Here is a 45,169-nt window from a genome sequence, read left to right on the forward strand (position 1 = left end):
CCGCCCATCAGAACGTCGATGCCGTTGCCGTGTGCTGCGTTGTACCCGGCACCACCCGGCACGGCCTGGCGCGAGATGTCGTACTCCGCATCCCGATGGCAGACATGCGAAAAAGTCGCCGCCGGTGTCGCGTGCGTCAGACGCGTGGTGGTGATGGCGCCGGTCGCCTTGCCCTTGGCAATCGCCTGCTCCAGCAGCGTCGGCACCGACGTGCCGTTACCTGTCACCGGACAGTTGTTGACAGCGTTGGAGACGTTGGGCGTGACGCTCTTGTCGGACGATGGGGCCTTGGCAAAGGTCGCGCCGTCCATGGACAGCACTTCGTTGCGCTGTTTCACGCCGGTCATGTAGGCCGCCATCGATGGCGCGCTGTCGGTGGTCTGGGCGTCGTTCGAGTAGGTCTTGATGCGCGCGGTGCGCTCCAGTTTGTCCATCGTCAGGCTGCCGTCTTCGCCGTATTTGTAGATGCGCGAGGCGGTCACCGTGGCCGGACCCATGCCGTCGCCGAGGAAGAAAATGATGTTCTTGGCGTCGGCGGCGTAGGCGGTGTTGGCGGTGTTGGCGAACAGCGCGGCCAGGGCCAGGGCCAGCAGGGGTTGTTTCAGAGTAGGTTTCATCTTGATATCCAGTTCTTAATAATTACAGGCCAACGGCGTTCTTGACCAGGGTGAAGACCTTGGTGTTGTCGATGGTGCCGAGGAAGGTGTCGGAACCCTTGCCGATGGCGCCGAGGAAGACGTCGGTGCCGCCGTGGGTCTCATTGCCGGCCGAGACGCGGATCACGGCTTCCTGGTGGTAGGTGTTGGCGCCGGTGGTCGTTTCGTCCAGGCTGACCATGGTCGAGCGGCTGGCCTGGGTGCGGTTTTCGCCGTTGCCGAAGCCGATGATCGAGTACGGCGCGCCGTCCAGGTCGAGGGTGTTCTTGCCGCTGACATAGTCCTTCACCAGACCGAGCACGCCGGGGTTGCCGGCGGCCGTCTTGCCGGTGCGCTTGGCGTAGCCGTTCAGCACCAGGGTGTGGTCATGGTCGGCGGTGACGACGATCAGGGTGTTTTTCAGGTCCGGATCGGTCAGCTTGGCCTTGGCGATGGCGGCCTTGATGGCGCCGTCGAAGGCGACGGTGTCTTGCAGCGCTTTCTTGGCGGTGGTTTCATGCAGGGCGTGGTCGATGCGGCCGCCTTCGACCATCAGGAAGTAGCCCGTCTTGTTTTTCGCCAGCACGTCCATGGCCTTGGTGGTCATGTCGGCCAGGCTGGGTTCCTTGGCCGGATCGCGGTCCAGGTCGTAGCTCATGTGGCTGGAGGTGAACAGGCCGAACAGGCGCTCGGTCTTGCTGGCGTCGACGGCGTTGAACTCGCTGGCGTTGCCGGCCACGGTGTAGTTCTTGGCCTTCATTTCGGCGATCAGGTCGCGTCCGTCGGCGCGTTTGCCGCCGTCTTTCGGCAGGGTGAAGAATTGCTTGCCGCCGCCCAGGACGACGTCCAGGCCGGTATCGCCCAGCGCGCCGTTGTAGCCGGCGCCGCCCGGCACCATGGCCGCGGCGATGTCGTTTTCCAGGTCGCGGTGGCAGATGTGCGAGTAGGTCGCCGCCGGTGTCGCGTGGGTGATGCGGGTGGTCGTGACGACGCCGGCCGACAGGCCCTTGGCCTTGGCCAGTTCCAGCAGGGTGGTGGCCGGGGTGCCGTTCTTGGCGCCGCAGTTGTTGCCCAGGCTGTTGCCGTTGCCGTCCTTGATCGGATCGATGGCCTTGGTGTCGGTCGACATCGACAGCACTTCATTGTTCATTTTGACGCCGGTCATGTAGGCCGACATCGACGGCGCGCTGTCGGTCACTTGCGAGTCGTTCGAGAAGGTTTTCACGAAGGCCGTTTCCGGCAGCGTGTCCATGGTCAGTTCGCCGTCTTCGCCGACGGCGTAGATGCGCGCCGCCGTCATGGTGGTCATGCCCATGCCGTCGCCGAGGAAGAAGATGACGTTCTTCGGCGATTCGATGAGGCTGGAATCGGTGTCTTTCTTTGCATCGCTACCGCAGGCGGCGAGCATCATGGTGATTGCGACGCTGAGTCCAGCGACGGTGAGGTGTCTGCGTGTCATGTTGTCCATCCGGCTTGGTGTGAAAAGCTGAGAATGTAACAACGCTTTATGACATGTTGATGACCTCACAATAATATTGCCGTGACAAGTCGTCTCTTGCCGACGGGCACCAAGTGGTATCAGCGCAGATCGTCGCCGGAAAAATACACGGTGCCGCGCACGCGGGCCGGCGCACCGCGCGCGCGCAGGGCGGCCGCCAGCGTCGGCCCGTCCGGCTGGCGCAGCGCCTGTTTCGCCACGCTGACGGGGCCGCCCGGCGCGTCCGCCGTGGTGCTGAAGGCGACGATGTGGTCGAAGTCCGGCCGGCTGTCGATGTCCTTGAGCAGGAAGCGTTGGCGGCCGGCGCCGATCTGACTGTAGGTGGCCGTGGCGCTGGCGCGGCGCGCCGGATCGAGGCGCCGGTACAGCAGCACCCGCTCGACCAGGACGGCGGCGCCGGCGTATTCGGTCTTGCCGCCCTGCTCGAAGTGGCCCCGCACCAAGTCGGCCTTGAAGCGCCGCAAGGGCGCGCCGGCGCCGGGCGCCAGGCGCGCCAGTTCGAACGCTTCCGGCGCGATGGTCCACAGCGCCGTCCGGCCGTCCAGGCGGCGGCGCAGGACGGCGTCGAGCGCCGCGTCGGCCAGGCGCACTTGCAGCACCACCTGGTGGTCGTGCGGCGCGTGGAACATCGGCAGGTGGGCGGCGTACAAGCCCTCCATGCCGCCGAACAGGACCATGCCGTGCTCGCCCCAGCTGGCCGGCGCGCCGGCCGCCGGGGCCGCCGCCAGCGTCAGCGTCAGCGTCAGCCACAGCGGCAGGGCCAGCAGCATGCGCCGCCGCAGGGTCATCACGCTTGCACCAGCAGCTTGCCGCGGTGCTCGCCGGTGAACAGGGAATTGAGCGCGTGCGGCAATTGCTCGAAGCCCTCGATGACGGTTTCCTCGAAAATAATCCGGCCGTCGCGCACCCAGGGCGCGACGATGCGCCGCATCTCGTCCATGCGGTGCAGGTAGTCGCGCGCCAGCACACCCTGGATGGTGGCGCGCTGGTAGAGCAGGTGGTGCAGCAGGCGCGGCCCCAGCTCGGGCGTTTCCAGGCCGCCGCTGTACTGGCTGATCTGGCCGCAGATGACGATGCGGGCGCGCCGGTTGATGAGGGGGATCACGGCGTCCGTCACCATGCCGCCGACGTTGTCGAAATACACGTCGACGCCGCCCGTCAGGGCCAGTATCGCGGCGCCCAGCGAGGCCGCGTCGGGGTGCGCCTTGTAGTCGATGGCCCAGTCGGCGCCCAGGGTGTCGCGCAGCCAGGCGCATTTGGCGGCGCCGCCGGCGATGCCCAGCACGCGGGCGCCGTGGCGTTTGGCGAATTGCAGCACCAGCGAACCGACCGCGCCGGCCGCGCCGGAGACGACGACGACCTCGCCGGCGTGCGGCCGGCCCGCTTCCGTCAGGCCGAACCAGGCGGTGCGGCCGGGCATGCCGAGCACGCCCAGCGCCGCCGTCAGCGGCGCCTGTTGCGGGTCGAGGCGGGTGAGGGCGTCGGCGCGCAGCCGGGCGTGGCTTTGCCAGCCGCTGTAGGCGCTGACCCAGTCGCCCGCCGCGTAGCCGGGCGCGCGCGAGGCCAGCACCCGGGCCACCACGGCGCCGGCCTGCACCGTGTCGAGCGGGTGCGGCGCGCTGTCGTAGGTGGGCTTGCTGGACTGGCCGATGCGCATGTAGGGATCGACGCTGAACCAGCGCGCCTCGATCAGCACCTCGCCCTCGTCCAGCGTGGTGTCGAGCGGGCGGCGCAGCAGCTCGTAGTGCTCGGCGCCGATCTGGCCCAGCGGTTGCTTGCGGTAGATCCATTGGCTGTGCGTCAGGCTGGCCGGGCTTGTCATCGATGTGCTCGCTGTGTGGGGGATTGGGCTTGATGGTAAGCTGCATCTTGTATCCCGTACAGCAACTTACATTCACCTTTCGTATCCCCGCAGGACATCATGAATCTGAGCGATCTGCGCATCTTCGTCAGCGCCGCGCAACGGCCCTCGCTGGGCGCGGCCGCGCTGGAGCTGCACCTGACGCCGTCGGCGGTGTCGAAGGCGCTGCGCCGCCTCGAGGAGAGCCTGGGCAAGCCCCTGTTCGACCGTTCGGCCAAGCAACTCCTCCTCAACGACAGCGGCCAGTTGCTGCTGGCGCGCGCGCAGACCTTGCTGGCGCTGGCCGGCCAGGCCAGGCTCGACGTCATGGGCGAGCGCGCCGCCGTCGATTGCCGCCTGGGCGGGCCGGCCGTCCTCTTGTGGCGGCACGGCCGGATGGCGGCGGCGGCCCTGCGCGCCTATCCGCAGGGCAGCCTGCGCATGCAGGCGATGTTCGAGGACGCGGCGCTGGCGGCGCTGGCGCGCGGCGACATCAACGCCGCCCTGGTCACCCAGGAGGCGATCGACGGGCGCGGCGAGCACTGGTCGGCCGACTGGGAGGTGACGCCGCTGGGCAGCGTCACCCTGCAACTGATGGCGGGGCGCGGCCACCCGCTGGCGGCGCGCGCGGCGCCGCTGACGGCCAGCAGCGCCGAGGTGCTGGCGCACGACTTCGCCTGTCCCTCGCGTTCCCTGTTCTGCGGCGTGCAGCGGGGCGCCCGCTCCGATGGCTGGCGCGACGAGCAGTTGCCGCGCAAGATACGCTACTGGTGCGACGACCTGCAGTTGCTGCTCAGTTTGGTGAAGGCGGGCGAGGCGCTGGCCTACCTGCCCGATTTCGCCCTGGACGACGGCGGGCTGCTGCGCATCCACGTCAGCGATTGCGCCTTCGAGTGCCGCGAGCAAGTGGCGCTGGTGTGGAACCGCGCCCAGGCCAGCGACTGGCAACGCCGCCTGGCGCTGGCGCTGGCGCTGGCCGGCGCCGCGGCCGCGGCCTGAAAGCGCAGGCGCCCGGCCGGAACTCAATTCGTCCGATTTGAGCAATTAATAATTGCGTTTTACCCGGTATTTCATCCGGATTAAGCAACGTAAGATGCGTGCATACCAACCACATCGCAAGGTCAACATCATGTTCAAGCCATCCATCCTGTCCGCCGCCCTGGTCGCCACCTCCGTCTTCGGCATGGGCGCCGCCTCGGCCGCCGCGCCCCTGAAGCTGGAAGTGTTCAATCCGGGCGAGGCGGCGATCTTCCCGGTCGCCTCGGTGCTGGTGACGGGCAAGACCGACGCGGTGTTGATCGACGCGCAATTCTCGCGCGGCGAGGCCTTGAAGCTGGTGGAACGGATCCGCGCCAGCGGCAAGAAACTGACCACCGTCTACATCAGCCACGGCGACCCGGATTTCTACTTTGGCCTGGACGTCGTCAAGGCGGCCTTCCCGGACGCGAAGATCGTCGCCACGCCGCAGACCATCGCCGCGATCGAGAAAAAAGCCCAGGCCAAGGTGGCCTTCTGGGGCCCGATCCTGAAGCAGAACGCGCCGCACGGCATCGTCGTGCCGCAGCCGCTGCAGGGCAATGAGATCAAGCTGGAAGGCCAGTCGCTGAAAATTGCCGGCCCGACGCCCGAGCGCAGCTATGTGTGGATTCCTTCGATCAAGGCCGTGGTCGGCGGCGTGGTGCTGTTCGGCGACCTGCATGTCTGGACCGCCGACACGCAAACGGCGCAGTCGCGCCAGGATTGGCTGACGACGCTGGCCGGCATCGAGGCCCTGAAGCCCGTCACCGTGGTGCCCGGCCACTTCAAGGTCGGCGCCAGCATGACGCCGCAGAGCATCGCCTTCACGCACGACTACCTGGTCAGTTTCGCGCTGGCGACGGCCAAGGCGGCCAACTCGGCCGAACTGATCGCCAGCATGAAGCAGCAATACCCCTCGGCCGGCCTGGACGCCGCGCTGGGCACCAGCGCCAAGGTCGCCAAGGGCGAAATGCAGTGGTAAGAGCCTGAACCGGCTTTCCCCTTAACCGAACAGCAGGGCCACGCGCCGCACGGCCGTGGCCCGCCAGGACACGCTATGACACAAGCAATCTTGCATTACATTTTCGATCCCCTGTGCGGCTGGTGCTACGGCGCCGCGCCGCTGCTTGAGGCTGCCCGCGGCCTGGCCGGCATCGACGTGGTGTTCCACGGCGGCGGCATGATGACCGGCAGCAACCGCCGGCAGATCACGCCGCAGTGGCGCAACTATGTCCTGCCGCACGACCGCCGCATCGCCGAAATGACCGGCCAGCCCTTCGGCGACGCCTATCTGAATGGCTTGCTCAAGGACGGCTCGGCGCTGATGGATTCCGAGCCGCCGATCACGGCCACGCTGGCGGCCGAGGCTTTGGGCGGACGCGGCCTGGACATGCTGCACCGCCTGCAGACGGCGCATTACGTCGACGGCCTGCGCATCGCCGACGCGGCCGTGCTGCGCGCGCTGGCCCAGGAGATCGGCCTGGACGGCGCCGCCTTCGAGGCCGCCTACGCGGAACAGAGCGGCGCGGCCACGCAGCGCCACATCGAGGCCAGCCGCGCCTTGTTGAACCGCGTCGGCGGCCAGGGTTTCCCCACCTTCGCGCTGGACGATGGCACGGGCAAGCTGACGGTGCTGGATTTGGGCGCCTATCTGGGCCGGCCGCGGGAATGGCTGGCGCGCCTGGCGCAGGTGGCGGCGCCGGCGCCGGGCGCCGCCGAAGTCCTGGCCTGCGGTCCCGACAGCTGCGCGCTGCCGGACTGAGCGAGGCGGGCCGCTTCTCTTGCCTGAGGCGCGGCCCCGTCGGGTATATTGTAAAAAACTATCAATTCAATATAATCAATTGTCTTTCTAATTATTCCTCATGTGTTTAGAATCGTTGCATTCAGTTCAATACGACGAAGGAGCAAGCCATGAGCCAAAAGACGCCACTCAGCACCGCATCGGGCATCCCCATTGCCGATAACCAGAATTCCGTCACCGCCGGCGCGCGCGGCCCCGTGCTGTTGCAAGATTTCCACATGATCGAGAAATTGCAGCATTTCAACCGCGAACGCATTCCCGAGCGCGTCGTCCACGCCAAGGGTTCGGGCGCCTACGGCACCTTCACCGTCACGCACGATGTCAGCGCCTACACCAAGGCCAAGCTGTTCGGCGCCGTGGGCAAGCAGACGCCGACTTTCGCGCGCTTCTCCACCGTCGGCGGCGAGCGCGGCAGCGCCGACACGGCGCGCGATCCGCGCGGCTTCGCGCTGCGCTTCTACACCGAGGAAGGCAATTGGGATTTGGTCGGCAACAACACGCCGGTCTTCTTCATCAAGGACGCCATCAACTTCCCCGACTTCATCCACACCCAGAAGCGCGACCCGCAGAGCAACCTGAAGTCGCCGAACCGGATGTTCGATTTCTGGAGCAAGGCGCCGGAAAGCCTGCACCAGGTGACGATCCTGTTTTCCGACCGCGGCACACCGGACGGTTACCGCCACATGGACGGCTTCGGCAGCCACACCTTCAGCATGATCAATGAAAAAGGCGAGCGCCACTACGTCAAATGGCATTTCAAGACGCAGCAGGGCATCCAGAACCTGAGCGCCGCCGAAGCCGAGCGCCTGTCCGGCGTCGACCCCGACTATAGCCAGCGCGATTTGTTCGGCGCCATCGCCAAGGGCGATTTCCCGCGCTGGGACGTGCAGCTGCAAGTGGCCACGGAGGCCGAACTGGCCGCCTGGGAAGTGCGCACCGGCTGGAATCCCTTCGACGTCACCAAGGTCTGGCCGCACGCCGACTTTCCCGTGATGCCGGTCGGCGTGTTCGAACTGAACCGCAATCCCGAGAACTACCACGCCGAAGTCGAGCAGGCCGCCTTCTCGCCCGCCAACGTGGTGCCGGGCCTGGGCTATTCGCCGGACAAGATGCTGCAGGGCCGTTTGTTCGGCTACCACGACGCGCAGTTGTACCGGGTTGGCACCAACCACCAGCATTTGCCGGTGAACGCGGCGCGCTGTCCCTACCACAACCACCAGCGCGACGGCGCCATGGCCATCGAAAACGGCGGCTCGGCGCGCAACTATGCGACCTTGGAGGCGGCCGGCAGCCATCCTGTCGGACTGGGCAACGGCGAACCGGCGCTGGCGCTGGACGGCGCGGCGGCCCGCCATGACGGACGCGGCGCGGAGGACGATTTCAGCCAGGCCGGCAATCTGTTCCGCATCCTGACGGCGCAGGCCAAGCAGAACCTGTTCGACAACCTGGCCGCGCCGTTGAGCGAAGTCGACGACGAGATCCTGCAACGCCAGTTGGGGCATTTCGACCGGGCCGACCCGGCCTACGGCGCCGGCGTGCGCGCGGCCCTGAAGGCGCGCGCCTAAGCGCTGCTTACTCCGGCGGCGCCGCGTCCAGCGGTGCCAGCCGGTAGCGCGCCATCGTGCCCAGCGTCCGCATGCCTTCGAGCACCGAGGGCCACGGCTGCGCCCAGACCTCGGGATGGATGCATTCGCCCTCGTGGCGCACCGGGTAGGCCAGGTTTTCCACCCCCGGCGTGAACTGGCAGTCCATGCCGGGCTTGCTGTTGCCGCGCGGATCGCAGCGATACCAGCCGCCTTCCTCCAGCCAGACGGCGACAAAACCGTGCGTGCAATGCGGCCCGGTCGGGCGGCCGCCCTGCGTCAGGCGCTGGTAGCAGAAGCCGGCCGCGACGCCGTTGGCGCGCAGCAGGGCGACCAGCAGATGGCTCTTCGCCAGGCACAGGCCGGTGCCCGCGGCCAGCGTGTCCGCGGCGGAGCAGGGCAGTTCCTCGCGCTTGAAATCCACGCTGTGCTCGATGCGGTCGCGCACCCAGTCAAAGCAGCGTTGCGCGCTGGCCCGCGGCGTCGCGCCGGCCAGGCCGCGCGCCAGTTCCGCCACGTCCGTCTGGCGAAAGTCGATCGCCTCGCTGGCGGCGAGGAAAGGGCCCAGGTCCGGTTGGCTGATGTTCATTGCGTCTCCTTGTGGTGGGATGGCAATTATGGCGTAAATGACCGCCTTTCCAAATAAATAAGCGGGCCTGCCGCGCGGCGTCCGCAGGCGCGCAGTTTTGCGCCGGCGCAATTCGGCGCCGCGCTATTATATGTTGCCCTGTATACATAAAGCGCGACCTTGCGTAGACTTCCCAGCATGACCGCTATTGCAATGTTCCGTGCCGGATGAACGGGCTGCGCCGCGGATTGACACAGCATGCTGGCCGCCGCGCTGCGCGGCGCCAGACGATACGAGGCAGACTGAGATGAACAAGGTGTCTTTGACCGTGTACGGCGACGACCGTACGCTCCAGACGATCCGCGAGGCCCTGCCCACGGAACCGGCCAGCGACTGGAGCAAGGGCGACGCGCGCGGCAACGGGCGCGTCCAGCTCGATTCCGGCTTCGTCGTCGACATCGCCGCGCACGACACGGGCGCCGAGTTGCTCGAGGCGATACGCGCCTATCTGGACGAATGCGCCTCGCGCGGCATCTCCTTCGCCGAACCGCGCATCGTCGCCGAACTGCGCATCGCCTTCGGCGCCGGCGCGGCCATCGACCTGCCGCTGGAGGACTTGAAGATGCTGGCCGAAATGGGCGTCTGCCTGAGCCTGACGGCGCCCTAAGGCGTCAGTTCGACGCCGACCATATTGTCTTCCGGCTTGCGGTCGATCAGCTTGTTGTCCGGATCGATGCCCGCCTTGGCCGGCTTGCCGCTGACGATCAGCGTGAAGCTGCTTTCCTTGGCGTCGATCAGCTTGCGCTCGCGCAGCAGGCTGTTGCCGTCCTTGTCGTCGACGCCGATGTCGATCCAATCCTTCAGCGCCACCTCGCTCTCCTCGCCCAGTGCGCCGGCGCGCACCTTGTTGGCGCGCACCGTCAGGGTCAGCGCGTACTTGCCGTCGGCCCGTTTGCGCGCCGTCGCCGTCAGCGCGTGGTTTTCGTACAGCACGATGGCCTCGAACAAGTCCTCGATCAGATACGCCTGCGGCGGCGGCGTCACCGCGCGCAGGGCGTCCAGCAGCGCCGTCACGCTCGGATACGGCGGGCCGCCGTAGCCGTGGCGCGCCAGCAGGGAGCGCAGCGCGGCGTTGATCTTGTCCTCGCCGACGATGTCCTGCAACTGATACAGCGCCAGACTGCCCTTGTTGTAGTGGATGTAGGGCTGGTTTTCATTCTCGGCCAGCGGCAATTCCTTCTTGTTCTCCTGGCTGCGGCCGGACAGATACTGGTTCAGGTCGTATTGCAGGAAGCGCCGCATCTTGTACGGGCCGACGCTCTTCTTCATCACCATCAGGGCCGAATACTCGGCCAGCGTCTCGCTGAGCACGCTGGCGCCGCGCGTGTCGCCGGCCACCAGTTGATGGCCCCACCACTGGTGCGCCACCTCGTGCGCCGTCACGTAGAAGGGGTAGTCGATGTCCTTCGGGTTGCGTTCGTCGACCTTGGCGATGAAACCCAGGCCCTCGGAAAAGGCGATGGTGCCGGGGAAGGATTGCGCGTACGTGGCGTAGCGGGGGAACTCGACGATGCGCAGCATCTTGTGCTGGTAGGGGCCGAAGTGGCGGCTGTAGTATTCCAGCGCCTCCTTGGCGCCGCGCGTGATGCGCTCGAGGTTGTACTCGTGGCCGGGGTGGTAGTAGAGGTCGATCGCCACGTCCTGCCAGCGCTCGTGGCGCACCGCGTAGCGGGCCGACTGGAAGGCGTACAAATTGAGCATGGGCTGGTCCATCTTGTAATGGAAGTAGTGGCGCCCCTCGGCGATCCACTCGTTCTCCAGCGTGCCCGGGGCGATGGCGATCTGGTCCGGGCTGGTGCTGACGGTGGCCTCGAAGCTGATCCGGTCGGCGTCGGCGCCGACGACGCTGTTGGCCAGGCCGCGCGCATCGTCGCGCGGCAACTCCCTTTCCTGCGCCGGCAAGCCGTGTTTCTTGCGGTCGCGCGGGTCGCGCAGTTCGAGCTGGCGCTGGTAGCCGATGTGCGGCAGCAGGCTGTTGTCGAAGAAGCTGCCGTTGCCGACCACGGGCGTGTCCTGGCCCAGGCCGAGCACGCCCTGCGGGGCGAATTCGAGGTCGAACTCGAGCGCCACCTCGGCGCCCGGCGCCAGCGGCGTGCGCAGCTTGAAGCTGTACAGGCCCAGCGCCTTGTCGCTCAGGCCCGTGTGCACCGGGGTGCCGAAGCGCAGCGCGCGGATGGCCGCGCCGCTGTCCTGGTGGACGATGATGTCGGTGACCGGCGCGGCGCCCTTGTTGACGAGCAGGTAGCGGCCCTTCACCTGCAGCGTGCGCTGGGCCGGCAACATGTCGACGTCGAGCCGCACTTCGCTGATGCGCGGCTGCGCCAGCGCGGCCAGTGGCTTGTACTTGCGCTCGTAGGCGGCCCGCTCGGCGTCCTTCTGGTAGACGGTCTTGACGTCGTTGGCGATGTGCAGATTGTAGTACAGCAGGCCGCCGACGCCGGCGAACAGGGCCAGGCCGCAGCCCAGCGCGCTCAGCACCGGCACGCTCAGGGCCTGGCGCGCCAGTTGCAGGCGGTTGCGCCAGCCGTGGTTGGCGCCGCGCGGCCACAGCACCAGGGCCAGCGTCGTCAGCAGCAGCGCCGCGCCGCTCCAGTACAGGAGGAACCAGCGCTCGCGCAGCAGGAAGTGGCCGTCGCCGTTCATGGCCGAATAGATGTAGCCGGGCGTGCTGCCGTAGAGCAGCATCGGGTCGCCCAGGCCCAGCGTCGGGAAGGACAGCGTCGCCAGGTAGTACAGGATCATGGCGAAGTAGGCCAGGTACTTGTGGTTGATGATGGCCTGCAGGGCGACCGCCAGCACGGCCAGCAGGGCGTAGGCGGGCAGTTGCAGCAGGAACAGCTGTTGCAGGTAGAGGCCGGTCTCGAACAGGAAATAGCCCTTGGAAATCTGGATCGACATGCCGCACAACATCACGACGAGCAGCAGCAGGGCCTGCACGGCGATCAGGGCGAACAGTTTCGACAGCAGCGGCAGCCAGCTGGGGATGGGCAGGGCGTCGAGCATCTGGGCGACGCGGTGGTCGCGCTCGCGCCAGACCAGTTCGCCGGCGTAGAAGGTGGTGACGATCAGCATGAACAGGGCGAAGGTGCCGCCGACCACCTCGAGCACCTTTTCCGTCACCGGATAGGTGTTGGTGCCGTAGATCGAACCGAGGTCGATGGCGCTGGCGTACATGGTCAGCACGCCGGCCAGGACGATGACGATGAAATAGATGTTCTTCACCGTCTCGCGCAGGTTCAGCCAGCTCAGGCGCAGCAGCAGCCAGCCCAGCCGGCGCCGCGCGAAGTCGGGCGCCTCCTGGCTGCGGCTGGCCGTGGCCGTCAGGCGCAGCGGCGCCTCGCCGCCGGCGCGCGGACGCTCGCCGGTGTCGAGCGCGGCGCTGAACTGCAGGCGCCAGTAGCCCAGCAGCAGCACGGCGAGGGCGAAGGAGGACCAGATCAGGCGGTTCAGCAGGTACACGCCCTCGGGCAGCACGAGGCGCAGATTGCGTTCGGCCGTGGGCCAGTATTCGGTCAGGCGTATCACCGCCGTGGTGCCGAAGGGATTGATCAGCGCGGCCAGGGTCTTGTAGTCGAGGTCGCGCGCCAGCGAGGACGCCACCAGGTAGCCGATCATCATCACGACGCTGCTGATGTAGACCGGCAGCATGCGCCGCGTCAGCGCGGCCAGGATGAAGAAGATGGCGCCGAAGATGAACAGGTTCGGCAGCAGCGTGAAGACATAGGGGATCAGGTAGGCGGCCAGGCGCTGCGGGCCAAGGCGGTCGGCCTCGACGCCGGGGATGAAGCAACCCAGCCAGGTGCCCAGCACGATGCTGGAGAACACCACCGCCAGCGCCAGGTAGGCGCCGAGGAAGCGGCCGAAGACGTACTGGTGCTTCCTGATCGGCGCGCTGAAGAAGAAGTGCTGCATCTCGTATTCGAAATCCTCCTGCACCGAGCGGCCCATCATGGCGGCCACGACGACGACGCCGAAGCAGCCGAGGAAGCTGCAGGTCAGGGCGATGCTGCGCGGCGCGTTGATCATGGCGCGGCCGCCGAAGCTGACCGAGACTTCCCGGAAGACGCCGCCGGCGGCCGCCATCCACAGCATGGCCAGCGCCAGGAAGACCAGGAAGTACACCCAGCTCGACAGGCGGCCCAGGCGCTGGCGCGCCTCGAACATGGCGATCGCTAGCATGCGCGCCACCTCAGAGTTCGGCCGCGGCGCGGTGGCGCCCGGCGATGGTGGCGAAGTAGACGTCCTCGAGCTCGCCGATGGCCTCCTCGAAGCCCTCGCCGGGGTCGCTGTCGCTGTAGACGTGGATCAGGGTGCGCCCGGACAGCAGGCGCGAGGAGATGACGGCGTGGCGCTGCTGGAAGCTGGCCAGGTCCTTCTTGTCGACGAAGCGGGCCCAGATCTTGTCGCGCACGGCGTCGATCAGGCTCTGCGTCGGGCCGCTCAGCAGCACGTGGCCCTTGTTGATGATGGCCATGTTGGCGCACAGGTCGGCGACGTCGCTGACGATGTGGGTCGACAGCAGCACGGTCTTGTCGTCGCCGATGTCGGAGAGCAGATTGTGGAAGCGCACGCGCTCCTCCGGGTCGAGGCCGGCGGTGGGTTCGTCGACGATGATCAGCTGCGGATCGCCCAGCAGCGCCTGGGCGATGCCGAAGCGCTGCCGCATGCCGCCGGAAAAGCCGCCCAGGCGCTGGTGGCGCACGTCGAACAGATTGGTCTGCTGCAGCAGGCCGTCGACGACCTCGCGGCGCCGCGTCCGGTTCGACAAGCCCTTCAGCACGGCGAAATGGTCCAGCAGCTCGTAGGCCGTCACCTTCGGATACAGGCCGAAGTCCTGCGGCAGGTAGCCGAGCAGGCGGCGGATCTCGTCCTTGTCGTCGAGGACGTCGAGTTCGCCGAAGAACACCGAACCGGAATCGCACTCCTGCAGGGTGGCCAGGGTGCGCATCAGCGTCGACTTGCCGGCGCCGTTCGGACCCAGCAGGCCGAACATCCCGCTGGGGATGTTCAGACTCACCTTATCGAGCGCAACGACCCCATTGCTGTAGGTCTTAGACAGGTTGCGGATCTGTAATTGCATGCCAATTCCTCTTGTGCGTGCCGGCGACGACGCCGGCGTTGGCCTCCATTATGCTGGCATTGTATTGAATTGCGGACAGCCCGGGCGTCGCCTTGCGATATTCCGCGCTTTCCGCCGCCCAGAGTGCGCTATGGCGGCCCTGGAGCGGCGGCCGATTTTGCGCCGGCGGCGCAATCGGGCACAATGCGGGAAACCTCCTGCGCTTCGGGTGGCGCGCCGCGCCGCGCGCGCCGGAGCGGGGAGCGGCGATGGACGAAGCGATACAGCAAAAAGTGACGGCCGTGGCGCGCGCCGGCATGACCAGCAGCGAGGCGGTGGGTTTTTTCCGCGTCTGCCTGGGCCTGTTCTACCTGGCCGGCCTGATGACCAAGGAAACGCTGGACTTCAAGCGCCTCGACGGCCAGTACAACCGCTTCATCTACCAGTCGCTGGGGGGCGGGCACAGCATCACCAGCGTGCTGCAATTCATGAGCGGTGAAAAAGTGCTGCGCGTGCTCGAGTCGGAGCGCTTCCTGAAGGCCTACGCCGAGCATTGTCCGGAAATGCCGGTCGAGGGCATCCCCTTCCTGCTCTCGCTGAATCTGGGCGTGGCGAAGGACATTTCCGGCATCGACGCGCTGGGCCCGGTGGCCGACTGGATCGCGCGGCAAAAGGCGGCGCTCGAAGGCTGATGGCTACTTGGGCACCCTGTGGGTGCCCGGCGGCGGCGCGCCCGGAAAGCGGGCGCGGCCGGCGATGCGCCTATAATCATGCTTTCCCACCAATCGACACATGCCATGGCAGCGAAGCCCTACCACCATCCCCTGGATCGTTTGATTATCGGCGTCGACAAGGCGCTGCGCGTGATCGCCGGCGTGGCGTCGGCGTCGCGGCCGACGCCGGCCCAGCATGCGCCGGACGCCGCGCTGGACCAGGCCGAACAGCGCCACAGCGCCGGCCTGATGCGCGTCAACCACGTCGGCGAAGTGTGCGCCCAGGCGCTGTACAACTCGCAAGCCCGCTACGCCGGCAGCGACGCCATGCGCGCCCAGTTCGCCCAGGCCGGCATCGAAGAGGAGGACCACCTGGCGTGGACGGCGCAGCGCCTGGCCGAGCTGGGTTCGCGGCCCAGCCTGCTCAATCCGCTCTGGTACGCCGGCGCCTACGCGCTCGGCAGCGTCGCCGCCCGGCTGGGCGACGCGCGCAGCCTCGGCTTCGTCGTCGAAACCGAGCGCCAGGTCGAACTGCACCTGGCCAGCCATCTGGACAAGCTGCCGGCGCAGGACGCCAAGTCGCGCGCCATCGTCGAACAGATGCGCCTGGATGAAATCGAGCACGGCGCCGCCGCGCTCGCCCTGGGGGCCAGGGCCGCGCCGGCGCCGGTGCAGGCGCTGATGGCGGCGATGGGCAAAGTGATGACCCGCACCGCCTACTACATCTGAGGCGCCGCGCCGTCCGGCAAGCGGTGGCGTGGCGTGTTTCCTAGACCTCGACGATCTCGAAGGAATGCGTGATCGTCGCCGTCTTCGCCAGCATGATGGACGCCGAGCAATATTTGTCGTGCGACAGGGCGACGGCGCGTTCGACGCTGCCCGGCTTCAGGTTCTTGCCGCTGACGGTGAAGTGGAAATGGATGGTCGTAAACACCTTCGGTTCCGTCTCGGCCCGTTCCGCCTTCAGCGTCACCTCGCAGCCGCGCACATCCTCGCGCCCGCGCTTGAGGATCAGCACCACGTCATAGGCGGTGCAGCCGCCGGTGCCGAGCAAGACCATCTCCATCGGCCGCGGCGCCAGATTGTGGCCGCCGCCGTCGGGCGCGCCGTCCATCGTCACCAGGTGGCCGGAACCGGTCTCCGCCAAAAAACTCATGCCCGAGGGGCCGTTCCAGCTAACTTTGCATTCCATAGTCTTCTCCGATAAATTAAGCGCCCCATATTGTAAGGGAGGACGGCGCGGGCCGTTCGCCGGCCCCGTGGCCGGAGCCCGCTTTGCCGCTTGACGCGGAATGCCGGATCCGTTTATACTTGTCGGCTTTCCGTTCGCTCAGGAAAAGTAGATAAGGCAGAGTCCGCAAGAAGTCGAAGTTGGCGGAACCACCATTTGAGCGTGTAATCTTTTAGGAAGTCAACATGAAAACATTTTCCGCTAAAGGACATGAAGTCCAGCGCGATTGGTTCGTGATTGACGCGACGGACAAAGTCCTCGGACGTGTTGCCAGCGAAGTGGCACTCCGACTGCGCGGCAAACACAAACCGGAATTTACTCCTCACGTCGATACCGGCGACTTCATCGTCGTCGTCAACGCAGGCAAACTGCGCGTGACCGGTACCAAAGCTACCGAAAAAACGTACTACCGTCACTCGGGTTACCCAGGCGGCATCTACGAAACCAACTTCCAGAAAATGCAACAGCGTTTTCCAGGCCGCGCACTCGAGAAAGCTGTCAAGGGCATGCTGCCTAAAGGCCCACTCGGCTACGCCATGATCAAGAAGCTGAAAGTGTACGCGGAAGAAACCCATCCGCACGCAGCTCAGCAACCTAAAGCACTCGTTCTCTAAGGAACTGACATGATCGGTAACTACAATTACGGCACCGGCCGTCGCAAGAGTGCGGTAGCTCGCGTGTTCATCAAAGTTGGCACTGGCCAAATCATCGTTAACGGCAAGCCAGCGGCTGAGTACTTCTCCCGCGAAACCGGCCTGATGGTGATTCGTCAACCACTAGAACTGACCGGCAATGTCGAGCGTTTCGACATCAAGGTCAACGTCCACGGCGGCGGCGAGTCCGGCCAAGCTGGCGCAGTTCGCCACGGCATCACCCGCGCCCTGATCGACTACGACGCAGCGCTGAAACCGGATCTGGCCAAGGCCGGCTTCGTTACCCGCGATGCACGTGAAGTCGAGCGTAAAAAAGTCGGTCTGCGCAAAGCACGTCGCGCAAAGCAATTCTCGAAGCGTTAATTTTTACGCTGCAGCGTGCGCTCAGTCGCATGCTGGACAAAGCCGCCGGCCCTGTGCCTGGCGGCTTTTTGCATTTCAGTCGCGCGCGGCAATGCGGCGGCGCTGTTAAAATATGCTCCGTTTCTCTACATTTACTGGCTAAGGAAAGAACATGATTAAAGTTGGCATCGTCGGCGGCACCGGTTACACCGGCGTGGAGTTGCTGCGTTTATTGGCAGTCCATCCCGATGTGCAACTGACGGCGATCACCTCGCGCAAGGAAGATGGCTTGCCCGTCGCCGACATGTTCCCTTCGCTGCGCGGTCGCGTCGACATCGCCTTCTCGGCGCCGGAAAAGGCCGACCTGAGCCAGTGCGACGTGGTCTTCTTCGCCACCCCGCACGGCGTCGCGATGGCGCAGGCGCCGGCGTTGCTGGCGGCCGGCGTCAAGGTGATCGACCTGGCGGCCGACTTCCGCCTGAAGGACCGCGCCACCTTTGAAAAATGGTACAAGATCGAGCACACCGCGCCGCAGCTGCTGGAGCAGGCCGTCTACGGCTTGGCCGAGCTGAACCGCGACGCCATCAAGGGCGCCTCGCTGGTCGCCAATCCGGGCTGCTATCCGACCACCATGCAGCTGGGCTACTATCCGCTGCTGAAAGCCGGTCTGATCGACGCCGGCGCGCTGATCGCCGACTGCAAGTCCGGCGTCTCCGGCGCCGGCCGCAAGGCTGAAATCGGCACCCTGTTCTCGGAAGCGAGCGACAACTTCAAGGCTTACGGCGTGTCCGGCCACCGCCACACGCCGGAAACGGCGGCCCAGCTGCAAACCTTCACCGATCAAAAAGTCGGCCTGGTCTTCACGCCCCACCTGGTGCCGATGATACGTGGCATGCACGCGACGCTGTACGGCCGCCTGACCCGCGACGTGACGAACGAAGAGCTGCAAGCCCTGTTCGAGGCGCAATATAAGGACGCGACCTTCGTCGACGTCATGCCCTTCGGCTCGCACCCGGAAACCCGCTCCACGCGCGGCTCCAATATGTTGCGCCTGGCGCTGCACCGTCCCGACGACGGCGACACCGTCATCGTGCTGGTGGTGCAGGACAACTTGGTCAAGGGCGCGTCCGGCCAGGCCGTCCAGTGCATGAATTTGATGTTCGGCCTGGAAGAAACCACCGGCCTGATGCAAATCGCGCTGCTGCCCTGATGTTACGTGGCTGAGCGCAAACAGCCCGCCGGCCAAGTCCGGCAGCAGCGGCCGCTCGCCTTGCGGCTGCTGGGCGTGCTCGTCACGCTCGCGCTGCTCGGTTTGCTGCTGGTGTGGGGCATCGATCTGGGCCGGCGCCTGCTGGGCGCCAGCCATGGCGAATTGAGCGTCGAGCAGCAATTGGCGGCGGCGCAAGCCGAACTGACCAGGCTGACGCTGGAGCGCGATCAACTGCTGGCCGCCGCCGATGGCAAATCGGGCGCCGACCAGCATGTGGAGAGCCGGATCAAGTCCCAGCAGCTTGAAAATAGCCAGTTGATGGCTGACCTGGCCCTGCTCGACACCCTGATCCCGGCCGAAAAGCCGAACACGCCGCTGGCGATCCGGGGCGCGCAGGCGGATCTGCTGACGCCGACGCAGCTGCACTACGCGATCGTGTTGGCGCGCGGCGCCAACAAGGCCAAGCCGCAATTTTCCGGCCGGCTGCAACTGGAGCTGATGGTGGAAAAGGATGGCAAGAATAGCTTGCTGGAATTACCCCGGCAGGCGGACGATGCGGCCTTCCAGCTCATCGTGCAGCAGACGCTACGCCGCGGCGGCGAAATTGAATTGCCGCCGGGTGCGACGGCAAAGGTGTTGCAGGTGCGCGTGCTGGAGCAGGGCAAGGTGGTGGCGCAAACGTCCGTCAACGTCACAGCCAAGGCCACGGATGCCACCCCGCGCTCGCCGCCCGCCCGCATTTAGCGGTATGCGGAGCATGACTTGCGACTAAGGTCTATAATGAGCCAACCGTTTTCTCGTAGGAGTCTGAAATGAATGCTGTAATCGAATCGCTCGATGTCATCCCGTCGCCCATCATCTTCACCGACAGTGCCGCCGACAAGGTCGCCCAGTTGATCGAAGAAGAGGGTAATCCTGACCTGAAGCTGCGCGTGTTCGTGCAGGGTGGTGGCTGTTCCGGCTTCCAGTACGGCTTCACGTTCGACGAAATCGTCAATGAAGACGACACCACCATGGTCAAGAACGGCGTCCAGCTGTTGATCGATTCGATGAGCTACCAGTATCTGGTCGGCGCGGAAATCGACTACAAGGACGACCTCGAAGGCGCCCAGTTCGTCATCAAGAACCCGACCGCCACGTCGACTTGCGGCTGCGGTTCTTCGTTCTCGGCGTAAATTCAGTGTGACGCCGCGCTCCCGGGCGCGGACCACGCACAAAGGGCGGCGGACAACCACGGTTGGCCGCCGCCCTTGTTTATAGCGCGGCGGCGCCGACAAGAATTCAACGCGAATACAGCGCGCCCAGCACGCGCGGTCCGGTCGCGCCCGTCACTGCCGGCAAATTCCCCGCCAGCCTTTCCATGTAGCGGTAGCCCAGCCACGCGAACGCCAGCGCCTCGACCCGGTTCGGCGCCACGCCCAGGGCGCTGGTCGATTCCACCTTGACCTTGCCGCCCAGCGCGACCGTCAACTCGCGCAGCAGCGTGCCGTTGTAGGCGCCGCCGCCACAGATGTAGACGGCGCCCGCGCGCGGCGCGCAGCCGTGGATGGCGTCGGCCAGCGTCAGCGCCGTCAATTTCGTCAGCGTGAACTGGATGTCGGCCGGATCGTCGTGGACGTGGGGCGCCAGCTTGCTGTCCAGCCACTGTTCATGGAACAAGTCGCGGCCCGTGCTCTTGGGCGCCGGCAAGGCGAAATACGGCTCCGTCAGCAGCGCGTTGAGCAGCGCCGGGATTTCCCTGCCGCCGGCGGCCCAGGCGCCGTCCTCGTCGTATTCCTTGCCCTGGTGGCGGCCTATCCACGCATCCATCAGCACGTTGCCGGGGCCGGTGTCGAAACCGATGACGCCGCCTTCTCCGTCGAGCACGCTGATATTGGCGATACCGCCGATATTGGCCACCACCCGCGGCTGTCCCGCCTGGCCGAACAGGGCCTGGTGGAAGGCCGGCACCAGCGGCGCGCCCTGGCCGCCGGCGGCGATGTCGCGGCTGCGGAAGTCGGCGATCACGTCGATACCGCACAGCTCGGCGAGCAGCGCCGGGTTGTTGGTCTGGCGCGTGAAGCCCAGTTCGGGACGGTGGCGTATGGTCTGGCCGTGCACGGCGACGGCGCGGATCTGGTCGGCGCTGTGGCCGGACTCGGCCAGCAGCGCGGCCACGCACTGCGCGTACACCGCGGCCAGCCCGTTGGCGGCCAGCGCCTCGCGCTCGATCTCGTTGGGGCCGGCGGCCTGCAAGGCCATCAGCTCGGCGCGCAGCGCGGCCGGGAAGGGGATATAGGCCGCCGCCGCCGTCGTGATCGCGCCGCCGTCAAAGTCGGCCAGCGCGCCGTCGACGCCGTCCAGGCTGGTGCCCGACATCAAACCGATATAGAAAGCCATGCGCCCACCCCGTTCGTGAAAATGGTATTTTGCCTGAGCGGCGGCGGCGGCGCGAGGACAATTGAGCGCCAGCGGGTGTTCCATCACATAACATTGCCGCTATGAGTGTTATCGCACGGAAGTTGGCGATCGTAAAATGCATCATGGAATTACTTGCTGCGGACATAAAAAAACAGACCTGCGAGGAGGTCTGTTTTGCACTGCCGCTGCGCCACCGGGGCCGCGATTATTTTGAGGAAAGCGATGCGACGCGTATCGGTGCCGAGCCAACAGGGCGCAGCAGCGCGAAGCGGTGCGTCATATCGTCGGCGTAGCTGCGGAAGCGCGTCAGTTCGGCGGCCGTCAGCGGCGCCTGGGCCGTCACGTTCAAGGTCTTGGGGTCCTTGGCCTGGCCGGCGACGCGGAATTCGTAGTGCAGGTGGGCGCCGGTCGACCAGCCCGTCATGCCGACATAGCCGATGACGTCGCCCTGGCTCACTTTCGTGCCTTTTTTGATGCCGGTGCCGAAGCGGCTCATGTGCGCGTAGGCGGTCGAATAATTGGACCAGTGATTGAGCACGACCAGGTTGCCGTAGCCGTTTTGCGTGCCGACGAAATCGACGACGCCATCGCCGGCGGCGCGGATCGGCGTGCCGACCGGGGCCGGGAAGTCGGTGCCTTTGTGCTGCTGCCATTTGCCGGAAACCGGATCGACGCGCATCGAAAACACCGATGAAATCCGCGAAAATTCGATAGGGGATTTGAGGAAGGCTTTTTTGAGCGACTTGCCGTCGAAGCTGTAATAGCCGCCGCCCTGCTTGCTGCTCGGGTCTTCAAACCAGACCGACTGATACGTCGTGCCGCGGTTGGTGAATTCGCCGGCCAGGATGCGTCCGGCACGGACGAATTCGCCGTCCTGGTAAAAGGTTTCATAGACCACGTTGAAATGGTCGCCATGCTTGAGGTCGGAGCGGAAATCGATATTGGTCGAAAACATTTCAACCAGTTGCTTGACGATGGAGTCGGGCAGCTTGGCGCCGTCCTCGCTCGAGTCGGTCGCCGCGAACAGCGTGGAATTGATGTCGCGCGCATGCATTTCGACCCGGCGTTCGAGCTGGGCCGCGCCGTCGGTGGCGACGAAACCGTCCCCCTTGCGCGTGATCGAAATATTTCGTACCGGGATGTCCTTGCCGTCCACCACGGTGGCGTGCAGCCACTCGAGGTTGCCGTCGTCGTCGGTCTGCGCCTGCACGCGGTTACCGTTCTTCAACTGCATCACGCCCTTGGCCAGCTTATCCTTCTTGATGAAGTGCTCGGCCGCCGCGTCGTCGATGCCCAGGCGCGTCAACAGCGCGGCGAGCGTATCACCGCCACGGATCTTTTCTTCGCGTACATAGTGGGCGCCGGTCTGCTGCTGTTCCAGCGCGGCGATCTGGGTCGACAAGTTCGGCAGCGCGATCTCTTCCGATACGGATTTCACCGGCAAATCGGCAGCGTCGGGCGCGAGCGGCGCCACGCCGGCGGCGCCAAAAGCGCAAACGGCGAGTAACAGTGCGGACGCGCTGACGATGCGCGCCTTGCGGGTGGAACCTAGCAGACTGAACAAGCGGGAGCTCGTGAATTTATTTGTAGGGTTCATGCAATCAGTTAAAATTTGCCGCTTGAACTATTCAGGAACGTTATATTTTTTTAGTTGTTATCTTGGTTCGTTTTCATACAGCAAGATTGATAGAATCGGGCATTATAACAAACTCCTGGAGCCTCCACCTTTTTTGAGAACTGCTGCTATCACACATGGAAACTTCATCCGCAACGCCTACCAAGAAGGCGACCGCCACCATTTTGCCGCTGACCGACCGCGTCCAGGAAGCGCTCGCCGTCGCCAAGCGCGGCGCTGACGAATTGCTGATCGAAAGCGAGTTCGCGCAAAAACTGGCGCGCTCCGAACAAAGCGGCGTACCGTTGCGCATCAAGCTGGGCCTGGACCCGACGGCGCCCGACCTGCACCTGGGCCACACCGTCGTGCTCAACAAAATGCGCCAGCTGCAAGACCTCGGCCACCAGGTGATCTTCCTGATCGGCGACTTCACGTCGATGATAGGCGACCCGTCCGGCCGCAACGTCACGCGTCCGCCGCTGACCAAGGAACAAATCGAAGTCAACGCCATGAGCTACTTCGCGCAAGCGTCGCTGGTGCTCGACCCGTCGAAGACGGAAATCCGCTACAACTCCGAATGGTGCGACCCGCTGGGCGCGCGCGGCATGATCCAGCTCGCTTCGCGCTACACGGTGGCGCGCATGATGGAGCGCGACGATTTCAGCAAGCGCTTCAAGAGTGGGACACCGATCTCGGTCCATGAGTTCCTTTATCCCTTGATGCAGGGTTACGACTCGGTCGCGCTGAAGGCCGACCTGGAGCTGGGCGGCACCGACCAGAAATTCAATCTGCTGGTCGGCCGCGAGCTGCAAAAGGATTACGGACAGGAGCCGCAATGCATCTTGACGATGCCGCTGCTCGAAGGCCTCGACGGCGTCGACAAGATGTCCAAGTCGAAGAACAACTACATCGGCATCACCGAGCCGGGCAACGTCATGTTCGCCAAAATCATGAGCATCTCCGACCTGATGATGTGGAAATATTTCGAGCTGCTGTCGTTCCGCTCGATCGCCGATCTGGCGCAGCTGAAGGCGGATATCGCCGGCGGCGGCAACCCGCGCGACGCCAAAGTGGCGCTGGCCCAGGAAATCGTCGCGCGCTTCCACTCGAAGCAGGCGGCCGACGACGCGCTGGCCGACTTCGTCAACCGTTCCAAGGGCGGCATACCGGACGACGTGCCGGACGTGGCGCTGGCCGGCGCGCCGCTGGCCATCGCCCAGTTGCTCAAGCAATCGGGACTGTGCCCGTCGGTGTCGGAAGCGACCCGCATGATAGACCAGGGCGGCGTGCGCCTGGACGGCGCCGTCATCAGCGACAAGGCCGTCAAGATCGAGGCCGGCACCTTCGTGCTGCAAGTGGGCAAGCGCAAGTTCGCGCGTGTCACGCTGAGCGCATGATAGGCTTGCTGCAACGCGTCAGCGGCGCCAGCGTGGCGGTCGACGGCGCCGTCATCGGCGCCATCGACGCCGGCCTGATGGTGCTGGTGTGCGCCGAACGGGGCGACACGGAAAAAGAAGCCGACGCGCTGCTGAGCAAGCTGCTCGGCTACCGCGTTTTTTCCGACGAGGCCGGCAAGATGAACCGCAGCGTCACCGACGTCGGCGGCGGCCTGTTGCTGGTGCCGCAGTTCACGCTGGCGGCCGACACCAAGTCCGGCACCCGGCCCTCCTTCACGCCGGCCGCCGCTCCGCAAGACGGTTTGCGCCTGTTCGACCATTTCGTCCGCCAGGCGCGGCTGCAACATCCCATCGTCGCGACCGGCCGCTTCGGCGCCGACATGAAGGTGACGCTGACCAATGACGGTCCGGTGACGTTTTGGCTGCAAACCACGGCAAAAGTGGCAATGTCAGTTTAGTTTGATCCAACTCAAGGAATCCGCGCGCGCAAACGAGAAAATAACAAGACGGAGCAAGACAAGATGAGAATTTGGAGCGATTCTTTTGGCGATGGCGACCGTATTCCTGCCGCCCACGCCTTTGCGGCCGTCGATACCGCCGAGCACATGCGCTGGTCGGACAACCGCAATCCGCATCTGGCCTGGGACGAGGTGCCCAACGGCACCGAATCGCTGTTGCTGCTTTGCATAGACGGCGATGCGCCGCTCTCGGGGGCCGACGTCAACCGCGCCGACCGCATGCTGGCGCCGGCCATCGCGCGCCGTGACTTCTTCCATTGGGTCTTGATCGATATCCCGCCGTCGCTGCGTTCGATCGCCGAAGGCGCGGCCTCGGCCGGCGTGACGCCGCACGGCAAACCGGACGCGCCGCTGACGGTCGCCGCCGTGGATGGCGCCCGCCATGCGCTGCGCCAGGGCCTCAACGACTACACCGGCTGGTTCGCGGCCGACCCGGCCATGGCCGGCGACTATTACGGGTATGATGGCCCCTGTCCGCCGTGGAACGACTTGCACGTCCACCACTATATATTCCGCCTGTACGCGCTCGACGAGCCGCACCTGGCGCTGGAGGGCCGCTTCACCGGCGCGGACGCGCTGGCCGCCTTGCACGGCCACATACTCGACGAAGCACAACTGATCGGCAGCTACACGCTCTATCGAGCATAGTCGCCGGCAAACAACTGGGATGGCATGAGCACCACCATATTACTGATCCGCCACGGCGAGACGGCCTGGAACGCCGTGCGCCGCCTGCAAGGCCACATCGATATCGGATTGAACGCGGCGGGGCAGCGCCAGGCCGCCGCCCTGGGCGCGGCGCTGGCCGGCGCCACGCTGGACGCCGTCATCGCCAGCGACTTGCAGCGCGCCCGGCAAACGGCGGACGCCGTCGCCGGTCCTCACGGCATCGCGGTGCAGAGCGACGCCCAGTTGCGCGAGCGCTGCTACGGCGTGTTCGAAGGCATGTTGTACGCCGATATAGAGCAACAATATCCGCAAGAATTTGCTTTGTGGCAAGCACGCGATATCGATGCGCTGATGCCGGCCGGCTTGCGCACGGCGGAAAGTTTCCGCCAGTTTTACCAGCGTTCGGTCGAGGCAATCGCGCGCTGGGCCGGACGCTACGACGGCCAGACCATAGCCATCGTGGCGCACGGCGGCGTGCTCGAATGCGCGTATCGGCAGGCTGTCGGCATGTCGCTCGACAGCCCGCGCGATTTTCAGGTCAAGAACGCCAGCATCAACCGTTTCACCTGCGCCGCCGGCCAGCTGGCATTGAGCAACTGGGGCGACGTCGCCCATCTCAGCGAGCAAGCCCACGACGAAATGGCCTGAGGCCCGAGGGGGCAAAGATTAATGCTTAAAGCTTAATACTCAATGCTTAATGCTCAGCTTAATGCATGGCGACGTACAAGACCTTTTCTCCCAGTATCGTATGGTCGGCCAGCGTTTGCGCGGGAACGACCATCAACAGGTCGCCCGAGGCACCGTCGTTGTCCAGCAGATTAATATGCATCTTCAGCTGTTTGTCCAGGGCGACGAAAGTGTTGGGCGACACGGCGACGATTTTATGCCAGGTATGGTCGGTCGACGCATACATCGTGTCGCCGCGGCTGAAAATCGATAGCGTCATGCCATTCGACAGGCTATAGAGCTTTATATAGTTCGAATAATCGCTGGGCCACATTTTATGGTAATCGGCCGGTAGTTCGATCCGGCTTTCCCTGGCGTTGACGGGCACATATTGCTGCTGTTGATCGGATTGGTCTTGCGCGGTCTGCGCTACTGCTGACAGTGACAATGCGCCCAGCAAAGGGATGAGCATCAAGGTTTTCATGATCTGTTCCTTTTTTGACTTGTGACTTATATGATTGTATGCATGAGTGGCTTGCGGTTTGTGCGGCAGATATGATCAGTCATCATATTTAATTATTCGATTAAATCGGATCATTCATGTTCAATATATTGAGAATTTCTATTGTTAATTTTTGCGGCGTGGGTGGTATTTAATTTACATATGGACCATCATTGCACTGGAATAGTGCGGAAAAATTGCAATCGGTGAGATTGTCTCATCGGTACTTTATTTCTCTGGCGCTGATGTATTTAAGCAGTTGCGCGGAGGTTTTCAAATATAATATCTTTATCAGTCGGCGTGGTTTAATAATATTCAAAAAATAATCAGCATCCAGGCCTCCAATATTATTCTTATATGATACGGGAATAAAAAACGATGCAAAATTGCCGCATCGGGTCGCCGCTTGCCCCGCGCGGGCCGCCATCGTACGAACGTCCGTGCTTATTTTTTCAGCAAAGCAACAGTCATTTCATGCTGTCAAGCTGCACAGGCGACACGCCGGATAAAATAGTGCTTATTATTTGAGCAGCCCTTCGGGTAAAATAGAAGGTTCCTTGTCCTCACTCAGGTTTAGCCAGTGCAAATCGGCCCTCATTTACTGCGCAACAACGTTTTTGTCGCCCCCATGGCGGGAGTGACGGATCGGCCTTTCCGCCAGTTGTGCAAGCAGCTCGGCGCCGGTTATGCGGTGTCCGAAATGGCGGCGTCGAATCCGCGCCTGTGGGCCACGGAAAAGAGTTCGCGCCGCACCGACCACACCGGCGAGATGGAGCCGAAGGCGGTGCAGATCGCCGGCGCCGACCCGCAGGACCTGGCCGCTTGCGCCAGGTTCAACGTCGAACGCGGCGCCCAGATCATCGACATCAATATGGGTTGCCCGGTGAAAAAAGTCTGCAACAGCTGGTGCGGATCGGCCCTGCTGCAAGACGAGCCGCTGGTGCGGGAAATCCTGCACGCCGTCGTCAACGCCGTCGACGTGCCCGTGACGCTGAAATTCCGCACCGGCTGGGATCGCCTCAACAAGAATGCCCTGACCATCGCCCGCATGGCCGAGGATGCCGGCATCGCCATGCTGACCCTGCACGGCCGCACCCGCGCCGACGGCTACCGCGGCGACGCCGAATACGAGACCATCGCCGCCGTCAAGCGCGCCGTCTCGATCCCCGTGGTCGCCAACGGCGACATCACGACGCCGGAAAAAGCCCGCTACGTGCTCGAGCAAACCGGGGCCGACGCCATCATGATCGGCCGCGCGGCCCAGGGCCGGCCGTGGATCTTCCGCGAAATCGACCATTTCCTGCGCACCGGCAGCCATTTGCCGGCGCCCTACGTCGACGAAGTGCGCGCGCTGATGGACGAGCACCTGCGCGCCCACTACGGCTTTTACGGCGAATTCCTCGGCGTGCGCACGGCCCGCAAGCACATAGGCTGGTATGTGCGCGACCTGCAAGGCGGGGAAGAGTTCCGTCAAAAAATGAATTTATTGGAATCGACCGACGCGCAGCTTCTTGCCGTCGATCAATTTTTTGAATCGCAATGGACTTTTGGCGAACGGTTACAATACCGCCTCGCCGAAGAGTTGCAAGCCGCGTAAGGCGGCCGCAAGAGCAGCAAAACAAGGGCAAGCGCTTCACCGTCGCGCCCGCCGCGACACAGCGTCACGACAGATTAATTAGCCGAATGACATCAAAATGAGCAAAGAAAGTATCCAGGAAGTGGTCCAGAAGAGCCTTGAAGACTACTTCAACGACCTGGGCGAGCAGCAAGCATCGAATATCTACGACATGGTCGTGCTGACCGTGGAACGTCCCATACTCGAAGTGGTGATGACGCGCGCCGACGGCAACCAGTCGCACGCGGCGCAGATGCTGGGCATCAACCGCAACACCCTGCGCAAGAAATTGCAAGAGCACGGCCTGCTGTAGTCAGCGACTGATCGTCCGGCACGCGAGCGGCTGTGATGGCCGCTGGCGCCATCCACCCGCATCCCCAACCATCCAGCCACCGCCATGATTAAACAAGCCCTCATTTCCGTCTCCGACAAAACCGGCGTCCTCGACTTCGCGCGCGCGCTGTCGGCGATGGGCGTCAACATCCTGTCCACCGGCGGCACCGCCAAGTTGCTGGCCGACAATGGTGTCGCCGTGACGGAAGTGGCCGACTACACCGGTTTCCCGGAAATGCTGGACGGCCGCGTCAAGACGCTGCACCCGAAAGTGCACGGCGGCATCCTGGCGCGTCGCGACTTGCCCGAGCACATGGCCAAGCTGGAAGAACACGATATGCCGACCATCGACATGGTGGTCGTCAACCTCTACCCCTTCCAGGCCACGGTGGCCAAGGACACCTGCACGCTCGACGAAGCCATCGAAAACATCGACATCGGCGGCCCGACCATGCTGCGTTCGGCGGCCAAGAACCATAAAGACGTCATCGTCATCTGCGATCCGGCCGACTACGGCGTCGTGCTGGCCGAAATGAAGACCACCGACAACGCGCCCGGCTACGTCAGCTACGACACCCGCTTCATGCTGGCCACCAAGGTCTACGCCCACACGGCCCAGTACGACGGCGCCATCACCAACTACCTGAGCAGCCTGGGCCCGACCAAGGCCCACGCCAGCCGCAACACCTATCCGCAGACCCTGAACGTGGCCTTTGAAAAAGTGCAGGACATGCGCTACGGCGAAAACCCGCACCAGAGCGCCGCCTTCTACCGCGACCTGCACGCCACCGAAGGCGCGCTGGGCAACTACCGCCAGTTGCAGGGCAAGGAACTGTCGTACAACAACATCGCCGACGCCGATGCCGCCTGGGAATGCGTGAAGAGCTTCGGCGGCTTCGACCAGGCCGCCGCCTGCGTCATCGTCAAGCACGCCAACCCGTGCGGTGTGGCGCTGGGCACGGACGCGGTCGACGCCTACAAGCGCGCGCTGCAGACGGACCCGACCTCGGCCTTCGGCGGCATCATCGCCTTCAACGTCGAAATCGACGCGGCCGCCGCCACCGAGCTGGCCAAGCTGTTCGTCGAAGTGCTGATCGCGCCGTCGTTCTCGGCCGAAGCCAGGCAAATCATGTCGGCCAAACAAAACGTGCGCCTGCTGGAAATCGCGCTCGGCAACGGCGTCAACGCGATGGACTTCAAGCGCGTCGGCGGCGGCTTGCTGGTGCAGTCGGCCGACTCGAAAAACGTCTTGATCGGCGACCTGAAAGTCGTCACCAAGTTGCAGCCGACCCAGCAGCAATTGCAGGACCTGATGTTCGCCTGGCGCGTCGCCAAATACGTCAAGTCGAACGCCATCGTCTTCTGCGGCAACAACATGACGCTGGGCGTGGGCGCCGGCCAGATGAGCCGCATCGACTCGGCCCGCATCGCCTCAATCAAGGCCCAGAACGCCGGCCTGTCGCTGGCCGGTTCGGTGGTGGCGTCGGACGCCTTCTTCCCCTTCCGCGACGGTCTCGACGTGGTCGTCGACGCCGGCGCCACCTGTGTGATCCAGCCGGGCGGCTCCATGCGCGACCAGGAAGTGATAGACGCGGCCGACGAGCGCGGCGTCGTCATGCTGTACACCGGCATCCGTCATTTCCGCCACTAATCGGCCATTCATCGTGATCCGGCGCCGCGCGGCGGCGCCGCCGCCTTGCCGCCGCTTGCCTTAGTGCATACAATCTGACGATGATTATTCTCGGCATCGACCCAGGCTTGCGCACGACCGGCTTCGGCGTCATCGACAAGCAGGGCAACAAGCTGCGCTACATCGCCTCCGGCACCATCAAAAGCGGCGAGGGCGAACTGCCCGTGCGGCTTAAAGTGATATTGCGCAGCATCGCCGAAGTGGCGGCCACCTACCGGCCCGACTGCGCGGCCATCGAAAAAGTCTTCGTCAACGTCAATCCGCAATCGACCCTGCTGCTGGGCCAGGCGCGCGGCGCGGCCATCTGCGCGCTGGTGGACGCCGAACTGAGCGTGGCCGAATACACGGCGCTGCAAGTCAAGCAAGCCGTCACCGGCCACGGCAAGGCCGCCAAGGACCAGGTGCAGGCGATGGTGGCGCGGCTGCTGGCGCTGCCCGGCCTGCCCGGCACCGACGCCGCCGACGCGCTCGGCGTCGCCATCTGCCACGCCAACAGCCACGACACGCTGGCCCTCATCAGCGCCATCGGCCCCGGCCTGTCCGGCCTGCGCATGAAACGCGGCCGCCTGGTCGGATAGCCGGCGCCATCGTCACCATTGTCACAACAATCCCACCGAATCCCATAGACGGTTTATACTGTATGAACTACTGTATATCTGTGAAGGGAATTCGATGATCGGTCGTCTGTCCGGCGTATTGCTGGAAAAAAATCCACCGCAGCTGCTGGTCGACGTCCAGGGCGTCGGCTACGAAGTCGACGTGCCGATGAGTACCTTCTACAACTTGCCGCACGTCGGCGAAAAAGTCGTGCTGTTCACACACCAGGCCATCCGCGAGGACGCGCATCTGCTGTTCGGCTTCGGCAACGCCGAGGAGCGCGCCGTGTTCCGCCAGCTCATTAAAATCAGCGGCGTCGGCGCGCGCATGGCGCTGTCCATCCTGTCCGGCATGACGATAGCCGACCTGGCGCAGGCCGTGACCCTGCAGGAAGCCGGGCGCCTGGTCAAAGTGCCCGGCATCGGCAAGAAGACCGCCGAACGCCTGCTGCTGGAACTGAAGGGCAAGCTGGGCGCCGACATCGGTGCCGGCGGCGTCCGCGCCGTGCCCGATTCGCAATCTGATATCCTGAACGCCCTGCTGGCGCTGGGTTACTCCGACAAGGAAGCGCTGCTGGCACTGAAAGCCATACCCGCCGGCAGCGGCGTCTCCGACGGCATCAAGCTGGCGTTGAAGGCGCTGTCGAAAGGCTGATCCAGCGCAAATGAACCGCAGGTGCTTCTGCCTATGCTTGAACCTCAAGCAAAGCGGAGGTGCCGGACATGGACCAGCCAACACGTTTTCCGTGGGATGATTTCGGCCAAGAGTATTCGGCAAGGTTGGCCCAGACTGGCGCGCAGCTGTCAGAGTTAAGGAGGAAACATGGACATATTGAACACTGGTGGCGACAGCGATTCGGTTTTGGATTTGAATGTCTTAGCGCCTCAGAAACCAGATATCTCAGCCGGACTCCTACAAGTGCAAGAATCATTGCGGGGCTGGAAGAAGTTGATGGCTAACGGCCAAGTGGAGGCGTTGGTGGTGAAAATCGACGCTCCGCCGGAGACGGCGGGCGTTGCTGCGCGCATGCTCTCCGAGCAGGAGCAGCAGCAACTGCGCATGAGCAAAGAAGAGCAAAGTAATTACCTGCAAGCCATATTGCAAACTCCGATATTTTAATAGGCGAACAGCACTGCATGAGCATCCAGACCGACAATTTCACCGAACAGCGCATTATCGACGCGGCGCCGTCGTCGCCGAATGAAGAGGCGATCGAGCGCGCGCTGCGGCCCAAGCACCTCGATGAATATGTCGGGCAGGAAAAGATCCGCAACCAGCTGGAAATTTTCATCAAGGCCGCGCGCAACCGCGGCGAGGCGCTCGACCACACGCTGCTGTTCGGCCCGCCGGGCCTGGGCAAGACCACGCTGGCCAACATCATCGCGCGCGAAATGGGCGTCAACCTGCGGCAGACCTCCGGGCCGGTGCTGGAGCGTCCCGGCGACCTGGCCGCCATCCTGACCAACCTGGAAGCGAACGACGTGCTGTTCATCGATGAAATCCACCGCCTCTCGCCGGTGGTCGAGGAAATCCTGTATCCGGCGCTGGAAGACTACCAGATCGACATCATGATAGGCGAAGGTCCGGCCGCCCGTTCCGTCAAGCTCGACTTGCAGCCCTTCACGCTGGTCGGCGCCACCACGCGCGCCGGCATGCTGACCAATCCGCTGCGCGACCGGTTCGGCATCGTCGCCCGGCTGGAGTTTTACAACACGGAAGAATTGACCAAGATCGTCACGCGCAGCGCGGCCTTGCTGAAGGCGAACATCGCGCCGGACGGCGCCGTCGAAGTGGCGCGCCGCGCGCGCGGCACGCCGCGTATCGCCAACCGCCTGCTGCGCCGCGTGCGCGATTACGCGGAAGTGAAAGCGGACGGCGACATCACCAAGGAAGTGGCCGACGCGGCGCTGGTGATGCTCGACGTCGACACCGTCGGCTTCGACGTCATGGACCGCAAGCTGCTCGAAGCGGTGCTGTATAAATTCGGCGGCGGCCCGGTCGGCATCGGCAACCTGGCGGCGGCCATCGGCGAGGCGGCCGACACCATCGAAGACGTGCTGGAACCCTATCTGATACAACAAGGTTTCTTGCAGCGCACGCCGCGCGGACGGATCGCCACGCCGGCCGCCTACCGCCACTTCGGCGTGACGCCGCCGCGCATCAACCCGAACGGCGAGCTGTGGGACAGCTGATGCCGGCGGGGGCCTGACTTAAGCGCCGGCCTGGCGTCAGGGCGGCGAGTTAATCAGCTCGCTGAGCGACCAGTTCAGCGACTGACCGCGGCCATCCTTGATGCCGGCGAAGTCGCTGAAGATGCGCGCCTGCACCCGGTCCGGCAGGCGCACGAAGTTGACGCCGCCGATGATGGTGTCGCCGTACAGGAAGCCCCACGTGAAAAATTTCAGCGTGGCGATCATCGCGTCCGGATGGGCCGCCACTTTCGGCACGATGACGAAGGTGCCCATCGTGATCGGCCACGTCGCCGCGCCCGGCTTGTCGGTCAGCATTTCCTCGAAGGTGCCGTGGGTTTGCCACGCGCTGTTCTCCAGCGCCGCCGCGAAGGCCGGGCCGGACGGCGCGACGAATTTGCCGTCCGCGTTGCGCACCTTGGCGTAGGCCAGCTTGTCCTGCACCACGTAGCTGAAGTCGACGTAGCCGATGGCGCCCGGCGTCGTCTTGAGCGCGGCGACCAGGCCGCCGCTGCCCTTCAGCGTCACCGTCGTTTCGGCCCACGGGATCGTGAAGTTGCGGCCGAAATCCTTCTTCCACGCCGGGCTGACACGGCTCAGGTAATCGCTGAAGTTGTAGGTGGTGCCGGAACCGTCGCTGCGCGCCAGCACGATGATGGGGCTGGCCGGCAACTTGGCCGTCGGGTTGATGGTTTGCAGGCGCGGATCGTTCCACGTCTTGATCTTGCGGGCGTAGATATCGGCCAGCAATTCGCCGGTCAGCAGCAGGTCGCCGCTTTTCACGCCCGGCAGGTTGAACACCGGCACCACGCCGGAAATCGCGGTCGGGAAACAGACCAGCTGGCCCTGCGCCAGATCCTGGGTGCTCATGGCAACGTCGCTGGCGCCGAAGTCGACGCTGCGGGCCTTGATCTGTTTGATGCCGGCCGCCGAACCGACGGCCTGGTAATTGAGCTTGCTCGCGCCGTGCTTGCCGGAGGCGTCGCTCAGCTTGGCGTACAGCGGCTGGGCGGCGGAGGAGCCGGCGCCGCTGATGTCAAGGGCGTGGGCGGCGGTGCTGATGAGTAAGAGGGTGGTGGCCGTGAGTCTGACAAGCATGGGATGGTCGAATAGTGGACGGGGAAGCTGCCGGCCGGCACCACCGCGCAAAGCGGCGCCGCCGGGTCGAAAAAACTTGCCCATTGTAAACTAGTTTTGCCTTAGTTTTCATCAAGCAACAACATCGCCTTGGCCTTGGCTGCGCCTTGCCCCGTGCGCCATGGCGGCGCGGGGCGGCCGGCCGCAGGCGGCGCGCTATAATGCGGCCTCCTCAGCCTTCGGACGATCAACCATGGAACACACGCCGCACATCTGGGTGGACGCCGACGCCTGTCCCGCCGTGGTCAAGGAGATTTTGTACCGCGTGGCCGAGCGCGTGCAAATGCCGGTGACGCTGGTGGCCAACCAGCTGATGCGGGTGCCGCCGTCGCGGTTTGTGCGCTCGGTGCAAGTGCCGTCCGGCGCCGACGTGGCCGACCAGGAAATCGTGCGCCTGCTCCAGCCCGGCGACCTGGTCATCACCGGCGACATCCCGCTGGCGTCCGACGTGCTGAAAAAAGGTGGATACGCGCTCAATCCGCGCGGCGATTTCTACACCGCCGACAACATCGCCCAGATGCTGACGATGCGGGCTTTCATGGACGAGTTGCGCAGCGGCGGCGTCGACACCGGCGGTCCGGCCGCCTACGGCCACGGCGACCGGCAGAATTTCGCCAACAGCCTGGACCGTCATCTGAATAAAATCATCGCCAAGCAGAAACAGCAGGCCGCGCCGCGGCAGCAAGCCGGCGCCGCGACGCCCGAGGCGGACGACGCCGCCGTCGATTAATTCAGCGCCAGCGTCGGCGTCATCCCCAGCGCCGGCGAGCGGCCGCGCCCAGGCTGGCCCAGCTCGAACACGCTGACCAGCCGCACCAGGTCGTGCGACTGTTCCTGCAAGGCCTCGGCCGTGGCGGCCGCTTCCTCGACCATGGCCGCGTTGTGCTGGGTGTCCTCATCCATCTGGCTGATGGCCTGGTTGACTTGCTCGATGCCGGCGCTCTGGGCCGCGCTGGCCAGCGTGATGTCGCCCATGATGTCGGTCACGCGCTGGACGCTGCGGACGATGTCTTCCATGGTCTGGCCGGCGTGGCCGACCAGTTCCGTGCCGGCGCTGACGCGGCGCACGGAATCGTCGATCAAGCCACGGATTTCCTTGGCGGCGTTGCCGGCGCGCTGGGCCAGGGTGCGCACTTCGGTGGCGACGACGGCGAAGCCGCGTCCGTGCTCGCCCGCGCGGGCCGCTTCCACGGCCGCGTTCAAGGCCAGGATATTGGTTTGGAAGGCGATGCCGTCGATGACGCCGACGATGTCGGCGATCTGGCGCGCCGAGCGGTCGATCGCGCTCATCGTCAGTACCACCTCGGCCACCGCCGCGCCGCCTTTTTGCGCCACGCCCGAGGCCGACAGCGCCAGCTCGTTGGCGCGCTGGGCGTGGTCGGCGTTGCGCCGCACCGCGTGCAGCAGTTCCGTCATCGACGCCGCCGTCTCGCTCAGCGCGCCGGCCTGCTGCTCGGTGCGTGCCGACAGCGCCAGGTTGCCGTCGCTGATCTGGCCCGACGCCGTGTTCAGATTGTCGGTGCCGCTGCGCACTTCGCCGACGATGCGCACCAGGCTGCTGTTCATGCCGCGCAGCGCCGCCATCAGTTCGCCCACCTCATCGCGGCCGCGCACCTGGATATCCTGCGTCAGGTTGCCGGCCGCCACTTGTTGCGCGATGCGCACGGCGGCGCCGATGGGTTGCGTGATGCTGCGGGCGATGCGGATGCAAAACGCCAGCAGCGCGCCGGCCAGCAACGTCGCGCCGATGGTGAAATCGGTCAGACGTTCGATGAACAGTTGCTGCACCGTGTCCAGATAAATGCCGGAACCGAGCACCCAGCCCCAAGGCGCGAAGCCGCGCACGAAGGACACCTTGGCGGACGACTTGCCCGGTTCTTTTTCCCATTTATAGGAAACGAAGCCGCCGGCGCTGCTGTTTTTGGCCGTGGCGACAATCTCGGCGAAATACATCTTGCCGTCGGCGTCGGGACTGTTCAGCATGACCTTGCCGACCAGTTCGGGTTTGGCCGGATGCATGAGCATGCGCGCATCCATATCGTTGATCCAGAAATATTCCTTGCCGCTGTAGCGCAGCGCGCCGATCATCGCCATGGCGTTGTGCTGGGCCTGTTCCTGCGTCAATTCGCCGGCGAGCACGCGTTGCTGGTACTGCTCCAGCACGCCATAAGCGCTGTCGACGGCCTGCTGCACGCCGTTCTGACGCTCGGTCATCAACAGCTTGCGCTCGGACATCAGAAAGAGCACCGTCAACACGGCGATGCCCAAGGCGGCGCTGGCGGCCAGCAACCATAGTTTTTTTTGTATCGTCATCATCTTCTCAAATCGGCCGCCCGAAAACGCGGGGGACGCGGATTATATACCGCATAGCGAGGAGAGTTTGTTGATACTTGGTTACGTGAAATTTCTTTCAGGCAAGCATATCAAAGAAGAAATGGAAAGTTGGACAGCTCGATAATATCGGCGTATCAATATTGTAGAGCATGGAAAGCGGTGCGCGCCAGTGTCAACAAAACCGGGCGGCGAAGGAGGGCGGGGCGGATGCCGAAAGGGTCCGCCCCGTTTTTTTGCCGCGGTCGATTGCGGCGTGGTGCCAAATATATTTATTCCTGACGAATCCAAACCTGCGAACGGCCCAGCATCGGTATGCCGATGTAACCGCGCACGCTGAGTTTTTTACCGCCATCGGTCAAATGCATTTTGCTGCGGTAGACCTTGCCGTTATCCGGGTCGAGGATTTCCCCGCCCGCATACTCGTCGCCATCCTTCTTCAAGCCCGACATGAAGACCATGCCGATGATGGGCTGGTCCTTGCGCGCGTCGGAGCACTTGTCGCACTTCGGATTTTGCTCCTCGTCGGGCGTGCGGAACAGTTTTTCTATCTTGCCCTGCAACTCGCCGTTGGCCTCGCTGATGCGTATCAGCGCCTTCGGTTTGCCGCTGACATCGTCGATGTTTTTCCACAGCCCCACGGGCGATGCGTCATCGGCCCAGGCCGGTGCTCCCGGCACCAGCACCGCCAGGGTGCCGGCCATGCTCAGTAATAAGCCAGCTCGTTTCAATGCGCGCATCGTGGTCTCCAGTTATAGGTTTTATGTCACTGGAAGTTTAGCAAATTGTTCACGCATTTTCGCTATCGTCGCGGAAAAATTGACCAATCGTTCTTTTTCCTGCACCACCACGGCTTCCGGCGCGCGGGCGACGAAACTCTCGTTGCCCAGTTTGCCGTTAACCTTGGCGATCTCGGCCTCGATGCGGGCGATTTCCTTGGCCAGGCGCTCGCGCTCGGCCGCCACGTCGATTTCCACTTTCAGCATCAGCTTGGTGGTGCCGACGATGGAGACGGCGGCCGGCGAATCGGGCAGGGCATCGACGATGTTCACTTCGGCCAGCTTGCCCAGCGACTGCACATACGGCGCGAAGGCGTGCAGCGCGGCCTTGTCGGCGGGGTTGGCGGGCTCGACGATCAGCGGCACCCGCACCGACGGCGAGATCTGCATTTCGCCGCGCAGGTTGCGGGTGGCGTCGGTCAGCGCCTTCAGCTGCGACATCCACGCTTCGGCCGACTCGTCGATCAGGGCCGGATTGGCGATAGGGTAGGGCTGGACCATGATGGACCCGCCCTTGGGCGCGCCGTCGGCATCCACAGGGGTGCCGGCCAGCGGCGCGATGGTTTGCCACAGCGCCTCGGTGACGAAGGGAATCACCGGGTGGGCCAGGCGCAGCACCACTTCCAGCACGCGCAGCAGCGTGTGGCGGGTGGCGCGCTGTTGTCCCTCGGTGCCGTGCTGGACCTGGACCTTGGCCACTTCCAGATACCAGTCGCAATACTCGTCCCAGAAGAACTTGTAGATGGTGTTGGCGATGTTGTCGAAGCGGAAGTCCTCGAAGCCCTTTGCCACGTCCAGCTCGGCGCGTTGCAGCAGCGAGATGATCCATTTGTCGGCCATCGACAAGTCGGCGTCGTTGGCCGAGCAATCCTTGTCTTCCGTGTTCATCATCACGAAGCGGGTGGCGTTCCACATCTTGTTGCAGAAGTTGCGGTAGCCTTCGGCGCGGCCCAGGTCGAAGTTGATGTTGCGGCCTAGCGAGGCGTAGGACGCCATCGTGAAGCGCACGGCGTCGGTGCCGTAGGCGGCTATGCCTTCCGGGAATTCCTTGCGCGTGGCCTTGGCGATCTTTTCGGCCGCCTTGGGATTCATCAGGCCGGTGGTCCGCTTGGCGACCAGCTCCTCGAGGCCGATGCCGTCGATCAGGTCGATCGGGTCCAGGGTGTTGCCCTTGGACTTGGACATTTTCTGCCCCGTCGAATCGCGCACCAGGCCGTGCACGTAGACGGTCTCGAACGGCACCTTGCCGGTGAAGTGGGCCGTCATCATCACCATGCGGGCGACCCAGAAGAAGATGATGTCGAAGCCGGTCACCAGCACCGACGACGGCAAGAAGGCCTTGATGTCCGGCGTTTCTTCCGGCCAGCCCATGGTCGAGAACGGGATCAGCGCGGACGAGAACCACGTGTCGAGCACGTCGGCGTCGCGCCGCAGCGGGCCGGTCGAGCCGGCGGCGGCGGCCTTGGCCTGCGCCTCGGCTTCGGTCTTGGCGACGAAGATATTGCCTTGCTCGTCGTACCAGGCCGGGATCTGGTGGCCCCACCACAGCTGGCGCGAGATGCACCAGTCTTGTATGTTGTTGAGCCACTGGTTGTAGGTGGTGCTCCAGTTTTCCGGCACGAACTTGATCTCGCCGTTGGCCACTTTTTCCAGCGCCGTTTCGGCGATCGATTTGCCGGGGAAGAAAGTGCCTTCCGGCGCCGGCTTGCTCATGGCGACGAACCACTGGTCGGTCAGCATGGGCTCGATGACCACGCCGGTGCGGTCGCCGCGCGGCACCATCAGCTTGTGCGGCTTGACTTGTTCCAGCAGGCCCAGCGCGTCGAGGTCGGCGACGATCTGCTTGCGCGCGGCGAAGCGGTCCAGGCCGCGATAGGCGGCCGGCGCGTCGTCGACGATCTTCGCGTCCAGCGTCAGGATAGACAGCATCGGCAACTGGTGGCGCTGGCCGACGGCGTAATCGTTGAGGTCGTGCGCCGGCGTGATCTTGACGCAGCCGGTGCCGAATTCCTTGTCCACATATTCGTCGGCGATGATGGGAATTTCGCGGTCGCACAGCGGCAGTTTCAGCATCTTGCCGACCAGCTGCAGGTAGCGCTCGTCGGTCGGATCGACGGCCACGGCGACGTCGCCCAGCATCGTTTCCGGCCGCGTGGTGGCCACCGTCAGGGAGCCGCTGCCATCGGCCAGCGGATACTTGATGTACCACATCGAGCCGTCTTCTTCCTCCGACACCACTTCCAGGTCCGACACGGCCGTGCCCAGCACCGGGTCCCAGTTGACCAGGCGCTTGCCGCGATAGATCAGGCCCTGCTCGTGCAGGCGCACGAAGACGTCGGTGACGACCTTCGAGCGCGGCTCGTCCATCGTGAAGTATTCGCGCTTCCAGTCCGGCGACGTGCCCATGCGGCGCATCTGGCCGGTGATGGTGGAACCGGATTTTTCCTTCCACTCCCACACTTTCTTGACGAACTCGTCGCGGCCCAGGTCGTGGCGCGAGATTTTCTGCGCGTCGAGCTGGCGTTCGACGACGATCTGCGTGGCGATGCCGGCGTGGTCGGTGCCCGGTATCCAGGCCGTGTTGTGGCCCAGCATGCGATGATAGCGGGTCAGCCCGTCCATGATGGTCTGGTTGAACGCATGGCCCATGTGTAGCGTGCCGGTCACATTTGGCGGCGGCAGCTGGATGCTGAACGACGTTTTATCGGCATCGAGCGTGGCGGTGTAGTAACCGCGCGACTCCCACTCGTTGCGCCAGAATTGTTCTATGTCGGCGGGCTCGAAAGACTTGGCTAATTCCATGATTTGGCTTATGTTTTTTGCGAAAAGAATCATTATAAGGGACTGCGCCACCGCTGCCACCGGTGCCTAACCAATGTGCACATAAAATCGCGCCGACCCCATACCTGCGGGCAATTGATGTACAGTACAGAAAGTTACCGCTCAAACATAAGGGGTGGAACCGAAATCCTGGCCCCGGCCATTTTTAAAAGTCAGAAAGAGACAATTTTATGAAAAACCTCACTACGCGCATGCGTCTGAGCATCGGATTTGGCGTCGTGCTGGCGCTGATGCTGGTGGTCACGGCCATCGGTATCTGGCGTCTCGCCACCGTGGCCCAGGCCACCCGCGACATGACGCAAACCCCGCTGGCCAAGGAACGCATGATTAGCGACTGGTATCAGGCCATCAGCACGGCCGTCACCCGCACCACCGCCATTTCCAAGAGTTCCGACATCAGCTTGCAAGCCTACTTCGAGCCGGCGTCCGCCGAAACCAGCAGCACCTCGACCAAGCTGCAGGAGCAGATCGGCAAGCTGCTGGTGTCCGAGGCCGAAAGGAAACTGTTCGCCGAAATCGCCCTCGACCGCGCCGCCTACAAGGATGCCGGGGCCCAGATCGTGCAGCTGCGCACGGACGGCAAGCTGTTCCAGGCGCGCAATATGTTCGAGCAAACCTTCTTGCCGGCGTCGGCCAAATACATGAGCCAGGTGCACAAATTGCTGGAGCTGCAACGCGCCAACATCAACAGCACGGCCGACGATATCGATGGCATCTACCGCTCCAGCCGCCTGTGGCTGCTGTTGCTGACGGCCGTCGCCGTCGCCGTCGGCATGGCCGGCGCCGGCGTGCTGGCGCGCGACCTGCTGCGTCAGCTGGGCGGCGAGCCGGACTTCGCCACCCGCGTCGCCGAACGCATCGCCGCCGGCGACCTGTCCGGTGAAATCCGCGTCCGCCCCGGCGACACCAGCAGCCTGCTGTACGCCATGAGCGGCATGCGCGACAGCCTGACCCGCATCGTCGCCCAGGTGCGCAGCGGCACGGACAGCATCGCCGCCGAATCGGAAAGCAACGCGGCCGGCAACCAGAACCTGTCGAACCGCACCGAGCAGCAAGCGGCCAGCCTGGAGGAGACGGCCGCGTCGATGGAAGAGCTGACCGCCACCGTGCGCCAGAACGCCGACCACGCGCACCAGGCCAACGAGCTGGCGCGCTCGGCCTCGGCCGTCGCCGTCAAGGGCGGCGGCGTGGTCGGACAGGTGATGGAGACGATGGACGACATCAGCGCCGCCTCGCGCAAGATCGTCGACATCATCGGCGTCATCGACGGCATCGCCTTCCAGACCAATATCCTGGCGCTGAACGCGGCCGTCGAAGCGGCCCGCGCCGGCGAGCAGGGCCGCGGCTTCGCCGTCGTCGCCTCCGAAGTGCGCAACCTGGCGCAGCGCTCGGCCACCGCCGCCAAGGAAATCAAGTCGCTGATCGATGCCTCGGTCGAGCGCGTCGACGCGGGCGGCCGGCTGGTCAAGGAAGCCGGCGCGACGATGGAGGATGTGGTCGGCAGCATCCAGAAGGTGACGGTCATCATGGCCGACATCCTCGGCGCCAGCCGCGAGCAAAGCATAGGCATCGACAGCGTGACGCGCTCGATCAGCGAGATCGATCACGTCACCCAGCAGAACGCGGTGCTGGTGGTGGAAGCGGCCGCCGTGGCCGACGCGCTGCAAGTGCAGGCCAACGCGCTGGCGCAGACCGTCAGCCAGTTCAAGCTCGATGTGTCGGCGACTTCGGCCGGAGCCAGAGCGCCGCGCGCCAATGTGGCGGCCGCCCGCCGCACCACCAGCGCCGCCACGCCGCGCCTGGCGCTGGCCAGCGGCGCCGGCAGACAGGCCGGCAAGCGCGCGGTCTGAGAGCGCGGTTTCAGGCGTTCACGGCTGAGTAGGCTGAGTATTCAGGCGCGATATTCGGCGCGATGTGCGTGTGATATGGGTGTGAAATACGTGTGAAATTCGGCACGAAAAAAAACGGCGGGCCAAGCGTGAAGCTGGCCTGCCGTTTTGCATTGCGTTGCCGGCGCCGTCAAGCCGCCTTGATATTTTCCTGCGACAGTGGAATCTTGCGCAGCCGCTTGCCGGTGGCGGCGAACAGCGCGTTCGCCACCGCCGGGCCGATCAGCGCCGTCGCCGGTTCGCCGATGCCGCCCGGTTTTTCCGTGCTCGGCACCAGCGTGACGTCGATGCGCGGCATGTCGGACATGCGCACCACCGGATAGTTGTGGAAGTTGGTCTGCTGCACGCGGCCCTGTTCCAGCGTGATCTCCGAACCCAGCACGGCCGACAGCCCGAAGGCGATGCTCGATTCGAGCTGCGCCTCCACCGTGTCGGGATTAATCATCTGCCCCAGGTCGGCCGCCACCCACACTTTATGGACCCGTATCGTATCGTCCTTGACCGAGATTTCCGCCACCTGCGCCATATAGGTGTCGTAGCCCTCCATCAGCGCGATGCCGCGGCTGTGGCCGGCCGGCAGTGGCTTGCCCCAGCCGGACTTCTCGGCCGCCAGCTTCAGCACGTTGGCGAAGCGCGGCTGCTTGTCCAGCATCGATAGCCGATATTGATACGGGTCCTTGCCGGCCGCCGCCGCCATCTCGTCGATGAAACTCTCGTTGGCGAAGGCGTTGAGCGCATGGCTGACCGAACGCCAGTAGCCGACCCGCAGACCGCTGTCGTGCTCGATCAATTCCTGCGTCATGTTCGGGATGTCGTAGCTGACCACGGACGCCTCGGCCATGAAGGGATCGAGCGTGCCCTTCGGCAGGCCGAACAGGCGCTGCGTGATCGACTGCGACGTCAGCTGGAACGTCAGCGCCACCGGCCGGCCCGACGCGTCCAGTCCGGCGCGCATGCGGTGCAGGGCCATCGGCCGGTAAAAGTCGTGGGTGGTGTCGTCCTCGCGCGTCCACAGCAGCTTGACCGGCTTGCCGACGGCCTTGGAAATCTGCGCCGCCTGCACCGCGAAATCGTATTCCAGCCGGCGCCCGAAGCCGCCGCCGAGGAAGGTGGTCTTGACGGTCACGTCCTCCGGCTTGAGGCCGAGCGCGCCGGCCACATTGCCCTGCGTGCCCTGCTGGAACTGGGCCGGGCCGATCACCAGGCATTTGCCGTCCTTGTAGTCGGCGGTGAAATTCTGCGGCTCCATGGTCGCGTGGGCCAGCAGCGGCGACCAGTATTCGGCGCTCAGGGTTTTCGCGGCCGACTTCAGGGCCGCGTCGGCGTCGCCGGTCTTCTTGATCGGGATCGGCTGGTCCGCCGCCTTGCGCATGCCGTCCTGCATCGAGGCGTTGCTGATGTGCGCGACCGGGCCTTCATCCCACACCACGGTCAGCGCCTCGCGCGCCTTTTTCGCGCGCCACCAGGAGTTGGCGACGACGGCCACGCCGTCCGGAATCTGCACCACGTCGATCACGCCGGGCATCGCCTTGGCCTTGGCGGCGTCGAAGCTGAGCACCTTGCCGCCGATGACGGGACATTGTTCCACCGACGCGTACACCATGCCCGGCAGCTTGACGTCGATGCCGTATTGGGCCGTGCCGTTGACCTTGTGCGGCGTCTCCAGGCGCTTGGTGGCCTTGCCGATGATCTTGAAGTCCTTGGCGTCCTTCAGCACGACGTCCTTGGGCACGGGCAGCCTGGACGCCGCCTCGGCCAGCTGGCCGTAGGTGGCGCTGCGGCCTTTCGGCCCCGTCACCTTGCCGTCGGCCGCGCGCAGCTGGTCGGGGCTGAGGTCCCATTTGGCGGCGGCGGCGCTGACCAGCATCATGCGCACCTGGGCGCCGGCCACGCGCAGTTTTTCCCAGCCTTCGCGCACGGAAGTGGAGCCGCCCGTGATCTGCGCGCCCAGCAGCGCGTTGGTGTAGGCCGCGCCGACGGGCGCCGTTTCCACCTTCACCTTGCGCAGGTCGACCGCCAGTTCCTCGGCCAGCAGCATCGGCAGCGAGGTGTAGACGCCCTGGCCCATTTCCGAGCGCGCCAGGATCAGCGTGATGGTATTGTCGTCGGCGATGTGGACCCAGGCGTTGGGCGTGTGGATGGTGCCGGCCGCCTGCGCCAGTTCGGCCGTGCCGGGCAGCAGCACGCCCAGCGTCAGGCCGGCGCCGGCCAGCGCCGTGGTCTTGATGAAGTCGCGTCGTGTCGTCGTCATGGCGTTCTCCTCAAGCCTTGCGCATTTCGGCGGCGGCGGTGTGGATCGCGGCGCGGATGCGGTTGTAGGTGCCACAGCGGCAGATGTTGCCGCTCATGGCGTTCTCGATGTCGGCGTCGCTGGGATTTTTATTCTCGCGCAGCAGCGCGGCGGCGCTCATCAGCTGACCCGACTGGCAGTAGCCGCACTGCGGCACGTCGTGCGCGATCCAGGCTTTTTGCAGCGGATGGCTATTGTCCTTGGACAGCGATTCGATGGTGGCGACCTTCTTGCCGGCGACCACGGAGACGGGCGTCTGGCAGGAGCGGATCGGCGTGCCGTCCAGGTGCACGGTGCAGGCGCCGCACAGGGCCAGGCCGCAGCCGAACTTGGTGCCGGTCAGGCCGATCTCATCGCGGATCACCCACAGCAGGGGCGTGTCCGGCTCGGCGGTGGCCGAGACTGTTTTACCGTTTAACGTGAATGAAGTAGCCATGTCGGTCATTCCTTCGGCGAGCGTAGGTTAGGGGATGGGACCATCCCGGCAAGAGAACATCACAGAAATGCACAGGGCGCGAGCGCGCCGCTGGTCTGAAGATGATAGCGCATTTAGCATCGTTTGCAGTCATCTATCCCCTTAGCGGGAGTTGTCAAAATTGCCGCGAACCAAATCGCCACGATAGCGGCACGCCGGTGTCTTTTCATCCATGTTGCGCGCGCCGGCGAACGGCGTATAATTCGATCCGCTGCCGCAAGGCGGCACACGCTAGGGGTCCTGCAAGTCGCAATGCGATGCGCGGGTGAGAAATACCCTCCGAACCTGATCTGGATAATGCCAGCGAAGGGAAGCATTAGGAATCGCCGCCGGACCGCGCGCCGCCCTGTCATCACGCCGCCGTCCATCCCCGCGCGCTCCGACCCCTCCTTTGCTGGCTCCTGTAGCCTACCAAAGGAGCCACATGAACGACCATCCGAAATTCCTCTCCGCCACCGCCACGGTGGACCAGGCCGCGATCGCGCCGCTGCCCAATTCCCGCAAGGTCTACATCGTCGGCAGCCGGCCCGACATCCGCGTGCCGATGCGCGAAATCGCCCAGGCCGACACGCCGGCCTCCTTCGGCTTCGAACGCAATCCGCCGGTCTATGTCTACGACACGTCCGGCCCCTACACCGATCCCGACGCCGTCATCGACATCCGCGCCGGCCTGGCCGCCACGCCGCGCCTGCCGTGGATACTCGAGCGCGGCGACACCGAGGAACTGGCCGGCCCTTCGTCCGAATACGGCCAGGCGCGGCTGGCCGATCCGGCGCTGGCCGCGCTGCGCTTCCAGTTGCACCGCAAGCCGCGCCGCGCGCGCGCCGGCGCCGACGGGCAAGCCAACGTCACCCAGATGCATTACGCGCGGCGCGGCATCGTCACGCCCGAGATGGAGTTCGTCGCCATCCGCGAAAACATGCGCCGCAAGGAGTACCTGGCGCAGCTGACCAGCTCCGGCCCCATGGGCCAGCGCCTGGCCGAGCTGATGGGCCGCCAGCATCCGGGCCAGCATTTCGGCGCCAG

Annotated in this window: 42 protein-coding genes, 1 pseudogene and 1 riboswitch; of the genes and pseudogenes, 26 read left to right on the top strand and 17 right to left on the bottom strand. The window is 64.7% G+C overall.

Annotation, left to right across the window (positions count from 1 at the left end; genetic code table 11):
• The 4 genes from Q0S71_RS17575 to Q0S71_RS17590 form a co-directional block, all read right to left on the bottom strand.
• A partial coding sequence (locus Q0S71_RS17575) for an alkaline phosphatase (protein WP_295998598.1) occupies positions 1-617 on the bottom strand: 617 nt, incomplete at its 3' end.
• 22 nt (positions 618-639) lie between these two features.
• Positions 640-2,094 (bottom strand): alkaline phosphatase, encoded by a 1,455-nt coding sequence (locus Q0S71_RS17580; protein WP_295998601.1) that lies wholly within the window; start codon positions 2,092-2,094, stop codon positions 640-642.
• A 119-nt stretch (positions 2,095-2,213) separates the two neighbouring features.
• Positions 2,214-2,921 carry a hypothetical protein gene (locus Q0S71_RS17585; RefSeq protein ID WP_295998705.1) on the bottom strand — a complete coding sequence of 236 codons (708 nt, stop codon included), beginning with the start codon at positions 2,919-2,921 and terminating at the stop codon, positions 2,214-2,216.
• On the bottom strand, positions 2,921-3,955 hold the full coding sequence (locus tag Q0S71_RS17590) for an NADP-dependent oxidoreductase (protein WP_295998603.1): 1,035 nt from the start codon (positions 3,953-3,955) through the stop codon (positions 2,921-2,923). Before Q0S71_RS17590 ends, Q0S71_RS17585 begins: the two co-directional genes overlap by 1 nt.
• A gap of 99 nt (positions 3,956-4,054) precedes the next feature.
• Here Q0S71_RS17590 and Q0S71_RS17595 point away from each other — a divergent pair, with 99 nt between their 5' ends.
• From Q0S71_RS17595 to Q0S71_RS17610, 4 genes are all read left to right on the top strand, one after another.
• Positions 4,055-4,972, top strand: coding sequence for a LysR family transcriptional regulator (locus tag Q0S71_RS17595; protein ID WP_295998606.1), 918 nt, complete (start codon positions 4,055-4,057; stop codon positions 4,970-4,972).
• 130 nt (positions 4,973-5,102) lie between these two features.
• Entirely contained in the window at positions 5,103-5,972 is an 870-nt protein-coding gene (locus Q0S71_RS17600; protein ID WP_295998706.1) for an MBL fold metallo-hydrolase, read from the top strand.
• A 75-nt stretch (positions 5,973-6,047) separates the two neighbouring features.
• The gene (locus Q0S71_RS17605) at positions 6,048-6,752 is read left to right on the top strand and encodes a DsbA family protein (protein ID WP_295998607.1); all 705 of its coding nucleotides are present in this window, start codon (positions 6,048-6,050) and stop codon (positions 6,750-6,752) included.
• A gap of 149 nt (positions 6,753-6,901) precedes the next feature.
• The gene (locus Q0S71_RS17610; protein ID WP_295998610.1) at positions 6,902-8,356 is read left to right on the top strand and encodes a catalase; all 1,455 of its coding nucleotides are present in this window, start codon (positions 6,902-6,904) and stop codon (positions 8,354-8,356) included.
• A gap of 7 nt (positions 8,357-8,363) precedes the next feature.
• On the opposite strand, the gene Q0S71_RS17615 is transcribed toward Q0S71_RS17610, so the two are convergent.
• Positions 8,364-8,963: a transglutaminase family protein gene (locus Q0S71_RS17615; protein WP_295998612.1), complete on the bottom strand. Its 600-nt coding sequence runs from the start codon at positions 8,961-8,963 to the stop codon at positions 8,364-8,366.
• 286 nt (positions 8,964-9,249) lie between these two features.
• On the opposite strand from Q0S71_RS17615, the gene Q0S71_RS17620 reads away from it, so the two are divergent.
• On the top strand, positions 9,250-9,609 hold the full coding sequence (locus tag Q0S71_RS17620; protein WP_295998614.1) for a hypothetical protein: 360 nt from the start codon (positions 9,250-9,252) through the stop codon (positions 9,607-9,609).
• Here the strand turns inward: Q0S71_RS17620 and Q0S71_RS17625 are convergent.
• Both Q0S71_RS17625 and Q0S71_RS17630 read right to left on the bottom strand, forming a co-directional pair.
• A complete protein-coding gene (locus tag Q0S71_RS17625) occupies positions 9,606-13,181 on the bottom strand; it encodes a M1 family aminopeptidase (RefSeq protein WP_295998616.1) in 3,576 nt (1,191 codons plus the stop codon). The genes Q0S71_RS17620 and Q0S71_RS17625 overlap by 4 nt on opposite strands.
• 10 nt (positions 13,182-13,191) lie before the next feature.
• Positions 13,192-14,082: an ABC transporter ATP-binding protein gene (locus Q0S71_RS17630; RefSeq protein WP_295998619.1), complete on the bottom strand. Its 891-nt coding sequence runs from the start codon at positions 14,080-14,082 to the stop codon at positions 13,192-13,194.
• A 248-nt stretch (positions 14,083-14,330) separates the two neighbouring features.
• Here Q0S71_RS17630 and Q0S71_RS17635 point away from each other — a divergent pair, with 248 nt between their 5' ends.
• The gene (locus Q0S71_RS17635; RefSeq protein WP_295998621.1) at positions 14,331-14,753 is read left to right on the top strand and encodes a hypothetical protein; all 423 of its coding nucleotides are present in this window, start codon (positions 14,331-14,333) and stop codon (positions 14,751-14,753) included.
• A gap of 105 nt (positions 14,754-14,858) precedes the next feature.
• Positions 14,859-15,503: a 2-polyprenyl-3-methyl-6-methoxy-1,4-benzoquinone monooxygenase gene (gene coq7, locus Q0S71_RS17640; RefSeq protein WP_295998623.1), complete on the top strand. Its 645-nt coding sequence runs from the start codon at positions 14,859-14,861 to the stop codon at positions 15,501-15,503.
• Between the two features lie 40 nt (positions 15,504-15,543).
• Here the strand turns inward: coq7 and Q0S71_RS17645 are convergent, their stop codons facing one another.
• Positions 15,544-15,966, bottom strand: coding sequence for an OsmC family protein (locus Q0S71_RS17645; RefSeq protein ID WP_295998625.1), 423 nt, complete (start codon positions 15,964-15,966; stop codon positions 15,544-15,546).
• 224 nt (positions 15,967-16,190) lie between these two features.
• Here Q0S71_RS17645 and rplM point away from each other — a divergent pair, with 224 nt between their 5' ends.
• From rplM to erpA, 5 genes are all read left to right on the top strand, one after another.
• Positions 16,191-16,619, top strand: a complete 429-nt coding sequence (gene rplM / locus Q0S71_RS17650; protein ID WP_295998628.1) for a 50S ribosomal protein L13 — start codon at positions 16,191-16,193, stop codon at positions 16,617-16,619.
• A 9-nt stretch (positions 16,620-16,628) separates the two neighbouring features.
• Positions 16,629-17,021 (top strand): 30S ribosomal protein S9, encoded by a 393-nt coding sequence (gene rpsI, locus Q0S71_RS17655; RefSeq protein WP_019924401.1) that lies wholly within the window; start codon positions 16,629-16,631, stop codon positions 17,019-17,021.
• A gap of 151 nt (positions 17,022-17,172) precedes the next feature.
• Positions 17,173-18,210: an N-acetyl-gamma-glutamyl-phosphate reductase gene (gene argC / locus Q0S71_RS17660; protein WP_295998634.1), complete on the top strand. Its 1,038-nt coding sequence runs from the start codon at positions 17,173-17,175 to the stop codon at positions 18,208-18,210.
• A gap of 6 nt (positions 18,211-18,216) precedes the next feature.
• Entirely contained in the window at positions 18,217-18,954 is a 738-nt protein-coding gene (locus Q0S71_RS17665) for a DUF6776 family protein (protein ID WP_295998637.1), read from the top strand.
• A 68-nt stretch (positions 18,955-19,022) separates the two neighbouring features.
• A complete protein-coding gene (gene erpA / locus Q0S71_RS17670) occupies positions 19,023-19,385 on the top strand; it encodes an iron-sulfur cluster insertion protein ErpA (protein WP_295998640.1) in 363 nt (120 codons plus the stop codon).
• Between the two features lie 106 nt (positions 19,386-19,491).
• Here the strand turns inward: erpA and Q0S71_RS17675 are convergent, their stop codons facing one another.
• Both Q0S71_RS17675 and Q0S71_RS17680 read right to left on the bottom strand, forming a co-directional pair.
• Positions 19,492-20,589, bottom strand: a complete 1,098-nt coding sequence (locus Q0S71_RS17675; protein WP_295998642.1) for an anhydro-N-acetylmuramic acid kinase — start codon at positions 20,587-20,589, stop codon at positions 19,492-19,494.
• Positions 20,590-20,815: 226 nt separating this feature from the next.
• Entirely contained in the window at positions 20,816-22,207 is a 1,392-nt protein-coding gene (locus Q0S71_RS17680; protein ID WP_295998645.1) for a M23 family metallopeptidase, read from the bottom strand.
• A gap of 155 nt (positions 22,208-22,362) precedes the next feature.
• Here Q0S71_RS17680 and tyrS point away from each other — a divergent pair, with 155 nt between their 5' ends.
• From tyrS to Q0S71_RS17700, 4 genes are all read left to right on the top strand, one after another.
• Complete coding sequence (gene tyrS, locus Q0S71_RS17685; protein ID WP_295998648.1) at positions 22,363-23,622, top strand: tyrosine--tRNA ligase; 1,260 nt, start codon at positions 22,363-22,365, stop codon at positions 23,620-23,622.
• On the top strand, positions 23,619-24,080 hold the full coding sequence (dtd, locus tag Q0S71_RS17690) for a D-aminoacyl-tRNA deacylase (protein ID WP_295998651.1): 462 nt from the start codon (positions 23,619-23,621) through the stop codon (positions 24,078-24,080). The genes tyrS and dtd overlap by 4 nt, the downstream gene beginning before the upstream one ends.
• 63 nt (positions 24,081-24,143) lie before the next feature.
• Complete coding sequence (locus Q0S71_RS17695; RefSeq protein ID WP_295998654.1) at positions 24,144-24,788, top strand: YbhB/YbcL family Raf kinase inhibitor-like protein; 645 nt, start codon at positions 24,144-24,146, stop codon at positions 24,786-24,788.
• Positions 24,789-24,812: 24 nt separating this feature from the next.
• Positions 24,813-25,457, top strand: coding sequence for a histidine phosphatase family protein (locus Q0S71_RS17700; protein WP_295998656.1), 645 nt, complete (start codon positions 24,813-24,815; stop codon positions 25,455-25,457).
• Between the two features lie 58 nt (positions 25,458-25,515).
• On the opposite strand, the gene Q0S71_RS17705 is transcribed toward Q0S71_RS17700, so the two are convergent.
• Complete coding sequence (locus Q0S71_RS17705; protein ID WP_295998658.1) at positions 25,516-25,959, bottom strand: hypothetical protein; 444 nt, start codon at positions 25,957-25,959, stop codon at positions 25,516-25,518.
• Positions 25,960-26,557: 598 nt separating this feature from the next.
• Between Q0S71_RS17705 and dusB the strand changes: the two genes are divergently transcribed.
• The 7 genes from dusB to ruvB all read left to right on the top strand — a co-directional run bounded on the left by dusB (position 26,558) and on the right by ruvB (position 32,404).
• Positions 26,558-27,574 (top strand): tRNA dihydrouridine synthase DusB, encoded by a 1,017-nt coding sequence (gene dusB, locus Q0S71_RS17710; protein ID WP_295998661.1) that lies wholly within the window; start codon positions 26,558-26,560, stop codon positions 27,572-27,574.
• A gap of 97 nt (positions 27,575-27,671) precedes the next feature.
• Entirely contained in the window at positions 27,672-27,905 is a 234-nt protein-coding gene (locus tag Q0S71_RS17715) for a helix-turn-helix domain-containing protein (RefSeq protein ID WP_056398400.1), read from the top strand.
• A gap of 84 nt (positions 27,906-27,989) precedes the next feature.
• Positions 27,990-29,576, top strand: a complete 1,587-nt coding sequence (gene purH, locus Q0S71_RS17720) for a bifunctional phosphoribosylaminoimidazolecarboxamide formyltransferase/IMP cyclohydrolase (protein WP_295998669.1) — start codon at positions 27,990-27,992, stop codon at positions 29,574-29,576.
• A gap of 80 nt (positions 29,577-29,656) precedes the next feature.
• Positions 29,657-30,193: a crossover junction endodeoxyribonuclease RuvC gene (gene ruvC / locus Q0S71_RS17725; RefSeq protein WP_295998673.1), complete on the top strand. Its 537-nt coding sequence runs from the start codon at positions 29,657-29,659 to the stop codon at positions 30,191-30,193.
• A gap of 94 nt (positions 30,194-30,287) precedes the next feature.
• Positions 30,288-30,866: a Holliday junction branch migration protein RuvA gene (ruvA, locus tag Q0S71_RS17730; protein WP_295998676.1), complete on the top strand. Its 579-nt coding sequence runs from the start codon at positions 30,288-30,290 to the stop codon at positions 30,864-30,866.
• A 168-nt stretch (positions 30,867-31,034) separates the two neighbouring features.
• Positions 31,035-31,331 carry a hypothetical protein gene (locus tag Q0S71_RS17735; protein ID WP_295998679.1) on the top strand — a complete coding sequence of 99 codons (297 nt, stop codon included), beginning with the start codon at positions 31,035-31,037 and terminating at the stop codon, positions 31,329-31,331.
• Positions 31,332-31,348: 17 nt separating this feature from the next.
• Positions 31,349-32,404 (top strand): Holliday junction branch migration DNA helicase RuvB, encoded by a 1,056-nt coding sequence (ruvB, locus tag Q0S71_RS17740; protein ID WP_295998681.1) that lies wholly within the window; start codon positions 31,349-31,351, stop codon positions 32,402-32,404.
• A 36-nt stretch (positions 32,405-32,440) separates the two neighbouring features.
• On the opposite strand, the gene pstS is transcribed toward ruvB, so the two are convergent.
• Positions 32,441-33,499 (bottom strand): phosphate ABC transporter substrate-binding protein PstS, encoded by a 1,059-nt coding sequence (pstS, locus tag Q0S71_RS17745; RefSeq protein WP_295998684.1) that lies wholly within the window; start codon positions 33,497-33,499, stop codon positions 32,441-32,443.
• A gap of 232 nt (positions 33,500-33,731) precedes the next feature.
• Between pstS and Q0S71_RS17750 the strand changes: the two genes are divergently transcribed.
• The gene (locus Q0S71_RS17750) at positions 33,732-34,268 is read left to right on the top strand and encodes a YaiI/YqxD family protein (protein ID WP_295998687.1); all 537 of its coding nucleotides are present in this window, start codon (positions 33,732-33,734) and stop codon (positions 34,266-34,268) included.
• Here the strand turns inward: Q0S71_RS17750 and Q0S71_RS17755 are convergent.
• The 3 genes from Q0S71_RS17755 to Q0S71_RS17765 form a co-directional block, all read right to left on the bottom strand.
• Positions 34,265-35,851 (bottom strand): methyl-accepting chemotaxis protein, encoded by a 1,587-nt coding sequence (locus Q0S71_RS17755; protein ID WP_295998690.1) that lies wholly within the window; start codon positions 35,849-35,851, stop codon positions 34,265-34,267. The genes Q0S71_RS17750 and Q0S71_RS17755 overlap by 4 nt on opposite strands.
• 290 nt (positions 35,852-36,141) lie before the next feature.
• Positions 36,142-36,573, bottom strand: a complete 432-nt coding sequence (locus Q0S71_RS17760) for a DUF2147 domain-containing protein (protein WP_295998709.1) — start codon at positions 36,571-36,573, stop codon at positions 36,142-36,144.
• A 57-nt stretch (positions 36,574-36,630) separates the two neighbouring features.
• Entirely contained in the window at positions 36,631-39,450 is a 2,820-nt protein-coding gene (locus tag Q0S71_RS17765; protein WP_295998692.1) for a valine--tRNA ligase, read from the bottom strand.
• A 209-nt stretch (positions 39,451-39,659) separates the two neighbouring features.
• Between Q0S71_RS17765 and Q0S71_RS17770 the strand changes: the two genes are divergently transcribed.
• On the top strand, positions 39,660-41,339 hold the full coding sequence (locus Q0S71_RS17770) for a methyl-accepting chemotaxis protein (protein WP_295998696.1): 1,680 nt from the start codon (positions 39,660-39,662) through the stop codon (positions 41,337-41,339).
• 169 nt (positions 41,340-41,508) lie between these two features.
• Here Q0S71_RS17770 and Q0S71_RS17775 read toward each other — a convergent pair whose 3' ends face one another.
• Both Q0S71_RS17775 and Q0S71_RS17780 read right to left on the bottom strand, forming a co-directional pair.
• Positions 41,509-43,629 (bottom strand): xanthine dehydrogenase family protein molybdopterin-binding subunit, encoded by a 2,121-nt coding sequence (locus Q0S71_RS17775; protein WP_295998699.1) that lies wholly within the window; start codon positions 43,627-43,629, stop codon positions 41,509-41,511.
• Positions 43,630-43,639: 10 nt separating this feature from the next.
• A complete protein-coding gene (locus Q0S71_RS17780; protein ID WP_295998703.1) occupies positions 43,640-44,104 on the bottom strand; it encodes a (2Fe-2S)-binding protein in 465 nt (154 codons plus the stop codon).
• Positions 44,105-44,366: 262 nt separating this feature from the next.
• A riboswitch (TPP riboswitch) is annotated at positions 44,367-44,472 on the top strand.
• Between the two features lie 95 nt (positions 44,473-44,567).
• On the opposite strand from Q0S71_RS17780, the pseudogene Q0S71_RS17785 reads away from it, so the two are divergent.
• Positions 44,568-45,169 (top strand): annotated as a pseudogene (locus Q0S71_RS17785) (phosphomethylpyrimidine synthase ThiC); the annotation flags it as partial.

Origin of the sequence: Rugamonas sp. (assembly GCF_025354735.1) — a bacterium.
GTDB lineage: Bacteria > Pseudomonadota > Gammaproteobacteria > Burkholderiales > Burkholderiaceae_D > Rugamonas.

Bases quoted from the DNA above. Each gene is read 5' to 3' on its own strand.
- Q0S71_RS17580 (WP_295998601.1), bottom strand. From the start codon at position 2,094: ATGACACGCAGACACCTCACCGTCGCTGGACTCAGCGTCGCAATCACC.
- Q0S71_RS17585 (WP_295998705.1), bottom strand. From the start codon at position 2,921: ATGACCCTGCGGCGGCGCATGCTGCTGGCCCTGCCGCTGTGGCTGACG.
- Q0S71_RS17590 (WP_295998603.1), bottom strand. From the start codon at position 3,955: ATGACAAGCCCGGCCAGCCTGACGCACAGCCAATGGATCTACCGCAAG.
- Q0S71_RS17595 (WP_295998606.1), top strand. From the start codon at position 4,055: ATGAATCTGAGCGATCTGCGCATCTTCGTCAGCGCCGCGCAACGGCCC.
- Q0S71_RS17600 (WP_295998706.1), top strand. From the start codon at position 5,103: ATGTTCAAGCCATCCATCCTGTCCGCCGCCCTGGTCGCCACCTCCGTC.
- Q0S71_RS17605 (WP_295998607.1), top strand. From the start codon at position 6,048: ATGACACAAGCAATCTTGCATTACATTTTCGATCCCCTGTGCGGCTGG.
- Q0S71_RS17610 (WP_295998610.1), top strand. From the start codon at position 6,902: ATGAGCCAAAAGACGCCACTCAGCACCGCATCGGGCATCCCCATTGCC.
- Q0S71_RS17615 (WP_295998612.1), bottom strand. From the start codon at position 8,963: ATGAACATCAGCCAACCGGACCTGGGCCCTTTCCTCGCCGCCAGCGAG.
- Q0S71_RS17620 (WP_295998614.1), top strand. From the start codon at position 9,250: ATGAACAAGGTGTCTTTGACCGTGTACGGCGACGACCGTACGCTCCAG.
- Q0S71_RS17625 (WP_295998616.1), bottom strand. From the start codon at position 13,181: ATGCTAGCGATCGCCATGTTCGAGGCGCGCCAGCGCCTGGGCCGCCTG.
- Q0S71_RS17630 (WP_295998619.1), bottom strand. From the start codon at position 14,082: ATGCAATTACAGATCCGCAACCTGTCTAAGACCTACAGCAATGGGGTC.
- Q0S71_RS17635 (WP_295998621.1), top strand. From the start codon at position 14,331: ATGGACGAAGCGATACAGCAAAAAGTGACGGCCGTGGCGCGCGCCGGC.
- coq7 (WP_295998623.1), top strand. From the start codon at position 14,859: ATGGCAGCGAAGCCCTACCACCATCCCCTGGATCGTTTGATTATCGGC.
- Q0S71_RS17645 (WP_295998625.1), bottom strand. From the start codon at position 15,966: ATGGAATGCAAAGTTAGCTGGAACGGCCCCTCGGGCATGAGTTTTTTG.
- rplM (WP_295998628.1), top strand. From the start codon at position 16,191: ATGAAAACATTTTCCGCTAAAGGACATGAAGTCCAGCGCGATTGGTTC.
- rpsI (WP_019924401.1), top strand. From the start codon at position 16,629: ATGATCGGTAACTACAATTACGGCACCGGCCGTCGCAAGAGTGCGGTA.
- argC (WP_295998634.1), top strand. From the start codon at position 17,173: ATGATTAAAGTTGGCATCGTCGGCGGCACCGGTTACACCGGCGTGGAG.
- erpA (WP_295998640.1), top strand. From the start codon at position 19,023: ATGAATGCTGTAATCGAATCGCTCGATGTCATCCCGTCGCCCATCATC.
- Q0S71_RS17675 (WP_295998642.1), bottom strand. From the start codon at position 20,589: ATGGCTTTCTATATCGGTTTGATGTCGGGCACCAGCCTGGACGGCGTC.
- Q0S71_RS17680 (WP_295998645.1), bottom strand. From the start codon at position 22,207: ATGAACCCTACAAATAAATTCACGAGCTCCCGCTTGTTCAGTCTGCTA.
- tyrS (WP_295998648.1), top strand. From the start codon at position 22,363: ATGGAAACTTCATCCGCAACGCCTACCAAGAAGGCGACCGCCACCATT.
- dtd (WP_295998651.1), top strand. From the start codon at position 23,619: ATGATAGGCTTGCTGCAACGCGTCAGCGGCGCCAGCGTGGCGGTCGAC.
- Q0S71_RS17695 (WP_295998654.1), top strand. From the start codon at position 24,144: ATGAGAATTTGGAGCGATTCTTTTGGCGATGGCGACCGTATTCCTGCC.
- Q0S71_RS17700 (WP_295998656.1), top strand. From the start codon at position 24,813: ATGAGCACCACCATATTACTGATCCGCCACGGCGAGACGGCCTGGAAC.
- Q0S71_RS17705 (WP_295998658.1), bottom strand. From the start codon at position 25,959: ATGAAAACCTTGATGCTCATCCCTTTGCTGGGCGCATTGTCACTGTCA.
- Q0S71_RS17715 (WP_056398400.1), top strand. From the start codon at position 27,672: ATGAGCAAAGAAAGTATCCAGGAAGTGGTCCAGAAGAGCCTTGAAGAC.
- purH (WP_295998669.1), top strand. From the start codon at position 27,990: ATGATTAAACAAGCCCTCATTTCCGTCTCCGACAAAACCGGCGTCCTC.
- ruvC (WP_295998673.1), top strand. From the start codon at position 29,657: ATGATTATTCTCGGCATCGACCCAGGCTTGCGCACGACCGGCTTCGGC.
- ruvA (WP_295998676.1), top strand. From the start codon at position 30,288: ATGATCGGTCGTCTGTCCGGCGTATTGCTGGAAAAAAATCCACCGCAG.
- Q0S71_RS17735 (WP_295998679.1), top strand. From the start codon at position 31,035: ATGGACATATTGAACACTGGTGGCGACAGCGATTCGGTTTTGGATTTG.
- ruvB (WP_295998681.1), top strand. From the start codon at position 31,349: ATGAGCATCCAGACCGACAATTTCACCGAACAGCGCATTATCGACGCG.
- pstS (WP_295998684.1), bottom strand. From the start codon at position 33,499: ATGCTTGTCAGACTCACGGCCACCACCCTCTTACTCATCAGCACCGCC.
- Q0S71_RS17750 (WP_295998687.1), top strand. From the start codon at position 33,732: ATGGAACACACGCCGCACATCTGGGTGGACGCCGACGCCTGTCCCGCC.
- Q0S71_RS17755 (WP_295998690.1), bottom strand. From the start codon at position 35,851: ATGACGATACAAAAAAAACTATGGTTGCTGGCCGCCAGCGCCGCCTTG.
- Q0S71_RS17760 (WP_295998709.1), bottom strand. From the start codon at position 36,573: ATGGCCGGCACCCTGGCGGTGCTGGTGCCGGGAGCACCGGCCTGGGCC.
- Q0S71_RS17765 (WP_295998692.1), bottom strand. From the start codon at position 39,450: ATGGAATTAGCCAAGTCTTTCGAGCCCGCCGACATAGAACAATTCTGG.
- Q0S71_RS17770 (WP_295998696.1), top strand. From the start codon at position 39,660: ATGAAAAACCTCACTACGCGCATGCGTCTGAGCATCGGATTTGGCGTC.
- Q0S71_RS17775 (WP_295998699.1), bottom strand. From the start codon at position 43,629: ATGACGACGACACGACGCGACTTCATCAAGACCACGGCGCTGGCCGGC.
- Q0S71_RS17780 (WP_295998703.1), bottom strand. From the start codon at position 44,104: ATGGCTACTTCATTCACGTTAAACGGTAAAACAGTCTCGGCCACCGCC.